The organism is Streptomyces sp. KL116D, from assembly GCF_030766975.1.
GTDB classification, from domain to species: domain Bacteria; phylum Actinomycetota; class Actinomycetes; order Streptomycetales; family Streptomycetaceae; genus Streptomyces; species Streptomyces longispororuber_A.
The window spans coordinates 1-55,714 of the sequence record NZ_JASERH010000063.1; the positions used below are offsets into that span (position 1 = coordinate 1).

Annotated in this window: 52 protein-coding genes and 2 pseudogenes (1 of these 54 cut by a window edge); 22 read left to right on the forward strand and 32 right to left on the reverse strand. The window is 72.7% G+C overall.

The features are described from left to right. The 6 genes and pseudogenes from RBJ77_RS25685 to RBJ77_RS25710 all read left to right on the forward strand — a co-directional run. Window positions 1-570: pseudogene (locus tag RBJ77_RS25685) on the forward strand (2-oxoacid:ferredoxin oxidoreductase subunit beta); the annotation flags it as partial. Continuing rightward, window positions 567-888: pseudogene (gene fdxA / locus RBJ77_RS25690) on the forward strand (ferredoxin). The pseudogenes RBJ77_RS25685 and fdxA, both read left to right, overlap by 4 nt. A 542-nt stretch (window positions 889-1,430) precedes the next feature. Next, on the forward strand, window positions 1,431-1,589 hold the full coding sequence (locus tag RBJ77_RS25695) for a hypothetical protein (protein ID WP_372347192.1): 159 nt from the start codon (window positions 1,431-1,433) through the stop codon (window positions 1,587-1,589). After that, window positions 1,589-1,726 carry a hypothetical protein gene (locus RBJ77_RS25700; RefSeq protein WP_372347193.1) on the forward strand — a complete coding sequence of 46 codons (138 nt, stop codon included), beginning with the start codon at window positions 1,589-1,591 and terminating at the stop codon, window positions 1,724-1,726. The genes RBJ77_RS25695 and RBJ77_RS25700 overlap by 1 nt, the downstream gene beginning before the upstream one ends. A gap of 490 nt (window positions 1,727-2,216) precedes the next feature. Continuing rightward, on the forward strand, window positions 2,217-2,513 hold the full coding sequence (locus RBJ77_RS25705; RefSeq protein WP_372347194.1) for a hypothetical protein: 297 nt from the start codon (window positions 2,217-2,219) through the stop codon (window positions 2,511-2,513). Next, on the forward strand, window positions 2,510-4,921 hold the full coding sequence (locus RBJ77_RS25710; protein ID WP_372347195.1) for a BTAD domain-containing putative transcriptional regulator: 2,412 nt from the start codon (window positions 2,510-2,512) through the stop codon (window positions 4,919-4,921). The genes RBJ77_RS25705 and RBJ77_RS25710 overlap by 4 nt, the downstream gene beginning before the upstream one ends. Window positions 4,922-5,211: 290 nt before the next feature. Here RBJ77_RS25710 and RBJ77_RS25715 read toward each other — a convergent pair whose 3' ends face one another. The 14 genes from RBJ77_RS25715 to RBJ77_RS25780 form a co-directional block, all read right to left on the reverse strand. Continuing rightward, window positions 5,212-6,225 (reverse strand): alpha/beta fold hydrolase, encoded by a 1,014-nt coding sequence (locus RBJ77_RS25715; RefSeq protein WP_255973328.1) that lies wholly within the window; start codon window positions 6,223-6,225, stop codon window positions 5,212-5,214. Then, window positions 6,222-6,404: a hypothetical protein gene (locus RBJ77_RS25720; RefSeq protein WP_372347196.1), complete on the reverse strand. Its 183-nt coding sequence runs from the start codon at window positions 6,402-6,404 to the stop codon at window positions 6,222-6,224. Before RBJ77_RS25720 ends, RBJ77_RS25715 begins: the two co-directional genes overlap by 4 nt. Window positions 6,405-6,493: 89 nt before the next feature. Next, window positions 6,494-7,555 carry an alpha/beta hydrolase gene (locus tag RBJ77_RS25725; protein WP_372347197.1) on the reverse strand — a complete coding sequence of 354 codons (1,062 nt, stop codon included), beginning with the start codon at window positions 7,553-7,555 and terminating at the stop codon, window positions 6,494-6,496. 78 nt (window positions 7,556-7,633) lie between these two features. Beyond that, window positions 7,634-8,464 (reverse strand): 4'-phosphopantetheinyl transferase superfamily protein, encoded by an 831-nt coding sequence (locus RBJ77_RS25730; protein WP_255973384.1) that lies wholly within the window; start codon window positions 8,462-8,464, stop codon window positions 7,634-7,636. Continuing rightward, window positions 8,418-9,284 (reverse strand): 2-oxo acid dehydrogenase subunit E2, encoded by an 867-nt coding sequence (locus RBJ77_RS25735; RefSeq protein WP_372347198.1) that lies wholly within the window; start codon window positions 9,282-9,284, stop codon window positions 8,418-8,420. Before RBJ77_RS25735 ends, RBJ77_RS25730 begins: the two co-directional genes overlap by 47 nt. Next, on the reverse strand, window positions 9,281-9,526 hold the full coding sequence (locus tag RBJ77_RS25740; protein ID WP_372347199.1) for an acyl carrier protein: 246 nt from the start codon (window positions 9,524-9,526) through the stop codon (window positions 9,281-9,283). The genes RBJ77_RS25735 and RBJ77_RS25740 overlap by 4 nt, the downstream gene beginning before the upstream one ends. Beyond that, on the reverse strand, window positions 9,523-10,557 hold the full coding sequence (locus tag RBJ77_RS25745; protein WP_372347200.1) for a 3-oxoacyl-ACP synthase III family protein: 1,035 nt from the start codon (window positions 10,555-10,557) through the stop codon (window positions 9,523-9,525). The genes RBJ77_RS25740 and RBJ77_RS25745 overlap by 4 nt, the downstream gene beginning before the upstream one ends. Next, a complete protein-coding gene (locus RBJ77_RS25750; protein ID WP_372347201.1) occupies window positions 10,554-13,571 on the reverse strand; it encodes a type I polyketide synthase in 3,018 nt (1,005 codons plus the stop codon). The genes RBJ77_RS25745 and RBJ77_RS25750 overlap by 4 nt, the downstream gene beginning before the upstream one ends. Further along, window positions 13,571-13,846: an acyl carrier protein gene (locus RBJ77_RS25755; RefSeq protein WP_372347202.1), complete on the reverse strand. Its 276-nt coding sequence runs from the start codon at window positions 13,844-13,846 to the stop codon at window positions 13,571-13,573. Before RBJ77_RS25755 ends, RBJ77_RS25750 begins: the two co-directional genes overlap by 1 nt. A 55-nt stretch (window positions 13,847-13,901) precedes the next feature. After that, entirely contained in the window at window positions 13,902-15,686 is a 1,785-nt protein-coding gene (locus tag RBJ77_RS25760) for an acyl-CoA dehydrogenase (RefSeq protein WP_372347203.1), read from the reverse strand. A 9-nt stretch (window positions 15,687-15,695) separates the two neighbouring features. Further along, window positions 15,696-17,471 (reverse strand): acyl-CoA dehydrogenase family protein, encoded by a 1,776-nt coding sequence (locus RBJ77_RS25765; RefSeq protein ID WP_372347204.1) that lies wholly within the window; start codon window positions 17,469-17,471, stop codon window positions 15,696-15,698. A gap of 1 nt (window position 17,472) precedes the next feature. Continuing rightward, window positions 17,473-19,257 carry a fatty acyl-AMP ligase gene (locus tag RBJ77_RS25770; protein ID WP_372347205.1) on the reverse strand — a complete coding sequence of 595 codons (1,785 nt, stop codon included), beginning with the start codon at window positions 19,255-19,257 and terminating at the stop codon, window positions 17,473-17,475. A gap of 309 nt (window positions 19,258-19,566) precedes the next feature. Beyond that, on the reverse strand, window positions 19,567-21,501 hold the full coding sequence (locus tag RBJ77_RS25775; RefSeq protein WP_372347206.1) for an HAD-IIIC family phosphatase: 1,935 nt from the start codon (window positions 21,499-21,501) through the stop codon (window positions 19,567-19,569). Between the two features lie 48 nt (window positions 21,502-21,549). Continuing rightward, window positions 21,550-22,239, reverse strand: coding sequence for a hemerythrin domain-containing protein (locus RBJ77_RS25780; protein WP_372347207.1), 690 nt, complete (start codon window positions 22,237-22,239; stop codon window positions 21,550-21,552). A gap of 282 nt (window positions 22,240-22,521) precedes the next feature. Between RBJ77_RS25780 and RBJ77_RS25785 the strand changes: the two genes are divergently transcribed. Together RBJ77_RS25785 and RBJ77_RS25790 are read left to right on the forward strand one after the other, a co-directional pair. Beyond that, window positions 22,522-23,781 (forward strand): FAD-dependent oxidoreductase, encoded by a 1,260-nt coding sequence (locus RBJ77_RS25785; protein ID WP_372347208.1) that lies wholly within the window; start codon window positions 22,522-22,524, stop codon window positions 23,779-23,781. 56 nt (window positions 23,782-23,837) lie between these two features. Then, complete coding sequence (locus tag RBJ77_RS25790; RefSeq protein WP_372347209.1) at window positions 23,838-25,070, forward strand: cytochrome P450; 1,233 nt, start codon at window positions 23,838-23,840, stop codon at window positions 25,068-25,070. Window positions 25,071-25,140: 70 nt separating this feature from the next. Here RBJ77_RS25790 and RBJ77_RS25795 read toward each other — a convergent pair whose 3' ends face one another. From RBJ77_RS25795 to RBJ77_RS25805, 3 genes are all read right to left on the reverse strand, one after another. After that, entirely contained in the window at window positions 25,141-25,761 is a 621-nt protein-coding gene (locus RBJ77_RS25795; RefSeq protein WP_372347210.1) for an SRPBCC family protein, read from the reverse strand. Between the two features lie 2 nt (window positions 25,762-25,763). After that, window positions 25,764-26,399 carry a TetR/AcrR family transcriptional regulator gene (locus RBJ77_RS25800; protein ID WP_372347211.1) on the reverse strand — a complete coding sequence of 212 codons (636 nt, stop codon included), beginning with the start codon at window positions 26,397-26,399 and terminating at the stop codon, window positions 25,764-25,766. 268 nt (window positions 26,400-26,667) lie between these two features. Beyond that, complete coding sequence (locus tag RBJ77_RS25805; protein ID WP_372347212.1) at window positions 26,668-28,887, reverse strand: MMPL family transporter; 2,220 nt, start codon at window positions 28,885-28,887, stop codon at window positions 26,668-26,670. A gap of 147 nt (window positions 28,888-29,034) precedes the next feature. On the opposite strand from RBJ77_RS25805, the gene RBJ77_RS25810 reads away from it, so the two are divergent. Continuing rightward, on the forward strand, window positions 29,035-30,132 hold the full coding sequence (locus tag RBJ77_RS25810) for an amidohydrolase family protein (RefSeq protein ID WP_372347213.1): 1,098 nt from the start codon (window positions 29,035-29,037) through the stop codon (window positions 30,130-30,132). Next, window positions 30,129-30,563, forward strand: coding sequence for a metal-sulfur cluster assembly factor (locus tag RBJ77_RS25815; RefSeq protein WP_372347214.1), 435 nt, complete (start codon window positions 30,129-30,131; stop codon window positions 30,561-30,563). The genes RBJ77_RS25810 and RBJ77_RS25815 overlap by 4 nt, the downstream gene beginning before the upstream one ends. Window positions 30,564-30,694: 131 nt before the next feature. Here the strand turns inward: RBJ77_RS25815 and sigJ (RBJ77_RS25820) are convergent, their stop codons facing one another. Continuing rightward, window positions 30,695-31,687: an RNA polymerase sigma factor SigJ gene (gene sigJ, locus RBJ77_RS25820; RefSeq protein ID WP_372347215.1), complete on the reverse strand. Its 993-nt coding sequence runs from the start codon at window positions 31,685-31,687 to the stop codon at window positions 30,695-30,697. A 149-nt stretch (window positions 31,688-31,836) separates the two neighbouring features. Between sigJ (RBJ77_RS25820) and RBJ77_RS25825 the strand changes: the two genes are divergently transcribed. Together RBJ77_RS25825 and RBJ77_RS25830 are read left to right on the forward strand one after the other, a co-directional pair. Beyond that, window positions 31,837-32,886: a nuclear transport factor 2 family protein gene (locus RBJ77_RS25825; protein ID WP_372347216.1), complete on the forward strand. Its 1,050-nt coding sequence runs from the start codon at window positions 31,837-31,839 to the stop codon at window positions 32,884-32,886. Between the two features lie 86 nt (window positions 32,887-32,972). Next, window positions 32,973-33,617 carry a DUF6461 domain-containing protein gene (locus RBJ77_RS25830; RefSeq protein ID WP_372347217.1) on the forward strand — a complete coding sequence of 215 codons (645 nt, stop codon included), beginning with the start codon at window positions 32,973-32,975 and terminating at the stop codon, window positions 33,615-33,617. A 72-nt stretch (window positions 33,618-33,689) separates the two neighbouring features. On the opposite strand, the gene RBJ77_RS25835 is transcribed toward RBJ77_RS25830, so the two are convergent. Together RBJ77_RS25835 and RBJ77_RS25840 are read right to left on the reverse strand one after the other, a co-directional pair. Further along, entirely contained in the window at window positions 33,690-34,166 is a 477-nt protein-coding gene (locus RBJ77_RS25835; RefSeq protein WP_372347218.1) for a GNAT family N-acetyltransferase, read from the reverse strand. An 84-nt stretch (window positions 34,167-34,250) separates the two neighbouring features. Beyond that, a complete protein-coding gene (locus RBJ77_RS25840; protein ID WP_372347219.1) occupies window positions 34,251-34,988 on the reverse strand; it encodes a helix-turn-helix domain-containing protein in 738 nt (245 codons plus the stop codon). Between the two features lie 279 nt (window positions 34,989-35,267). Here RBJ77_RS25840 and RBJ77_RS25845 point away from each other — a divergent pair, with 279 nt between their 5' ends. Beyond that, window positions 35,268-35,939 (forward strand): DUF4097 family beta strand repeat-containing protein, encoded by a 672-nt coding sequence (locus RBJ77_RS25845; protein ID WP_372347243.1) that lies wholly within the window; start codon window positions 35,268-35,270, stop codon window positions 35,937-35,939. A 305-nt stretch (window positions 35,940-36,244) separates the two neighbouring features. After that, window positions 36,245-36,475 carry a hypothetical protein gene (locus RBJ77_RS25850; RefSeq protein ID WP_372347220.1) on the forward strand — a complete coding sequence of 77 codons (231 nt, stop codon included), beginning with the start codon at window positions 36,245-36,247 and terminating at the stop codon, window positions 36,473-36,475. A 23-nt stretch (window positions 36,476-36,498) separates the two neighbouring features. Here RBJ77_RS25850 and RBJ77_RS25855 read toward each other — a convergent pair whose 3' ends face one another. Continuing rightward, window positions 36,499-36,906: a hypothetical protein gene (locus tag RBJ77_RS25855; RefSeq protein ID WP_372347221.1), complete on the reverse strand. Its 408-nt coding sequence runs from the start codon at window positions 36,904-36,906 to the stop codon at window positions 36,499-36,501. A gap of 209 nt (window positions 36,907-37,115) precedes the next feature. After that, window positions 37,116-37,853: a dienelactone hydrolase family protein gene (locus tag RBJ77_RS25860; protein ID WP_372347244.1), complete on the reverse strand. Its 738-nt coding sequence runs from the start codon at window positions 37,851-37,853 to the stop codon at window positions 37,116-37,118. A gap of 217 nt (window positions 37,854-38,070) precedes the next feature. Here RBJ77_RS25860 and RBJ77_RS25865 point away from each other — a divergent pair, with 217 nt between their 5' ends. Further along, the gene (locus tag RBJ77_RS25865) at window positions 38,071-38,562 is read left to right on the forward strand and encodes a MarR family winged helix-turn-helix transcriptional regulator (protein ID WP_372347245.1); all 492 of its coding nucleotides are present in this window, start codon (window positions 38,071-38,073) and stop codon (window positions 38,560-38,562) included. Here RBJ77_RS25865 and RBJ77_RS25870 read toward each other — a convergent pair. After that, entirely contained in the window at window positions 38,504-39,436 is a 933-nt protein-coding gene (locus RBJ77_RS25870) for a LysR family transcriptional regulator (RefSeq protein ID WP_372347222.1), read from the reverse strand. The genes RBJ77_RS25865 and RBJ77_RS25870 overlap by 59 nt on opposite strands. 175 nt (window positions 39,437-39,611) lie before the next feature. Between RBJ77_RS25870 and RBJ77_RS25875 the strand changes: the two genes are divergently transcribed. The 4 genes from RBJ77_RS25875 to cydC all read left to right on the forward strand — a co-directional run bounded on the left by RBJ77_RS25875 (window position 39,612) and on the right by cydC (window position 45,592). After that, window positions 39,612-40,901, forward strand: coding sequence for a cytochrome ubiquinol oxidase subunit I (locus RBJ77_RS25875; protein WP_372347223.1), 1,290 nt, complete (start codon window positions 39,612-39,614; stop codon window positions 40,899-40,901). Window positions 40,902-40,918: 17 nt separating this feature from the next. Then, window positions 40,919-41,968, forward strand: coding sequence for a cytochrome d ubiquinol oxidase subunit II (gene cydB, locus RBJ77_RS25880; protein WP_372347224.1), 1,050 nt, complete (start codon window positions 40,919-40,921; stop codon window positions 41,966-41,968). Between the two features lie 34 nt (window positions 41,969-42,002). After that, a complete protein-coding gene (gene cydD / locus RBJ77_RS25885; RefSeq protein ID WP_372347225.1) occupies window positions 42,003-43,703 on the forward strand; it encodes a thiol reductant ABC exporter subunit CydD in 1,701 nt (566 codons plus the stop codon). A 242-nt stretch (window positions 43,704-43,945) separates the two neighbouring features. Then, window positions 43,946-45,592 (forward strand): thiol reductant ABC exporter subunit CydC, encoded by a 1,647-nt coding sequence (gene cydC, locus RBJ77_RS25890; RefSeq protein ID WP_372347246.1) that lies wholly within the window; start codon window positions 43,946-43,948, stop codon window positions 45,590-45,592. A 7-nt stretch (window positions 45,593-45,599) separates the two neighbouring features. Here cydC and sigJ (RBJ77_RS25895) read toward each other — a convergent pair whose 3' ends face one another. From sigJ (RBJ77_RS25895) to RBJ77_RS25920, 6 genes are all read right to left on the reverse strand, one after another. Further along, window positions 45,600-46,604 (reverse strand): RNA polymerase sigma factor SigJ, encoded by a 1,005-nt coding sequence (gene sigJ, locus RBJ77_RS25895; RefSeq protein ID WP_372347226.1) that lies wholly within the window; start codon window positions 46,602-46,604, stop codon window positions 45,600-45,602. A 93-nt stretch (window positions 46,605-46,697) separates the two neighbouring features. Then, a complete protein-coding gene (locus tag RBJ77_RS25900; protein ID WP_372347227.1) occupies window positions 46,698-47,078 on the reverse strand; it encodes a fic family toxin-antitoxin system, toxin component in 381 nt (126 codons plus the stop codon). Further along, window positions 47,078-47,320: a hypothetical protein gene (locus tag RBJ77_RS25905; RefSeq protein WP_372347228.1), complete on the reverse strand. Its 243-nt coding sequence runs from the start codon at window positions 47,318-47,320 to the stop codon at window positions 47,078-47,080. The genes RBJ77_RS25900 and RBJ77_RS25905 overlap by 1 nt, the downstream gene beginning before the upstream one ends. Before the next feature lie 26 nt (window positions 47,321-47,346). Next, complete coding sequence (locus RBJ77_RS25910; RefSeq protein WP_372347229.1) at window positions 47,347-48,159, reverse strand: S1 RNA-binding domain-containing protein; 813 nt, start codon at window positions 48,157-48,159, stop codon at window positions 47,347-47,349. 66 nt (window positions 48,160-48,225) lie between these two features. Further along, the gene (locus RBJ77_RS25915) at window positions 48,226-48,801 is read right to left on the reverse strand and encodes a transcriptional regulator (RefSeq protein ID WP_372347230.1); all 576 of its coding nucleotides are present in this window, start codon (window positions 48,799-48,801) and stop codon (window positions 48,226-48,228) included. A gap of 127 nt (window positions 48,802-48,928) precedes the next feature. Further along, window positions 48,929-49,300, reverse strand: a complete 372-nt coding sequence (locus RBJ77_RS25920) for an ArsR/SmtB family transcription factor (RefSeq protein ID WP_372347231.1) — start codon at window positions 49,298-49,300, stop codon at window positions 48,929-48,931. Window positions 49,301-49,448: 148 nt separating this feature from the next. Between RBJ77_RS25920 and RBJ77_RS25925 the strand changes: the two genes are divergently transcribed. Beyond that, window positions 49,449-50,711 carry an MFS transporter gene (locus RBJ77_RS25925; protein ID WP_372347232.1) on the forward strand — a complete coding sequence of 421 codons (1,263 nt, stop codon included), beginning with the start codon at window positions 49,449-49,451 and terminating at the stop codon, window positions 50,709-50,711. Between the two features lie 125 nt (window positions 50,712-50,836). Here RBJ77_RS25925 and RBJ77_RS25930 read toward each other — a convergent pair whose 3' ends face one another. Next, entirely contained in the window at window positions 50,837-52,204 is a 1,368-nt protein-coding gene (locus RBJ77_RS25930; protein WP_372347233.1) for a PQQ-binding-like beta-propeller repeat protein, read from the reverse strand. Next, the gene (locus RBJ77_RS25935) at window positions 52,201-52,764 is read right to left on the reverse strand and encodes a SigE family RNA polymerase sigma factor (protein ID WP_372347234.1); all 564 of its coding nucleotides are present in this window, start codon (window positions 52,762-52,764) and stop codon (window positions 52,201-52,203) included. Before RBJ77_RS25935 ends, RBJ77_RS25930 begins: the two co-directional genes overlap by 4 nt. Before the next feature lie 170 nt (window positions 52,765-52,934). Between RBJ77_RS25935 and RBJ77_RS25940 the strand changes: the two genes are divergently transcribed. Then, on the forward strand, window positions 52,935-53,768 hold the full coding sequence (locus tag RBJ77_RS25940) for an SDR family oxidoreductase (protein WP_372347235.1): 834 nt from the start codon (window positions 52,935-52,937) through the stop codon (window positions 53,766-53,768). 71 nt (window positions 53,769-53,839) lie between these two features. Here RBJ77_RS25940 and RBJ77_RS25945 read toward each other — a convergent pair whose 3' ends face one another. Beyond that, window positions 53,840-54,898: a VWA domain-containing protein gene (locus tag RBJ77_RS25945; RefSeq protein ID WP_372347236.1), complete on the reverse strand. Its 1,059-nt coding sequence runs from the start codon at window positions 54,896-54,898 to the stop codon at window positions 53,840-53,842. 132 nt (window positions 54,899-55,030) lie between these two features. Here RBJ77_RS25945 and RBJ77_RS25950 point away from each other — a divergent pair, with 132 nt between their 5' ends. Then, window positions 55,031-55,714, forward strand: the 5' portion of a protein-coding gene (locus tag RBJ77_RS25950) for a thymidylate synthase (RefSeq protein ID WP_372347237.1). The gene runs 114 nt beyond the window's last position; only the first 684 of its 798 coding nucleotides appear in the window; it begins with the start codon at window positions 55,031-55,033; its stop codon lies off the right edge, out of view.

Consider the following 55,714-nt stretch of genomic DNA (forward strand, 5'->3'; position numbering starts at 1 on the left):
GTCTCGCTCGCCATCGGCGCCAACGCGTCCTTCGTCGCGCGGACCGTCGACTCCGACCGCAAGCACCTCACCGAGGTACTGCGCCAGGCAGCGGCCCACCCAGGCACCGCGCTCGTCGAGATCTACCAGAACTGCAACATCTTCAACGACGGCGCCTTCGAGGTCCTCAAGGACAAGCAGCAGGCCCAGGACGCCGTCATCCGCCTGGAACACGGGCAGCCGATCACCTTCGGCGCCGAGCAGGGCAAGGGCGTCGTCCGCGACGCACGGACCGGAGAGCTGGAGGTCGTCGCGGTGACCGAGGACAACCGCGCGCGGCTCGTCGTCCACGACGCGCACGCCGCGTCCCCGACCACGGCCTTCGCCCTCTCCCGCCTCGCCGACCCCACGGGACATGGAGAAGCGAGCCTCCACCACACCCCCATCGGCGTCTTCCGCGACGTTCAACGCCCCGTCTACGACACCCAGATGGCCGACCAGCTCGACGCCGCCGTCGAACAGCACGGCAAGGGCGACCTCGGTGCCCTCCTCGCCGGCAACGACACCTGGACCGTAAGGAGTTCGGCATGACCTATGTGATCGCGCAGCCCTGCGTCGACGTGCAGGACAAGGCCTGTGTCGACGAGTGCCCCGTCGACTGCATCTACGAGGGTCCGCGCAAGATGTACATCCAGCCGGACGAGTGCGTGGACTGCGGCGCCTGCGCGCCCGTGTGCCCGGTCGAGGCGATCTTCTTCGAGGACGCCGTCCCACGGAGTGGGACGGTACCGCACCGCCGACCGGGAGATCTTCGCCACGCGTGGCTCGCCGGCCGGGGCCGCCGGCGTCGAGCCGTTCGCCGCCGACCATCCTGGTGGTGAGCGGGAACCGGTGAGCGAGCCGCACTGAGGCCCTGCGCCGAGGACCCGTACGGGAGGCGGCCTTCACCGCCTCTCCCGTGGTTCTTCAGTGGGACCGGAGACCGTGAAGGGGAGAGCACCCGCATGCTCGCCGACGCCACCGCGCCCATCGACCGGACTCCGTCGCAGAGGACTCTCCATGAATCTCCCTCTCACCATCCACCGGCCCGTCCACCGGCTCGCTGCCCACCGGTCGGGCCGGTGCCGTCGTCACGGACGCCGCGCCGCTGCAGGTGCGCCGCCCGCGGCGGCGCGTTCTCGGCCCGCACCACCTCGTCCACCGCCCGACACCCCGGAGGGCTTCCTGCTCTCCGCCACCCCTCTCCGGCCGGCACCGGTTCGCTTCTCCGCCCGGCTGCCCGAGGCGCACCCGCTGCTCGCCGACTCCACCGCCCCTGTTCCACGACGTGCTGTACCGATGAGTCGCTGCGGCAGATGGCGGTCTCGCGGCGGGCCGCCACTTCCGGGTGCCGGCCAACCGGCGGATCCTGCTCGCCGACTGTGTGCGTTCGCCATCACCGCGCTGCCCTCGTGGCGCGTGATCGCGCCCGCCGCGCCCGGCTCACCCTCGACCTCGACCTGACCCCGGCCGACGTGGTGCAGGGAGTGCCGCGGTCGATGGACTGCGGCGCGTCGATCAGTATCGACGACGAGGAGTGCGGGACGGTCCGGGCCCGCTGGTGTTCCTGATGCCGGGCGTCTACCGCAACCACCGCGCGAACTCCCGCAGGGAGAGCGAGCGCACGGCGGGCGGCCACAGCGCGGCTGCCGGACGGCACCGGGTCGGCGCCGAGCTCGTCGGCCGGTGCAGCCCCGCAACGTACTGACCGGGCTGCCGCTGGAGGAGGACGACGAGTCGCTGACCTTCCCGGTCAAGCATCCCCGCCGCCCGCGAGGTGCCGCCCGACTCGGGTCGGAGGTGCCGGCGCGCGCTGTTCCTCGAGGCGTCCCGGCAGGCGGCGCTGTTCGGGGTGCGGTGAGCTGTACGCTCGCGCTCGGGCACGCCGCCGTCCTGACCCGGTGGGAGCCGCGTTCCGCGGGTTCGCCGAGCCGGGTCTGCCGCCGCTGTGCTCGGTGCAGCCGCAGCACCGCGGCACCCGGGCGAGGTGCGGCGGGACGCCGCCGGGCGCCCTTCGCGGAGCTCTCCCTCGTGTTCACCCAGGATACGGGTCGTGGCGGAGGTCAGCACCTCCGTCCTGCAGAGTCTGCTGACGGCCGCGCACCGGTCGGGGGCGGCACAGACAAGAGCAACCATGCGCTTTCAGGTACTGGGCCCGGTGCGGATGTCGCCACGCACCCGACGCGGCCAAGCCGCGCGTGGTGCTGGCGACCCTGCTGGTGAAGAACAACACCGTCGTGTCCGCGCACAGTCTGATCGACGAGCTGTGGGGGACGACGCCGCCGCGCACCGCCTCGACGACGCTCCAGGTGTGCGCGCCGCGCTCGCGCGCAAGGCGCTCGCGGGCCGACGCGCCGGACACCGGCGCGCGCAGCCAGCTGGTGACCCAGCCGCCGGGCTACGTCGCCACGCGGTGGCGCCCGACGAGGCTCGACCTGGTCCTCTTCGAGTTGCTGCGCGCGCAGGAGGCAGGACGCGGCGTGCGACGAGCGTGAACTACGTCGACGCGTCCCGGCTGCTCGGCGAGTCCCTGGCGCTGTGGACGGGCCCTGCGCTGTCCGGCATCCCGCACGGGTCCTCGCTCCAGTCCACCGCGATCCGGCTCGACGAGCTGCGCTCGGAGACGCTGGAGCAGCGGATCAGCGCGGACCTGAAGCTGGGCCGCCACCAGGAGCTGATCGGTGAACTGATGGCGCTGGCCCACGAGTTCCCGATGCGGGAGAGCCTGCACGGGCTGCTCATGGTGGCGCTGTACCGGGCCGGGCGGCAGTCGGACGCCATCCAGGCCTACCACCGGGTGCGGCGCACACTGGTGGACGAGCTCGGCGTGGAGCCCGACAGCTCCCTCAAGCGCATCCTGGCCCGGCTGCTCGCCTCCGACCCCGCGCTCGCCTGGCACCCCGCGCGCGGCCGGGCCGACGCCCCGGCCGCGGGCCGCCACCCCTCCGCCAAGGCCGCCAACGCCGCCGAAGCCGCCCCGGCGGCACCCGCCGACCTGCGTCCGCCGCTGTGGCTGCCGCCGCCGCTCGCCGACTTCACCGGCCGCGCCGACGAACTCGACCGGTGCGCCGTACTGCTCACCGGAACCGACCGCTCGGCGCCCCGCATCGTGGCCGTCTCGGGCCGGCCGGGCGTCGGCAAGACCGCCCTGGCCGTCCAACTGGCCCGCGGGGTCGAAGGGTTCGCGGCCGGCCGGGTGCTGGTGCCGCTGCGGGACTCCGCCGGACGGGCGCTCACGGCGCAGGCCGCGATGGCCTCGCTGCTGCGCCGCCTGCTGCCCCCGGGCCCGGAAGGACCCGCGGCCGTCCCCACCGAACTCGACGACCTGAGCGACCAGTTGCAGCACGCCACCCGTGGCCGGGAGCTGCTGCTCGTCCTCGACGACGCGGTGTCCGAGGCCCAGATCCGTCCGCTGCTCGCCGCGGTGCCGGACGCCGCGGTGCTGCTCACCGGCCGCCGCCCGCTGGCCGCCCTGGAACACGCCCGGCACCTGGTCCTCGACGTGCTCGGCCAGGAGGAGGCCGAATCGCTGCTGCTCACCACCGGCGGCCCGCGCATGGCGGAGGACCCGGCGGCGGTGACCCGGATCGCCCGGCTGTGCGGACGCCTGCCGCTGGCGCTGCGCGTCGCGGCCGGCGGGACGGCGGTGCAGCCGCACTGGACGGCGGGCGGACTCGCGCGCCGCCTGGAGGACGAGCGCACCCGGCTCGCCGCGCTGTCGCTGGGCGACCTCGACGTACGCAGCAGCCTGCTGACCGCGTACCACGAGGTGTCGGAGGCCGGCCGGCACGCGTTCCGCCGGCTGGGCCTCGCGCCGCTGCCCGACTTCCCCGTGTGGGCCGCGCAGTCCCTGCTGGGCGCCGCCCCGGAGGCGACGGAGGAACTCCTCGGCGCGCTGGTCCGCGCCCAACTCCTCGACGTACGCCAGGAGTCGGGGACGGACGCCGGGCCCGGCGGGGCCGTGCGGTACGGCTACCACACGCTGCTGCGCTCGCTGGCCCTGGAGATGCTGGCCGAGGTCGACGGCGAGGACGCCGTCACGGAGACGGTCGGCCGGCTCGGCCGGGCCTTCCTGCTGCGGGCCAGGGCCGCCGACGCGCGCCTGACCCCCGGCCGGGACCGGCTGGCGGGCGTGCTGGAGACGGCTGCCGGGGAACTGCCGCCGGGGGACGCCGCGGTGAGCACGCCGCTGCGCTGGTTCCGGGCGGAGTCGGCGGGGCTGCTCGAAATGGTGCGGCGTCTGCACGGAGCCGGGCTGTGGGGGCTGACCTGCGCGCTGGCGTCGGCGACGAGCGGCTACTACGAGGCCTGCGGCGTGTGGGACGACTGGCGGATCGGCCACGAGCTCGCGGTCGACGCGGCCCGCCGCAGCGGTGACGCGCTCGCGGAGGCCACGCTCCTGCGCTCGCTGGGCGATCTCGCCTGGCAGCGCCGGGACGCCGCGCGGGCCGTGGACCACCACCGGCACGCGGCCCGGCTGTTCGCGCTGACCGACGACGGGATCGGGGCCGCCCGCTGCGCCACCGGGGAGGCCGATGTGCTGCTCGGGCAGGGCGAGTTCGGCCGGGCGGACGCGCTGTACCGGCGGGCCCTGGAGCGGGCCGCGGCCGAGGGCGACACCCGGGGGTGCGCGGAGGCCGAGCGCGGTCTTGCGCTGATCGCGCTCCTGACGGGCCGGCCGGCCGACTGCCTCGCGTCGCTCGAAGGGTGCGCGAGCGCGGCCGGTGCGCTGGGCGACGTCCGCTGGCACGGGTACGCGCTGCGGCTCGCGGAGCAGGTCCGGGCCACGGGGCGGGACAACGTCGCGTGGCCGCACCTCGAAGTGCGGCCCGGGGTCTGGCTGATGAGCGACGTGCCGGTGGCCGAGGGACCGGTGGCCGAGGGATCGCTGCCCACGGGCTGAGCGGCCGGCCGGGCGCGCGCCCGGAACAACGGCGGCCCCGTCGCGTCCTGAAGGACGTGGCGGGGCCCAGGGTCTGTCCGGCGGAGCATGTCGCGGGCGCGGGGTCTGGCACGCCGACCTGCGGCGTTGTCGTCAATCACCATCGCTCCGCGATGCCTCAATCCTCCGCCTTGCATCTCGACGCGCCAGACCCCGCTCACCCGCACCGATTGATGACGGCCTCCCGGATGCGACCTGATCCGCCGGACAGACCCTGGTGCCGCAGGTCGGGCCAGTGATCAGGCCGGTGATCAGGCCGGGCGCAGTGCGCGCAGGGTGGCCGGGTCGAGGTCGGCGGCGCTGAGCCGGCGGGGTGCGGGGCGGCGGTTGCGGAGCATCTGGCGCCACTGCTCGGGGCTGAAGCTGGCCGGCTGGGTCGTGCCGATGAAGTCGCGCAGCACCGACAGGAAGCGGTCGGGGTCGCTGCGGAAGGGGAAGTGGCCCGCTTCCTCGAAGATCTCCAGCCGGCTGCCCGGCATCGAGACGTGTCCGAGTCCTGCGTGCAGCGCCGGGACGACCTGGTCGCGGCCGCCCCAGACGAGCATGGTGGGCATGCCCTGGGCCAGGTAGCAGCGGTCGAGCATGGTGCCGACCTGTCCACGCCAGTCGACGACGGCGCGCAGGGTGCGCACGAACGCGTTGCGCGAGGTGGCGTCGGGCAGGGCGTCGACGACGCGCAGCAGGTCGGGGGCGTCGACGGCGAGGTCGGTGCCGAGCCACTGGAGGACCTTGACGGCGGCTCCCACCTGCCAGCGCATGGTGGGCAACTGGAGCAGTTGCAGGACCAGTTCGGCGCCGGGCAGGGAGGCGGCCCGCAGCAGCGGGGTGACGTGCCGGCTGACGCCGCCGGTGCCGACCAGGACGAGGCGCTCGCACCGCTCGGGGAACTGGTAGGCGAACTGCATGGCCACGGCGCCGCCGAGGGAGTGCCCCACGATGGTGGCGCGTTCGACGCCGAGGACGCTGAGCAGGTCCCGCATCCCGTTGGCGTAGGCGGCCAGCGAGTAGTCGGCCCGCGGCTTGTCGGAGTGGCCGTGGCCGAGCAGGTCGGGTGCGATGACCCGATGGCTGCGGGCGAGGCCGGGCATGATGTCCCGCCAGGTGTCGGACGAGTCGCCGATGCCGTGGATCAGGAGGACGGCGTCGCCCTTCCCGGCCATCCGGAAGGCCCTGCGGTGGCCGTGCACGGTGCGGTGGCGCAGCCGGATGCCGGCGCCGCGGGGGCCGCGGGGTGCGTACTGTGCGGACAGGGACACGGATGTCATGCCTCCTCGCGCCGCCCGTGGCGGCGGCTGTGGCCGCGGCGGCCGTCGGTCGTGTACGGCGCCGGGGCGGGCCGGTACCGGGTGGTCGTCAGATCGCTCTCGATGACACCGAGCGAGGCGAGCGACTGCCAGGGACGCACTGTCCCGGTCGTGGCCTTCGATGTGGGTCCGTCAGTCATGGCTGCGTCTCCTCGACGTCCGTGCGGGCGAAAGGGTTCGGTGGTGTCCTCTTCGGGTGGGGGCGGCGACTCGGCCGGACGGGTACGGGTCAGTGGCGGCGGCCGGTGAGCCGGGACAGCAGCAGCTGGGAGAAGAGCCAGCGGCGCATCGCGCCGAGGTGGCCGGGCGAGCCGTGCACGTCGTCGAACGTCTTGACCCGCAGGTCGGGCAGTGCGGCGAGGAGCCCGCGCTCGGCGGCCGGGATGATCTCGTCGCGGCTGCTGGCGACGTACCGGACGGGCACCCGCACCTGCCGCAGCCGGTCGGCGCCGATGGCGTGTTCCGGCAGGGCGGACCACAGCGCGTCGTGGTCCGCGGCCCCGGTGAGCCGGCCCAGCGTGTCGACGGTGATGCGGGGGATCCGGGGCCGCCAGTCGGTGTCGGTGAAGAAGGCTCCGACGGGTGCGCCGACCGTCAGGATCCGGCGGATCCGGGCGTCCTCGGACGCGGCGTGCAGGGCGAGGCTGCCGCTGAAGCTGAGGGTGAGCAGGGAGGTGTCGGCGACGTTCGCCCGGTCGGCCAGCTGGTCCAGGAGGTGCGGCAGCAGCTCCCAGGAGTCCGGCCGGTAGGTCAGGGTGTTCTCGCCGACGCCGGGGAACTCGGTGACGACGGCGGCGAATCCGAGCCGTCCGAGCAGGGGCAGCAGCGGCGCCCACTGTTCCTTGACGCTGACGATGCCACCCATGACGATCAGCAGGGGCCGGCGTCTGGCGGGGTGGAGGCCGGTGGTCCAGCAGGCCACCCGGCCGTCCTGGAAGGGGATGTCGAGCCGCTCGATGTCGCGGTCGCGGCGCCAGGTGTCGAACGACTCGACGCCGAGCCGTCCCGCGGCGGCCCTGACCGGGTCTCCGTGGTAGGGGAAGCGGGCGAGCGCGAAGTGGGCGCAGGCCTCCAGGTGGCGGCCGCGGACGGCGGCGGCGCGGCCGGCCCGGGTCCAGGTGGCGGCCCACGACTCGGGGTCGCCGCGCCGGTCGTTGCTGATCCCGGACAGGATGCGGGCGGCTCTGCCGGGCGCCATGCCCTGTCCCCGGGCGTGCAGGAGGGCGAACTCCTTGAGCTCCGGGAGGTGATGCTCCGTCAGTTCTGGCTGGGTCAGGTGCTGTTGGTCCATGATGGCTCCCCGCTGTGTGCGGTCAGTGTCCGGGCCGCCGCTTGCGGGCCGGTTGTACAGCGGGCGCCGACGGCCCGCTCACCACCAGTCGTCGCGCTCGTGCCGCTCGTCCTCCTCGTGGCCGAGCACTTCGGACAGGGCGTCGACGATGCCGGCGTCGAGCATGGTGTGCGCCTGGGTGTCGGTGGTGACGCCGAACCCGGAATCGCCCACGGCCACGCTGACCGTGTACCGGTCGAGCAGCCCGTAGGTGCGGAAGGACCACTCGCTGCCGGAGCCGGGGGTGCCGTCCGGGCGGCGCACCTCGGTCGGGGTGCCGTCGGTCTCGAACCCGAAGTCCGTGAAGCGGAACTGCATGCCGAGCCCGATGGCCTTGCTGTACGCCTCCTTGAGCGTCCAAAGCCGCACCATCGCCGGGTCCCGCTCGTGGTCGGCCATCGCCTCGATCATCTCGGCCTCGTGCGGGGTGCACAGGTGCCGGCCGAGTCCCGCCCCGTACAGGGTGCGGTCGGCGCGTTCGGCGTCGACGCCGATGACGGCGCCGGTGGCGAGTCCCACGAGCAGCAGGTCCTCGGTGTGGCTGAGGCTGATCTGCACGCCGTCGTAGCCGTGCAGGTACGGGCGTCCCGAGGGCGTGTAGCCCAGTTCGACCGACTGCGGCGGCACGTGCAGCGCGGCGCCCGCGGCGAACTTCAGGAGCACCCGCGACGAGGCGAACCGGGTGCGCACCTCGGGGTGGGTCAGGTCCAGGTAGCGGGCCCAGTCCCGGCCGAGCAGCGCGCGCAGCCGCGGCCCCCCGGCCCGCTCGGGACGCCAGTCGTCCAGGCGTGCGTAGAGGATCGCGGTGGCGTGGGTGGCGAGGTCACGTCGGACTCCGTTCCAGTCCCCGCGCGGCCCGGTGATCACGATCGGCTCGCCGAACGTCCGGCCCGGGGAGGGTTTCCCTGGAGCCGTCATCGAAGTCCTCCATGGTCTGGCGGAGATCGCCGAGCAGGTCGGCGGCGGCCGCCCCGTCGATCACCCGGTGGTCGAAAGTGAGCCCGAGCCGCATGACGGGCGCCGCCACGACCTGTCCGTCCCGTACGACGGCCCGGTCCACGACGCGTCCCGCGCACAGGGTGACGGCGGTGCCGCCGGCGGAGTGGAACCCGTCGACGGCGCCGTGCCCGAGGGAGCTGACCGACACCGTGCCGAAGATCCCCGGGCGGCGGCGCGGGTCGCGCAGGGCCGCCGCGAAGGCCGCCCTGCCGAGCGGGACGGGCAGCCGCCCCAGCATCCGTACGCCCTTGAACTCGGGGAGGGCGGCGGTGTGTTCGCCCCGGTAGCGGTCCACCTGTTCCTGGACCTGGTCGAGCGAGAGCTGCTCGAGTCCGGGCACCAGGGCGGAGAGCACCGTGCGCTCCCCGTCGACGGTGCGGTCCAGGGCCAGCTTCGCGGTCACCTGGCCGAACCGTACGGTCCGGGGCCGGCGCAGCACGGACGGCCAGCCCGGCGCCATGACCGCGTTGGCCTCGGGGTGCCGGGCCATCGCCCGCCCGGTGGCGTGCAGCAGGTAGCTGACGACGGAGTAGCGGGTGCCGGCGGCGCGGGCCGCGGCCCGGTGGGCCTGGATCCGGGTCATGTCGATGTCGGTGTCCAGGTGCACGGGCCGCTGCCCGGCCGCCCACTCCAGGAAGTACAGGGTGTGGCGGCGGCGCCGTTCCTGGTGCCGCTGCGGTGCGTCGGTCATGCCGGGACCGCCAGTTCGTAGAACTGGCGCAGGCTGCGCGCCTCCAGGACCCGGCCGACCGGGACGGTGAGGCCGGTGGCCAGTTCCACCGCGGTGACGAGTTTGAGCAGGTGCAGCGAGTCCCATTCGGGGAGTTCGTCGAAGTCGGCGGCGACCTGCTCGTCGGTGACGGGCAGGCCCAGTTCGTCGCGGACGGTCGTGACGAAGTCGGCCAGGCTGTAGGCGGGGCGTGTGGTGGTCATATCCTCTCCAGGGCGAAGCCGGCCTTGATCCACTTGCTGGACTCGATGGCGACGGCGAGTGCCTTCTGACCGGCGGTCATCTTCTCCAGGAGCCGCTCGATCTGCAGGAACGGCAGTGCGTTGCCGTTGTTGCCGGTGTCGGCGACGCAGGAGATCTCGGTGGCCGACGGCACGTCGAGCTGTTCGGTGATCTTGCGGGTCATCCGGCCGGACAGCTGCGGCGGCAGGATGTAGTCCAACTCGTCCTGGCTCCAGTCGAGTTCGCCGAGCAGCTCCCAGAGGATCTCCACGGCCATCACCGGGACGTGCTCCTCGATGGCCTTGTAGTCCTCGGTGAGGGCCTGCCGGTCGTCGTAACGGTCGGCGAGGCCGAACCACTCGATGACCTGGCCCGGCTTGCGGCCCAGGCCGGTGAAGCGGTTCAGGACGTGCCGCAGGACGACCTGGGCGCCACGCGGTTCGTCGGTGAGGACGGCGGCCCCCGCGCCGTCGCCGAACAGCACGAAGTTGACCAGGTCGCTGGGGGCCGCCTTGGCGAGGTCGCGGTCGACGTCGAGGTGCTTGCTGCACACGTCGCCGCCGATGACCAGGCCGGTGCGGTACTCGCCGGACGCGATCAGGGTGCGGCCCAGGCTGAGCGCCTGCACCGCGCCCGCGCAGCCGGACTGCAGCTGGAACGTGGGCACCTGGTCGAGGCCGAGCAGGTCGACGACGTTGTTGACGGTGGCCGGCATCAGGGTGTCGGGGGTGGCGGTGCCCAGGACGACGAAGTCGATGTCGCCCGGGTCCACCTCGGCGGCGGCGATGGCGCGCTCGCCCGCCTGGGCGCACAGGTCGGCCAGCGACCAGCGCACGGCACCGGTCTTCAGGTCCCGGGCGAAGTGCCGGGTCCTGGTGCCGATGAACATCTCGATCCATTCCTCGTTCGCGCCCAGGACCCGGGCCAGTTCGGCGTTGTCGACCGCCTCGCCCGGCAGGGCCGTGCCGACGGAGGCGAGATGGACCTGGCGGTCCTGCGGGTGGTCGCTCATGCTGTCCTCTCCTGGGTGCTGTCGGTGGCGGGAGCGCAGTACTCCCGCAGGAAGTCCACGAGGTCACCGACCGACGCGAGCCGGGGCAGCAGGTCCTGCACCGTCAGTTCGACGAGGGCGGGCAGTCGTTCCTCCAGGCGCTTCTTCAGCTCCATGACCATCACGGAGTCGAAGCCCAGGTCCTCGTAGAGCCGCAGCAGCGGGCCGAGTTCGGCCACCTCGTAGCCGCCGACCTGTCCGATGGCGGCCAGCGCCGTCTCGGTCACGGGGTCGGCGGGCGCGGGGCGTTCCAGGACGAGCACCGAGGTGTTCGTGCTCCGGCCGGCCGGCCGCGCCGGTTCGTCCGGTGCGGCGGTCGGCGCGGGTGCGCCGGAGCGGCGGGCCGGGCCCGCGGTCCAGTACCGGTGTTCGTCGCTGAAGGCGTACGGGCTGAGCCGGTACGGTGCCTGGTCGCGGGTCTCGTAGACGTTCTCCCAGCGCGGGTCGAGGCCGCCGCGGTACAGCTCGGCGACCGTGTCGGCCAGGTCCTGGCCGCCGGAGTCCGCGCCGCGCACGGGGGCGGTGACGACCGGCCGGGTGCCGGAGTCGGAGGGCGGCAGTTTGCGGGTCAGGGAGGACAGGACGGGCGAGGGGCCGACCTCCACGGTGTGGCTGGGTCCGGCGTCGCGCAGCGCGGTGAACGCGTCCGCGAACAGCACCGGCCGGCGGATGTGCGCCACCCAGTAGTCGGCGTCCATCGCCTCGCCGTCCAGCAGCCTGCCGTACAGCGTGGAGTACAGCGGCAGTTGCGGCACTCCCCCGCCGACCTCGCGGGCGACCTCGGCGAAGTCGTCCAGCATGGGCTCCATGAGGTGCGAGTGGAAGGCGTGCGAGACGCGCAGCATCCGGGTGCGGATCCCGTCGCGCTCGAACTCCTTGTCCAGGCGCATGAGCGCCATGGAGTCGCCGGACAGCACGGTGGCGCGCGGGCCGTTGACGACGGCGATGCCGGCCTCCGGCTCGTCGGCCAGCCGCTCGGCGAGCTCGTCGGGACCGGCGAGGACCGCCAGCATGCCGCCGCCGTCGGGCAGTTGCTGCATCAGCGCGCCGCGGGCCGTGATCAGCCGGGCCGCCGCGTCCAGGTCGAACACGCCGGCCAGGCAGGCCGCCGCGTACTCGCCGACGCTGTGGCCCAGCAGCAGCGAGGGCTCCGCGCCGAGCTCCTGCAGCGTGCGGCCGAGGGCGTGGCCGACGGCGAACAGGGCGGGCTGGGCCCACTGAGTGAGGTGCACGGACTCGTCGCCGGTCAGGACGAGGTCCCGTACGGAACGGCCGGTGTGCGGGCGCAGCGCCGCGTCGGCCTCGTCGAGGAAGTGCCGGTACAGCGGCGACTCCTCGTACAGGCCCGCCGTCATCCTGGGGTACTGCGAGCCCTGTCCGGTGAACAGGAGCGCGGTGCGCGGTGCGCCGGCCGCCTCGCCGGTGAGGCCGGCGAACAGGGCGGGGTCGGCCACCGCCGCGTGCAGACGCTGGACGAGGGTGGCGGTGTCCGGGGCGCTGACCGCGAAGCGGTGCCGATGGCCGGACTTGACCCGGTGGGAGTTCCAGCCGACGGCGCCGACGGGGGCCCGCCGGGCGCTCAGCGCGTCGGCCTGCGCGGCGAGGTTGCGGTGCAGGGCCTGCGGGCTGGGCGCGGTCAGCGTGAACAGCGCGCTGCCGATGCCCCGGGGCCGCTCGTCGGGGCGGGCGGGCGGGCGGGCGGCCGCCGGCGGCGCGGATTCCAGGACGGCATGGGCGTTGGTGCCGCCCATGCCGAAGCTGCTCAGTCCGGCGACGCTGGCGCCGCGGGGCAGCCGCAGTGGTGCCTTCAGCAGTCGCAGCCCCTTGCCGCGCAGGTCGAGCCGCTCGTTCTCCTTGGCCGCGAACCTGCTGGCGGGCACCGTTCCGTGGTGCAGCGACAGGGCCACCTTGATGAGTCCCGCGATGCCGGCGGCGCCCTCGGTGTGCCCGAAGTTGCCCTTGACCGAGCCGAGGGCCATCGGCCGCCCGGTGCGTCCGGCGTGGTGGTGGCCGAGGGCCGACACCTCCATCATGTCGCCGAGCACGGTGCCGGTGCCGTGTCCCTCGGTGAAGGCCACCTGGTCCGGTTCGATGCCGGCCCGGCGGTAGGCGGCGCCGATGACCTCCTGCTGCGACCAGCGGTTGGGGGCCGTGATGCCGTTGCTGCGGCCGTCCTGGTTGACGGCGGTGCCGCGGATCACCGCGTACACCTGCTGTCCGTCGGCGAGCGCGTCCTCCAGGCGGCGCAGCACGACGGCGCCGACGCCCTCGCCGCGGCCGATGCCGTTGGCCTGGGAGCTGAACGGCTTGCAGCGTCCGTCGGGCGCGGAGAGTCCGGCCTGGTTGTAGAAGATGGACAGGGCGGGGGTGAGCGCCACGTTGACGCCCGCCGCGATGGCGTAGTCGCACTCGCCGGACAGCAGGGCGTTGCCCGCCAGGTGCACGGCGACGAGCGACGAGGAGCAGGCCGTGTCCACGGCGAGGCTCGGGCCCTTGAGGTCCAGGTGGTAGGAGACCCGGTTGGCCGTCATGCAGTAGCCGTTGCCGGAGCCGACCTGGGCGCTGACCCGGTCGTAGTCGGTGAGGTGCAGCTGGGCCCACTCGTTGCCCATGATGCCGACGTAGACGCCGGTGGCCGTGCCGGCGAGCTGTTTCGGGGCGATCCCCGCGTCCTCGACGGCGCGCCAGGCGCACTGCAGCAGCAGCCGCTGCTGCGGGTCCATGGCGGCCGCCTCGCGGGGGGAGACGGTGAAGAACTCGTTGTCGAAGGCGTCCGGGTCGTCGATGAAGCCGCCTTCGGTGGTGTTGGCGCGGCCCTCCGCCGGGGTCGGCGAGTGGAAGTCCGCGGCGTCCCACCGCTGTCGGGGGACCGAGGAGATCCCGTCCCCCGAGCGCATCAGCAGCTCCCAGTAGGCGCCCGCGTCGGGCGCCCCCGGGAACCTGCAGTCGAGACCGACGATGGCGATCCGGTCCATCAGCCCGCCGCCGGCTCGGCCAGGCTCTGTGCCAGGTGGGTGGCGAGGGCCTGGACCGTCGGGTAGTCCCAGGCGACCGTCGGTTCGAGGATCAGGTCGAAGTCCTCCTCGATGTCGCCGCACAGGCTGAGGGCGGCGACGGAGTCGAGGCCGTACTCGGCCAGGGGCACGCTCGGGTCGATCTCCTGAGGCCTGCGCTTGAGGTAGAGGGCGATGCGGTCGGACAGCCACGTGGTCAGTTCGTCGGTGGTGCGTCCGGTGGTGGGAACGGACATTCTGCGCTCCTCGGAAGAGTTCCTCGGTCGGTCAACTCGACTGGCTGGGAAGGCTTCAGCCCGCCAGCGGTGTGTTGTAGAGGTCGTAGCTGCGGGCGTCGTGGAAGCGGCGGAGCACCTCGTCGTGCAGCCGCGTCTCACAGGTGGCGGGCAGGTCGGGCAGCTGGTGGCCGAGGCGCCGGCCGAGCCGGTGCAGGGCCGCGGCCAGCCAGGCCGGGTCGGCGAGGAAGTCGTCGGGGCCGCCCTGGGCCTCCTGCCACACGCCGATCACCGCGGCGGCGGCGAGCAGCACCGCGTACCGGTCGGCGAGGGCGAAGGTGGCCGGGCTGGCCAGGGCGGTGCGGTCCTGCGGGGCGAGGCCGAGGCTCTGCTCCTGGATCTGGCGCAGTTCGTCCATAAGGCGCAGGGCGGCGCCGTGGGCCGCCCGCTCCTCGGGGCTCGAACTGGGCAGCCGGTCGACGGCGGCGACCAGGGAGGCGCTGAGCCCGTCCCGGCCGCTGGCGAGGGTGAGCCGGTCGAAGGAGATGCCGGGCAGGTCCTCGCGCGGCCGGAACAGGCTCGCGGGCGCCGGGTCGTCCTTGAACCAGGCGCGGCGGGCGAGCCGGGACAGCTGCGGGATGATCGTGGCCTGGCAGGCCGCGGAGCCGGCGTGGCCGAGGCTGAGGACCGGCAGGTCGCGCACGTGCTTCTGGAAGATCCCGAACTCGCCCTCGCGGGTGTAGAACCGGGCGCCGAGCACGATGGACAGGTCGTACATCGCGTCGGTGAGCATCTTGGGGACGAGGTACTTGACCACGGCCGCGTAGACGCTGGTCTCCTCGGGCAGCACGTGCACGGCGCGGGTCGCGGCGAGCGAGAGGCTGTCGGCGATCAGCAGGTCGAGGAAGGTCGTGGACAGGGTCGCCTTGGCGTGCGGGATGTCCATGACGGACTTGCGGTACAGCTGGCGTCCGAGGGCGAAGCCGGTGACGGTGCGCAGGGCGGTGTCGGTGGCGCCGAGGGCCATGCCGGGGACCGCGCTGCGGGTCATCTGGAAGGCGCGCAGGGCGAGTTCGACGCCCTTGCCCTCCTCTCCGACGAGCGCGGAGTCGGGCACCGGGCAGTCCGTGAAGTCCAGTCCCGACAGGTGGCAGCCGCGGACGCCGACCGCGTCGTAGCGCGGCAGGACCTGGAAGCGGTCCTGGTCCAGGTCGTCCCGCTCGGCCAGCACGACCGAGTGGCTGCGGCTGCCGGGGGCGGGGCTGGTGCGGCTGAACAGCACCCAGGCCGCGGCCCGGTCGGCGTTGTTGATGACCTGCTTGGCGCCGTTGAGGAGGTAGCCGCCGTCCACCGGGCGGGCCTGGAACTCGTTGCGGACGAAGTCGTTGCCGTGGGCGAGTTCGTGGTAGGCGACCGACACCTTCTTGCCGTCGAGCAGCAGCTCGGCGAGGCGTCGTTGCTGCTGTTCGGTACCGGAGCTCCACACGTTGACGGCGGCCATGAACGAGGTGACGCCGTAGCCGAGTCCGAGGGCGATGTCGCGGCGGAAGACCTGGCGCATCACCCGGACGAGGGTGTCGATGCGCTCCAGGCGTCCGCCGTGGTGCACCGGCACGAACTCGGCGTTGAGGGCCAGTTCGTCGAGGGCCCGCTCGCCGGGCTCGGACAGTTCGCCGCGCTCGTCGTCCGCGAGCAGTGCGGCGTACGAGAGCTCGCCGCGCTCGTCGGTGGGGTCACCGAGGCGTTCCTCCAGCTCGGCGATGCGGGCGACGACCCGGCCTTCCTGGCCGCCGGGCGGGTGGGTTCCCTGTGCTCCGGCGGACGCTCCGTGCGGCCCGTTGGCCGCGGTACCGATCAGCATGGCGTCCTCTCAGTTACGTGCGGTGGTGGCGTCGGCCACCGGCTCGGCCTGCGCGTTCGGCAGTCGGTGGGGGCGCAGCGAGAACAGTTCGCCGGCCCGCCTGGTGGTGATCAGGTGGTCGAGCAGCGCGTCGTGGGCCTCGTCGTCCCCGGCGCCGGGTTCGCCCAGGCGGTCCAGGATCCGGTCGAGGGCCGCCCGCAGCCACAGCCCGTCCCGCCACAGGGGTTCCGTGGCGGTGCCGGTGAACTGGGGCGCGCTGTGCGTCCACAGGCCGATGCAGACGGCCGCGGCGTGGCAGAGGGCGTAGCGGCGGGCCACCTCGAAGGCGGCGGGCGGGACGTCGCCGACGAGGCCCTTCCACTGCTCCATCTCCTCGTGGACCCGGTCGGTGACGGCGGCGACGCGGCGGGCCGCGGCGGCGGCCGGGGCCAACGCGGGCTGTTCGACAGCCAGTTCCGCGAGCCGGGCCACCGAGGGTTCGAGGCCGGCCAGGACGCCGCTGCCGCGGCGGGCGACCAGGGACAGCCGTGTGGGGTCGAGCCGGGGCAGCGGCGCGGACAGGTCGTAGGCGTCGCGGGCGCCGGTCACGTCGCCGGTGCCGCGCTGCCTGCCGCGTACCAGTGAACGGAACTGGTTGACCAGGGAGTTGAGGTTCACCAGGGTGTTGCCGTCGAACATGCCGACGATGCGGTGGTCGCGTTCCACCTTCTGGAACGTGCCGTTCGCGTGCACGCCCTTGAGGAAGGCGCGGGCGCCGAGCACCCGGGTGAGCCGGGACAGCACGTCCTCGGTGCCGCTGGGCAGCAGGTACTTGGTGACGGCCGCGGTGACGCTCATCTCGTCCGTCTGGGTGTGCACCAGGCGGGAGGCGGCGGTGCCCAGTGCCTCGTGCAGCAGTACGTCGGCGGCGGCGGTGCCCAGGACCCGGCGGGCCTGCGGGAGTTCGACGAGCCGGCGGCCGTAGAGCTCGCGCTCGACGGCGAAGTCGACGGCGATGCGCAGGCCGTGGTCGGCGGCCCCCAGGGAGAGCGCCGCACACATGGTGCGGGTCAGCTGCAGCGCCTTGAGGACGATCTCCAGGCCCGCGCCCTCCGCGCCGACGAGCGCGGAGCGGTCGACCGCCGCGCCCTCGAAGGAGATGCCGGAGATGTCCGCGCCGCGGATGCCGTGTGTGTGCACCTTGGGCAGGTGGTGGTACGTCGCCGGGTCCAGCGTGCGCTTGTCCACGAGCAGGACGCTGAATCCACGGGGTCCTCCGGCCGGGTCGGTGCGGGTGAGCAGGGACAGCAGGCTGCCCCGCGTCGCGTTGTTGATCAGCCACTTCTCGCCGTCGACGAGCCAGCCCGTCGCGCCGGGGGTGCCGCGCACCTCGCCGGCGAGCAGGTCGCTGCCGTGGGCGCGCTCGGTCAGGCCGAGCGAGACGGGCACGCCGGCCCGGATGTCCGCGCCGAGCCCCGCGGCCTGCGCGGGCGTGCCCGCGACCCAGACGCAGATGCCGCCGAGGTAGGTCTTGCCGTGCCCGATGGCCACGGTGAGATCGCGGCGGGCGACGGCGCGCATGACCTGGAGCAGCGTCGCGTAGTCGGTCAGCCGGCCGCCGTGCTCGACGGGCACGTAGTGGCCGGGCAGGCCCCAGTCGTCGAGCTTGCGGCAGATGTCGGCGGGGAACTCCTCCTTGTCGTCGAGCTGCACGCAGCGCTCGTACGAGAACCAGCCACCGGGGTCGTCGGGGTCGCCGAGGAACGCGTCGAGTTCCTCGGCGGCCGAGCGGGTCCGTTCCGTCATGTCAGACCGTCGCCGCCAGGGCGGGTCCGGCGGCGTCGGCGACGATCCCGCGGACCGCCGGTTCGAGCACCTCGTACAGAGGGGTGAGCTCGCCCTGCAGGAACAGCTTGCGCATCAGGGTGCGCTGGATCTTTCCGCTGGTGGTCTTGCGGATGGTGCCGGGTCGCACCAGGACCACGTTGCCCGCGGGGACGTTGAGCTGCTGCCCGATGCGGCTCTGGACGGCCGTGGCCAGGCTGCGCAGGTCGCCGTCGACGGCGCTGACCCTGACCTCCTGCACCACGACGAGGCGCTCGCGGTCGGTCTCGACGGTGAACACCGCGCCGGCGCCGGCGCCCAGGGCCTTGTCGGTGGCCTGCACCGCCCGCTCGACGTCCTGCGGGTAGAGGTTGCGGCCGGAGAAGATGATCAGCTCCTTGAGGCGGCCGGTGACGTAGAGCTCGCCGTCCTCCAGGGCGCCGAGGTCGCCGGTGCGCAGCCAGCCGCCGGCGTCCTCGCCGCCGTCGCCGTCGGTGATGTGGGCGTCGAAGATCTCCACGTTGGTCAGCGGGCGCTTCCAGTAGCCGGAGGCCACGCTGTCGCCCTTGACCCAGATCTCGCCGACGGAGCCCTCCGGGCGTTCCCTGCGGGTGTCGGGGTCGACGATCTTCACCGTGAAGTCGTGGATGACGCCGCTGCTGACGAGTTCCCGGCTCGGGCCCTCGGCCACCGGGTCGGTGAGCGTGCCCTGTTCGAGGGCGGTCGCGTCGACGGTGCGCACGGCGGGACGGCGGTCCTTGGGGGTGCCGGAGACGAGCAGGGTGGTCTCCGCCATGCCGTAGCAGGGGAAGAACGACTCGGGCTTGAAGCCGGCGGGCGCGAAGCGCCGGGTGAACGCGTCGATGGTCTCGCGGCGAATCGGTTCGGCACCGTTGGCGGCGCTGACCCAGGTCGACAGGTCGAGTTCGGCGAGCTGCTCGTCGGTGACCCGGCGCACGCACAGGTCGTAGGCGAAGTTGGGGCCGCCGCCGATGGTGACGCCGTAGTCGCCGATGGACTTCAGCCAGCGGTGCGGGCGGCGCAGGAAGGACGTCGGGGAGAGCAGTACGGCGGAGCCGCCGATGTACAGCGGGTGCAGGATGTGCCCGATGAGACCCATGTCGTGGTAGAAGGGCAGCCAGCCACCGAACCGGGTCTGCCCGTCGGTTCCGGCGGCGTTCTGGATCGCGGCCTCGTTGGCCAGCAGATTGCGGTGCGAGACCATGACGCCCTTGGGGTCGCTGGTCGAGCCGGAGGTGTACTGCAGGAACGCGAGGTGCTCGGGGGTGAGGTCCGGCACCCGGTAGGCGCTCGCGTCACCGTGGTCCGCGGTGTCGGTCGCCAGGCACTTGACGTCGGTGAAGCCCTCGGAGACGAGCCAGGCGGATATCTCGGGCGCGCTCGCCGAGTCGGTCAGCACCGCGCGGACCTGGGCGTCGCGCAGGATGCCGGACACCCGGGTGAAGTGCTGGCCCTGCTCGGTGGGCAGCGGGGCGGGCACGGCGACGGAACCGGCGTACAGGCAGCCGGTGAACGCCTTGATGAAGTCGGTGCCCGAGGGGTAGAGCAGGAGCACCTGGCCGCCTTCGGCACCGTTCGCCTGCAGCCACGAGGCGATCCGGCGGGCCTCCTGGTCGAGGATGGCGTACGACAGGTGCTCGGGGACCGAGCCGTTGGCGTCGTCCGGCAGGAAGATGAAGGCGTCCTCGGTACCGAGCTCGGCCGCACGGTCCAGAACCAGTTCCGTGAAGGTTCGGAAGCTTGTCAACGTCTGTGCCTGACCTCTCCGAGATCCGCAGGCTTGGCGCCGGCGCGATGGCTGTCTGGGACGCTTCCGAGACTCACCCGCGGCGCTAAGGCGCCGCTTGTGCTGCGCGGCCGGATCCAGACGTCCGGAGGCGGGCATGCAACTGCCGCCCGCCACAGGGGGGAGTGACGGGCGGCAGTCGGTGAGGGTCCGCACGCGTGTGCCGCGTGCGGCTCCCGGTTCCGGCGGGACCGGTCCGGCCCTGGCGCGGCGGGGGATGTCGCGCCGGGTCGGTGCCGGTCCCGGCCGGAACCGGGAGGTCTGGGGGACTTACGTCGTGGCGGGCAGCCCGAAGGACGCGTCCAGGGTGACGTGGCCGGGGTGCGGCGGCAGTTCGGTCAGGTCGTGGCGGAAGTCGAGGGAGCCGTCGTCGCCGGTGCGGACCGTGTCGAAGCCGAGCGAGGGGTACAGGTCGCGGACCTTGCCGTTCTTGGCGGTGGGCCGGTACGACGCGACGACGGCCGGCGCGCCGGTGTCCCGGGCGTGCGCCAGCAGCGCGGTCAGGGCGGCCTGTTCGATACCGCGGGCGAAGACCCGGCAGCTGAGCAGGACGTTGTCGATGCGCAGGGCGTCGGCATCGCGCTCGGCGAACACCGCGCCGACCAGGCCGTTGTCACCGAAGCGGTCCTGGGCCCGGATGGCGAGGACCAGCCGGCTCGGTGCGGCGATCCCGGCTCGCACGTCGTCCGTGCCGAGCCGCCGGGTGGTGAGGTTGAACTGGTTGGTGCGCAGGGTGATCTGGGAGATCCGGGGCACGTCGGCGTCCGTGGCCGGGGCGACGGTGACGCGCACGTCCAGGGCCTGGAGGTACTCCTCCATGGAGGCGGCGCCGTCCAGGAGTTCCAGCCGGCCGGCGTCGGCCCGGTACTGGCCGGCCCGGCCACGGTCGGCCTCGGTCAGCTCGCGCACGTCGAACCAGCCGTCGGCGAGCAGCCGGTCGATGTGCAGGGCCGGTTCCTCGTCGAGCCGGACCACCGCGACTTCCGGAAGGGACGAGGCGACCAGACCGCACTCGAAGGGCGAGTCGTCCACGAACACGAAGCTGTCCGTGCCGAGGTTGAGCCGGGCGGCCATCTCCCGCAGATTGCCGTCCTTGGGCTGCCAGTTGGCAGTGATCCGGACGAAGTCGTCGGGGCGCAGCACCATGTCGGGGTGGCCGGCCAGCACCTGCTCCACCGGTTCCTGGTCGTTCTTGCTGCACACGCCGAGCAGGACGCCCTGGGAGCCGAGCTGGCGCACGGTCTTCTGGAAGGCGCCGAAGGCCTCGCCCCGGTAGGTCCCGGACACGGCGATGCCGTCGGGTCCGTCGTCGCCGAGGATGCCGTCCCACAGCGTGTGGTCCAGATCGACGACGAGGACCTTCTTGGTGCGGCCGCGCAGGGCCCGGGCCAGGTGTCCGATCTCGCGGGCGTAGCGGCCCAGCAGTTCCGCGCCGAGGTACTCCTTGGTGTAGACGGCGAGCCGGCTGTCGCGGACCGGCCCCGACTCGGCGATCAGCGGTTCGAGGTCGACCACGTGCACCCGCGGGTGGGCCAGCGCGATGCGCAGCAGTCCCGCGTTGAACTCCCGCCACAGCAGGGAGAGTTCGGTGCGCGAGCGGTGGTCGACGAGCTGACGCAGCTGCCCGGTGAGCAGCGGCAGGGTGTTGAGCACGAGGGTGCCGGATCCGTCGCGGACGTAGCTCTCGGCGAGCCGCTGGAGCAGACCGAGCCGGGCGGTGACCGCCTCGGCCGCGTCCGACACCCGCCAGGGCTGCGGGAGCTCGTCGAAGACGGACTGGGCGTCGAGCAGCACGAGCGAGAGGTCGGTGTCGTCGGCGTACAGGGGTCCCGCGGTGTCCTGGAGATCGCGGCGCCAGGAGTCGTGGTCGCCGTGGGTGGCCCGCAACGGGATCCCGTGGCGGGCGAGTTCGGCGGTGAGCGGGCCGGTGAGCGCGTCCAGCGTGCCGTGCCCCGACACCGTGACGTGCAGCGGCCGGGCGTCGGGGTGCAGGGCGTGGATGGTGCCGGGGTCGACCCGGGCGAGGAGCCGGCCGGCCCTGGCCAGGTCGGCCGCGGCGGCGGGGCCCTGGGCGAGGACGGCCAGCAGGCCGCTCACGCCGGGGAACTCCTCCGCAAGGCGCCCCTCGGTGTGCAGGTCGCGGATGCGGTCCAGCGCCTCGGCCCGGTCGGCGGGAGCGGGCCTGGTCGTCACGGGTGCGCTCACGGACTCTTCCTCACTTCACTGCCTCGCTTGTCTGACGGCTGGGACTGCTCAGGCCGCGGCCACGCGCTGCTCGGTGCGGCCCCCGCTCAGGTGGGACCAGGTGCGGCGGCGCAGCCGGGGGCCGGCCACCCGGTACAGCAGGCGGACGGGTGCGGGCAGCCGGCCCAGGAACTCGTCCCTGCGGTCGGTGCCGGCGGCCTCGCCGAGGGCGGCCAGCATGTACAGGCGGTGCGACTTGGGCACGGCGGCCCGGCCGCGCTCGCTGAGCCGCGCCCATTCCTGCGCGGTGAACCGGTCGGGCACCAGCGGCAGGATGTGCCGCTCCTCGTCGCCGAGGTGCTCGTCCAGGGCGGGCAGCAGGGCCGCGCAGGCGTCCGCCACCGCGTCCCTCGGGCCAGGGTCGGCTGCGGTGCCCCAGTCGGGCAGGGCGCGCTCCAGGCGGCCGAGGGCGTCGGCGATCCGCTCGTGCTGCTCCTCCATGCGGGCCACCAGGCCCTTGTCGACGGCCGGGTCGGCGACCAGTCGCGGCCAGACCAGTTCGTCCTCGGCGAGGTGATGCTCCGTCAGCATCTGGTTGAGCGCGGCCAGATGGGCGGCGACGACGGCGCTGCGCGCGGTGTCACCGGGGGCGACGGCGCGGATCACCGCCACCGACGCCTCGTACTCCTGCCGGAAGAGGCGGTGCACGACCACCATCTCGCCGGTGTCCGGCACTTCCCGTCCGTTCCTGGCCGACATCCTTCTCACCCTGGCCTTCGTGATCGATGCGTTGCGGCCGGATCCTGTCCGGTCGGCCTTAAGCGGTTCTTGCGCCCACATTTTCGCTACGTACGTTTCGTTATTCAGAGTACGAGCGTCTCCCATAATTACGCAACACGCGTTTCGTAAGTGGCCGGATCGAGCGGCCCGAGTCGCCCCGCCGGACCCCGGCGACCGCCGTGCGCGCACGACCGCAAGCGGGGCTTTAGCCGGGCCCCGCAGGCTCCCGGTGACCATCACGTCCGTGGAGAGGCAGTGGCGATGACAGGGGCGGTGCAAGCACAGGTCTGTGTGGTGGGAGGGGGGCCCGCGGGGCTCACCCTCGCGCTGGAACTGGCGCGGAGGTCCGTGTCCGTCGTCGTCGTGGAGCAGAGCGCGCGTTTCGACCGGTCGTTCCGCGGCGAGTCCATCTCCCCCGACTCCGTCTGGCTCCTGGAACGGATGGGGATCCTGCAGGGGTTGCGCGAGCAGACCCTGGAGACCCGCCGGATGGAGATCACCGACCAGGGCCGCACGGTGCTGCGCGCGGACTTCGCCGACTTCGACCGGCCGTGCCCGTTCCCCATGGAGCTGCCGCAGCCGCCGCTGCTCGAGGCGCTGGCCGCCCAGGGCGCGCAGCTGCCCGGCTTCCGGCTGCTGCGCCGCACCACCGCCACCGCGCTGCTGCGCGACGGCTCGACGGTCACCGGGGTGCGCTGCAAGGGCACCGACGGCGAGTTCGAGATCTCGGCGGCGCTGACGGTGGCGGCGGACGGCCGGTTCAGCAAGGTCCGCGAGATGTCGGGCCTGCGGTACGAGAAGCAGCCCCTGGAGCGGGACTTCGTCTGGTTCAAGGTGCCCCGGCCCGACGTCTGGGACGGCCACACCTACCGCGTGCGCATCCGCGGCGCCCGGCACGGGCTGTTCATCCCCACGGTCCCCGACCTCGTACGGGTCGGCTTCAACATCCCCAAGGGCGGCCTGAAGGAGCTGCGCGCACAGGGCGTGGGCGCACTGCACGCGCGGATGGACGAGCTCGCGCCGGAGATCTCCGCACAGGTGCGGACGGCGGTCACCACGTGGTCGGACACGTCCATGCTGGACATCTTCACCACCGTGGTCCCCCGCTGGTCACGGCCGGGCCTGGTGCTCATCGGCGACGCCGCGCACACGCTGACGCCGGTGCTCGGCCAGGGCGTCAACCACGCCATCACGGACGCGGCGGTACTGGCCCGCATGGTGGCCCCGGCGCTGCGCGCCGAGGACCGGGCGGCCGCGCTGGGCCGGGCGACCTCCCGCTTCCAGGAGGAGCGCGAGGCACCGGTGGCCCGGGCCCGGGCCCTGCAGCTGCGCCAGGAACGGGCGTTCGCCCTGTCCGGCCCGCTGCCGGTGCTGCTGCGCCGGGCCGCGTACCGCCTGGTGAACGCGAGCGCCCCGCTGAAGCGGCGGATCCTCTCCGGCATCTACTACCCGCTCCAGGAGGCGGACCGCGTCCGCCCCTTCGACGTCGCCCCGGTGCCGACGGCACCGGCCGGCGTCTGAACCGCCCCGCGCGCCCCGCCCACAGACCTCGACGAACGCGAAGGACAGGACTCCAGATGCCTCTCAGCCCCGAAGTGCCCGACTCCGCGGAGGCGGCCGGCCCCACCCCTCTCGCGTACCCCTTCGAGCAGCCGCCCGGGCTCGCCCAGTGCCCGATGTACGCGCACCTGCGCGAGGAGGACCCGGTCGCGCAGGTGCGGATGCCCAGCGGCGACCGGGCGTTCCTGCTCACCCGCTACGAGGACGTGCGCACCGCCCTGTCGGACCCCCGGTTCAGCCGGGCGGCCACGCTGGAGCCCGGGGCGCCCCGGCTCGCCGCGGCACCGCAGAACTTCAAGAGCCTGCTCAACATGGACCCGCCGGAGCACACCCGGGTGCGCAAGCTGGTCTCCCGCGAGTTCACCGCGCGCCGGGTGGCCGCGCTGCGCCCCCGCATCCAGGAGCACACCGACGCCCTGCTGGACGCCATGGCCGAGCTGGAGCAGCCGGTCGACCTGGTGCCCGCGCTGGCCTTCCAGCTCCCGGTCACCGTCATCTGCGAACTGCTCGGCGTGCCCTTCGAGGACCGCGACGACTTCGCGGCGTGGTCCCGGGTGTTCCTCGCCACCACCTCCGTGTCCAAGGAGGAGATGCTCGCCTCGCAGATCGCCCTGCGCACGTATCTGGCGGAGCTGGTGGCGGCCAAGCGCGAGAACCCCGGTGACGACCTGCTGTCCGCGCTGGTCTCGATCCACGACGAGGACGGCGACCGGCTGCAGGAGGAGGAGCTGATCTTCCTCGGCATCAGCCTGCTGGTGGCCGGCCACGAGACCACGGTCAACCAGATCGCCAACAGTGTGGTCGCGCTGCTCACCCACCCCGAGCAACTGGAGCGGCTGCGCAAGGATCCGGATCTGATCAACTCCGCGGTGGAGGAGCTGCTGCGACTCCACCCGCCGGGCAACGAGGCGCTGCTGCGGATCACCCTGGAGGATGTCGAGCTGGACGGCGTGACGATTCCCAAGGGCAGCGCCGTCCTGCCGAGTCTCAGTTCCGCCAACCGGGACGTCCGTCAGTACGAGAACCCCGACAGCATCGACTTCGACCGCCCGGCCAACCCGCACTTCGCCTTCAGCCACGGCACCCACTACTGCATCGGCTCGGGCCTGGCCCGCGCGGAGCTGCAGATCGCCATCGGATCGCTGATCCAACGCTTCCCGACCTTGCGCCTGGCCGTCGCGGAGGACGAACTGCGGCGCCCCGAGGGCATGCTGGTGCACGGCATCGCCTCCCTGCCGGTGACCTGGTGACCCGGCCGAGCGCGTGAACCGGGGGCCCGCGGCGGATGCCGTGGGCCCCGGTCCGCAGCGATCCCCGGGATCAGCGTGCGGCGAGCCGCTCGACCCGCTGCTTCAACGCGCTGTTCATCGCCCGGAACTGAGGCAAGGTGTCGTTCCTGAGGCTGTCGGCCACGAAGGGCACCGCGACACCGGAGAAGTTCTCGCTCTGCGTGAGACGGACCGTGCCGCGTCCGGTGCGCTCGATGACGAAGCCGTGCTCGCCGTCGCCGATCCAGCCCGGCCCGACCTTGCCCAGCCAGCGCAGTTCACGGCCGGCGCTCACCTCGAGGACGGTCGGGGTGAAGGTGCTGGACTCGCCCTTCTGTTCCAGGCGGTTGCGCATCGTCGCGCCCGTCCGCAGGCCGTCGTCGGAGGTGACGACGGCCTCGGTGATGAAGGGGTTCCACTGCGGGTAGGCGTCGAGGTCGGTGAGCACGGCCCAGACCTGCTCGGGGGCGGCCTCGATCTCGATGGACGCGGTCAGCCGGACCGGATGGGTGTTGGTCCACACCGTGTAGCCCCCGAGCACGGCCGCCAAGCCGGCCAGCGCTAACAGGATGCGGCGGCGGCGCCGGTGCGGAGTGGCTTGCCGCGTGTCGTGCGGTCCGGAGGCGGCGGGTGCGGCGGGTGCGGGGGCAGAGACGGAAGAGTCGGCGGACATGGTCAGGTCCTCTCTGGGTGGGGGGTGGTGGCGGCCCCGGCCAGTACCTGGCCGACGAGCTCGTCGACGTAGTCGGCGCCGATCGGCGCCCCGGTGATCAGGAGCCGGTAGTAGAGGGCTCCGGCCAGCTGGTCGAAGAGCACTTCGGACGAGACGCCGGGAGGCAGCGCGCCACGTTCGCGGGCGTGGTCGAGCAGGCGGAGAGGCAGGGCGTTGCGCCGGGCGAACAGCCCGCGCACGGCGTCGCCCACGTCCGGGTGCCGGGCGGCGGCCGCCACCAGTTCGGCGACGACCCCGGCCGACCGGTCGGCCTCCCCCGCGGCGCCCCGCCCGACGCGGCGCATCCGGTCGAGGCCGGTCGCGACGGCCGTGAGGTAGACGGTCAGGTCGTGCCGGATGTCACCGGTGTCGGCGACCTCCACCTCGTCCTGGATCCGGGCGACGAGCGCGACGAGCAGGTGGTCCTTCGTGGGCCATCTGCGGTAGAGCGTCGTCTTGGCCACGGTGGCACGGGCGGCCACCTCGTCGATGGCGAACTTGTCGTACCCCCGCTCGGTCAGCAGGTCCTGGGCGGCCCGCAGGATCCGTCCGTCGGCGTCCCCACTGCGGGGACGGCCTCTGCGCGCGGGGGTGGTCACGGGGCTGCTCCTTGCGGTCGGGGTTGCCGGTGTCTGTTCGGCCGGGGCCCGCGGGCGTGGCCGGGCGCCGGCCGATGGGTCAGGGGCGTGCTGCCGTACCACGCATTTCGATACGACCGTTTCGTCATTCAGAGTAGGCAGGGGTCTCCTATTTACGCAACAGGAGTAGCGTAAATGGCGCGTTCGGCACCCTCGCGTGCCCACGGCGCACGTCGGCCCGGGCCCGCAGAGAGTGCGGGACCCGGGCCGTCGAGCGGGCGGGGACCGGTCAGGTCACCCGCGCAGCGGGCTGCCGGTCGAGCGGCTCCGCCGGATGCTCACCCGGGACCGGGACCGGGGCCACCGCGGCAGCGGGCTCCGCCTCCTCCAGCCGGTCGAGCCCGAGGCGCGTGTGCAGGCGGCGCAGCGGGCCGGGGGCCCACCAGTTGGCGCCGCCGAGCAGCGCCATGAGGGAGGGCACCAGCAGGGCCCTGACCACCGTCGCGTCGATCAGCACGGCGAACGCGGTGCCGAGCCCCAACTCCTGCAGCAGCACCAGGCGGGAGAGCGCGAGCGCGCCCAGCGCCAGGCAGAACAGGGCAGCCGCCGAGGTGACCACGGGACCGGTGCGCGCCAGTCCCTCGGCCACCGCCGAGCGCTCGTCGAGACCGGCCTGCCTGGCCTCCTTGATCCGGCCGAGCAGGAAGACGTTGTAGTCGGTGGACAGCCCGAAGGCGAGCGCGAGGACGAGCACCGGGGAGGTCGCCTCGATGCCGTTCTGGGCGGCGAAGCCCAGGTTGCCGTCCTGGAACACCCAGACGAGGAAGCCGAGCGCGGCCCCCGTGGAGAGGGTGTTCATCACCAGCGCCTTCAGCGGCAGCAGCACGGACCCGGTGAAGGCGAACAGCAGGAGCAGCGTGATCACGGCGAGGGTCCCCGCGGCGAGCGGTACGTGGGCGCCGATGCTGGCCTTCTGCGCGAGGAAGTCGGCGGTCGTCCCGGTGTAGCGCGCGGGGACCGGCGCGTCGAGGTCCTGCACCCGCTGTGCGGCGTCCTTGGCCTCGGTGCCGAGCGGGGCGCCGCCGAACACCGCGTCGATCTGCCAGTGCCGGTCGTCCAGCCGGACCGGGTCGGCCACCGCCTCCACGCCTTCCACGGCCGCGACCTGGCGGGCGTAGGCCGTGATCCGGCCGTCCGCCGACGGGGTGTCGAGCACGATCTGCATCGGCGCGGCGGGCGGCTTGGAGAAGTCGCTCTCCAACTCCCGCGACACGTGTCCGGCGCTGGTGGAGGCGGGCAGCATGGACGGGTCGGCGCCGGTGAACTTGAGGCCCGTCACCGGGGCGGCGACCAGCAGCAGGATGCCGGTCGCGCCGAGCGCGACCAGCACGGGCCGGCGCATCACCCCGTGAGCGATCCGGTGCCAGCGGCGGCCCGCCTGCGCCTGGGTCGCGTCGTTGCGCTGCCAGCGCCGCGGTGCCAGGGCGTTGACGCGCGTGCCGAGGACGGCGAGCAGCGCCGGCAGCCCGAGCAGCGCGAACAGGGCTGCCGCGATCACCGTGATCACACCGGCCAGACCCATCGACCGCAGGTAGGGCTGCGGGAACACGGTGATCGCGGCCAGCGCGGCGGCCACGGTCAGCGCGCTGAAGAAGACGGTACGGCCCGCGCTCGCCATCGTGCGGCGCACGGCTTCGACACCGGGCCCGTGCGCGGCGAGTTCCTCGCGGTAGCGGGAGACCATCAGCAGCCCGAAGTCGACGGCGAGGCCCAGTCCGAGGGCGAAGGCGAGGTTGAGCGAGCCCGACGACACGTCCATGAACAGGGTGGCGACGCGCAGCCCCGCGAACGTGATCAGCAGGGTGACCAGGGCGCCGGCCAGCGGCACGAGCGCCGCGACCACACCGCGGAAGACCAGGAACAGCAGGATCAGGATGAACGGCAGGGCGAAGCCCTCCGCCCTGGCGAGGTCGTCGGTGGAGACCTGGTCGACCTGCACGTGGCCGGGGGTCGCGCCGCCGAGCCAGGCGTTGTCGCGCAGGACCGGATCGTCCTCGATCGCCTCCTGGAGCTCCTTCTCGGCGGCGACCGTCGCCTTCTCGGCCATGGGTCCCACGTTGCCGAGAACAACGGTGCTGCGGCCGTCGTCGGAGACGAGGGCGGGGTTCGACGCCGACGCGTAGTCGACGACGCTCTTGATCTCGGACCGGCCCTTGAGCAGGTCGACCGCGGCCGCGACGGACGCGGGCAGCGGGCCGTCGGGGTCGATCGGCGCGTCCGTGCGGACGAGGACGGCATAGCCCTGCTGGGCGTCGATGCCGGTGGCCTGCTGGATGATGCGGCGGGCGGCGACGTTGGCGCCGCCGGGATCGTCGTAGTCGGACAGCCCGTTGGTGAGCTTGCTGTCCACCGTGCCGCCGAACAGGGCGGCCAGGACGGCGGCGAGCCCGGCCAGTAACAGGCCGACGCGCCGCCGTGCGTGCAGTGCGGAGCCCAGGGCAGAAAACATCGAAGGTCACCTTCCGTCGGTGACCGGAGTGTCCCGGCGGGCGCTTTAGTCTCGCTGAAGGCCGCGGCCGCACACTCCCGTCACGCCCTCGTCGACCGGCCGGACCGGTCGCAACCGCCGCTACGGGAGATCCAGTTGATCGACAACATGTTCGTGATTGACGCCACCGTGCACCCGTACAACGTGGCGGACGACAACCTGCGCAAGGACGGGGAGTTCCCGAACCTGCACGCGTTCGCCCTGCGCGAGATGCTCTGGGGCATGCACGAGCGCTTCGCCACGAAGGGCTCCGCCATCCCCCGCGAGGCCTTCTGCACCGACTGGCCGCCGGAGCTGCTCGTACGGACGCTCTTCACCGAGTCCGACGTCGACATGGCGGTCAACCACCGGCTGCGCATCGACGCCGTGTTCGAGGACGGTCTGTGCAACGGCGAGAAGAACCGGGAGCTGGCCGAGAAGTGGCCGCACCGGATCGTGCCGTACGCCGGGATCAACCCCGCCGTCGGCATCGAGGAGTGTCTGCGCGACCTGCGCGAGCAGGTGGCTCGGGTGCCCGGCACGATCGGCATCAAGATGTACCCCAACGCCGGTTCCCCCGACCTGAGTTGGCGGCTCGACGACCCGGAGTTCGAGCCGCTCTTCGAGCTCGCCAAGGAGCTCGGCATCAAGATCATCGCGCTGCACAAGATCGTCCCGAACGGTCTGGTGCCGCTCGGCCCCTTCGGCATCGACGACCTGGAGACGGTCGCCATCCGCCACATCGACCTCTCCTTCGAGATCGTCCACGCCGGCCTGCCGCCGTTCGTGGAGGAGGTCGCTATGGCGCTGATGCGGCTGCCCAACGTCTACGCCAACCTGGAGATCACCTCCGCGATCCTGGCGCACGGCATGGGGTACGTGGAGGAGGCGCTGGCCCAGATGATCTCCCTCGGCGGCGCCGAGAAGATCATCTACGCCTCCGGGGCCCTGCACTTCCACCCGCAGCCCGTGCTGGAGAAGATGGCGCGCCTGACGTTCTCCGACCGCACGCTGGAGCGCTACGGCCTGGAGCAGATCACCCACGACCAGCGGGCCGCGTTCCTGGCCGGCAACTACGCGCGGATCGCGGGGATCGACCTGCCGAAGGCGGCCGAGCAGATCAAGGACGACGAGTTCGCGAGGGCCCGCGCCGAGCACGGCGGGAACCGTCCCCTGTGGGCCAACTGGCGCGAGATGCGCCCCGAGCAGTGGGCGGCCGCCTCGTGACCGCGCCGACCGCACCCGCACCCGCACCCGCTGCCGCTCCCGCCACGGCGACGGCGACGGCCACGACCGAACAGGTCCACACCGCGCTCCAGGACGTCTACGACCCGTGCAGCCAGTCCTGGCAGCGCCCGATGAGCCTCGTCGACCTCGGCCTGATCCGCGCGGTGTCCCTCGCGCCTGACGGGCGCGCGACGGTGCGCATCAGTCTGACGGCACCGTTCTGCATGGCCGTGCCGACCATCATGCAGTCGATCGAGCAGAAGGTGGGCGCCGTCGACGGCGTCAGCGACGTCACGGTCGAACTCGACGGCGGCACCCTGTGGCGCCCGGAGCTCATGACGGACAAGGGCCGCGAACTCCTCGCCGACGCCCGCGCCGACGACCGCCGGATGCTGCCGCTGACCCCGGTACCGGGCCCCGGCCCTTCCTGACCCCGCACGTCACTGCGGCCCCCTCGACCGCGCCACCCGCCCCGGCGGCGCACCCGAGGGGGCCGCAGTGCTGCGTTCGCTCGCCCGTCCGCCCGCCCGGCGGCCCGCCCGTCCGTCAGTCCGTCAGTCCGTCAGTCCGTCAGTCCGTCAGTCGTCCGCCAGGGCCGGAGCTTCTCGGGGTTCCGGACCGCCCAGATGTTCCTGATGCGGTCCTCGACGACCTCGAACGCGAACACCGTGACGAGGGCGCCGCCCTGGAACGCCACCAGGCCGGGCAGGCCGTTGACCGTGCACTCCAGGAAGGTGGTGCGGTCGCCGGCCACCCGGGCGATCTCGGCGTAGGCGTGCGCAATCCGTTCGCCGCCCACGATCGGGCACGGGTGGGTGACCGCCAGTCCGCCGCCGTCGGCCGTCGCAGTGGCGTCGGGGTCGAGGAGGCCGATGAGGGCCTCGATGTCCTTGGCCTCCCACGCCGTCCTGAACTGCCGGACGATGCCCGCCTGTCCGGTGGCAGGGGCCGCCGTCGTGGGGTGGGCGGTGCGGATGCGGCGGCGGGCGGATGAGGCCAGCTGTCGGCAGGCCGCCGGGGTGCGGCCGACGATCGCGGCGACCTCGCCGAACGGGTACCGGAAGACGTCGTGCAGGACGAACGACACGCGTTCGGCCGGCGTCATCGCGTCGAGGACGACCAGGAAGGCCATCGTCACCGACTCGTCGAGGGTGACCCGGTCGGCCGGGTCCGCGCCGCCGGAAGGACCGCCGTTCCACTCCGTGGGTTCGGGCAGCGGCTCGGGGATCCAGTCGCCCACGTAGGTCTCGCGCCTGACCCGCGCCGAGCCGAGCTGGTTCAGGCAGATGCGGCTGGCGACCGTCATCAGCCAGGCGCCGGGCGACTCGATGGCCCGCTGCTCCCGCGGGGACATGGCGTACCAGCGGGCGTACGTCTCCTGGACCACGTCCTCGGCGTCGGCGAGGGAGCCGAGGAGGCGGTAGCCGAGGTTGATCAGGTGACGCCGCTCGCTCATGATCGCGCCGAGGCCGGGATCACCCCGCTCGTCGCCCTGCTCGTCGCCGTGCCCGGTTCCTGCCCCGGCGCCGGCCCCAGTTCCGGTCCCGATGGTCATGGTGTGCGCCTCTCCCTCGCTCGCTTCCGCTCCCCCACCCACTACGACAACGCAGCCCGCCGGAATGTCAGGGCGCCCCGTCTCCTCACATTCCGGCGGGCTGCCTTGTCGTAGCGGCGAGAAGGCACGTCCTACCGAGAGGGACTTCGATGAACGACTTCCAGGCCACCGCCGACCGCGTCGAGATCGAGGCGCTGCGCGGCGAGTTCAGCGATGCGGCCATGATGCGCGACCGGCCCCGCATGGCGGCACTGTTCACCGTGGACGGTGCGCTGCGCATGCCCAACATCCCCGTCGAGCTGGTCGGCCGCGAGGAGATCAGGGCCGGGGGCGAACGGCTGCAGAGCCAGTGGGACTTCTTCGTGCAGACCACGCACCCCGGCACGATCGTCCTCGACGGCGACACCGCGACCGGCCGCACGTACATCCAGGAGCTCGCGCGCACCCTCGACGGCCGCGAGGGCCTCAACTACGCGATCTACCACGACCGTTACCGGCGCACCGAGGAGGGCTGGCGGTTCACCGAGCGGGTCTACGAGGTCAGGTACCTCGACACGTCCCCGCTGGCGGGCGCGGCGCCCGGACCGACCACGTCCTTCACCGAACCGGCGCCGGCCGAGCGGCTTGAGCGGGTGGCCGCCGCGCTGCGCGCCAACGGCTTCGCCGCCGAGATCCTCGACGACGCGGCGGCGGCGCGGGCCCGCGTCAAGGACCTCGTGCCCGAGGGGGCCAGTGTGCTCACCGGGGCCAGCGAGACGCTGCGGCTGTCCGGCATCGACGACGACCTCAACGCCAGCGGCCGGTACGACGCCGTCCGGCCCCGGATCCTGGCCATCGACCGGGCCACGGGCGCCGACGAGATCCGGCGGCTGACCGCCTGCCCCGACCACGTGGTGAACAGCGTCGCCGCGGTCACCGAGACCGGCTCCCTCGTCCTCGCCTCGGGCAGCGGCAGCCAGCTCCCCGCCAACGCGGGCGGCGCCGGGCACGCGGTGTGGGTCGTCGGCGCCCAGAAGGTGGTGCCCGACCTGAACACGGCCCTGCGCCGCATCGAGGAGCACGCCCTCCCCCTGGAGACCGTCCGCAGCCAGGAGGTGTACGGCGTGCCGAGCGCGGTCAACCGCCTCCTCGTCCTCAACGCGGACCCGCGCCCGGGCCGAGGCACGGTCCTGCTCCTGCGGGAGGCGATCGGCTACTGATGCCGCACGCCAACTCCCCGGCCATGAAAGCCTGCTGACGACTGACCACAGACCACCCGACCGTTGGAAGAGCGGAGCTGCCCGAGGTGCCGAACGACCTTGCCTGGATCGCGGACGCCTGGTCCGGCGCGAACCACCAGAACGCCTCGGACCTGTACGTCACCTGCGCCCGCGGCCTGAGCCCCCTTCAGCTCGCCGGGCGCATGGCGGACCACGCTCCCGTGGAGGTCGGCCCCGCCCTCACCCTCCAGGAGGCGTCCCGGATGGTCGACCTCGCGCAGGTCTACTGCGTCGGCCGCCTCGGGGAGAGCGGCGACTGGTCGTACGTCGTGGAGTGCGGCGGCAGCGAGGGGTGGGCCCTGGACCCGGCCGTCTCGCACGGCGCCGAGGTGCTGATCCTCGACCCGCGACCGGACGACCCGCCTTCCTTCCTCAGCTACTTCGCCGACGGCGAGGTGCAACTGCACCTGGAACTGAGCTCCGGCCACGACCCGGCGGGAGCCCGGCCGGACCTGCTGCGCCCGGCCCTGGAAGCGGCCGGGGTCGTCCCGCCGGAGGGCAGCATGGACGACCTGCTGGGCCCGGACGAAGAGGTCCCGCTCCTCGAACAGCGGCGCCGCCTCCTGACGGTAGCCGGTGAACACTTCGGCCTGTCCTTGCCCCGGCAGACGATCGAGCACGGCCGCCTCCCCGCCACCGTCACCCGCACCAGGCCACCGGCCTCCTGGTGACCACGGGCGCACGGGCCGTGGCGGAGGTCAGCCGGGCGGAGGTCGGGCAGGCGGAGGTCAGGCGGCCGGCGGTCAGGCGGGCAACGTGAAGAGCACCTCGTCCACCTCCTCGCCCCGGCCGTTTGCGAAGCCGCGATCGGTGCCGGTGGGGAGGAAGCCGCACTTCGTCAGGACCCGGACGGACGCGGCGTTGTCGGCGGCCGCCCGGGCGTGGAGCGGGCGTTCGGGGGCGAGGTCGAGCAGGGCGCGCAGCGCGGCGGTGGCGGCGCCCCGGCCCCAGTGCCGGCGGTCGATCCAGTACGTGACCTCGCGTTCGCCGGGCGAGCCGTACACGGACGCGTGGCCGATGACCTCACCGTCGGCGGCGACGACCGTGCGCACGAGGCACGTCGGGTCCTGCAGGATCCTGGCCCAGTGGGCCTGGAAGCGGGCGAGGTCCGAGGGGTCCTTGGCGGTGAACGCCGCCATCCGGATCCCCTCGGGGTCGTTCGTCTGGGCGAAGAACGCGGGGAGATCGGCATCCCTGACGTCGCGCAGCGTGATCTCCATGGGCGGGCCTCCGGGCGGCTGAGCGTGCTGGGCGTCGGCGCCCGGTGTCCGTGGGGCGCCTCGCCGATCATCGCACCTGTGTTCTCAACTCGCGCTGCCTTGGGCCGGGTTGGCGGGCTTGGTGTGCAGGACCTCCCGGGCCTGTTCCGCGGCGCGCAGGGTGCTCTCGGAGATGAAGTCGACGAAGCGGGCGATGTTCTCCAGGCGGGTGGCGGCGGGCGTGCCGGGGCCGAGGACCGTCACGCCCTGGCGGGCGACGTCGGCGACGCGGGCCGTGGCGCGGGCGCTGGCGATCGTGGACTGGTACATGACCTCGTCGTCCACGGAGTAGCGCTCGCGGCGGCGTTCGTCGCGCTCGCGGCGTACGAGTCCCTGGCTCTCCAGGAAGGCGATGGCCTTGGAGACGGTGGCGGGGCTGATCTCGAGGCGCTCGACGAGCTCGGCCGCGGTGACGCTGCCGCTGTCGGTGGTGTAGAGGCAGACCATGACCCTGGCCGTCATCCGCGGCAGGCCCGACGCCATGAAGACGGTCGTGAACTCCTCCTCGTAGTCCTGCACGGCTTCGAGGTCGCGGCCGTGGGGCAGCGCGGCGGTGCCGGCGTCGCGCGGTGCGGCCTTCTTGCGGCGGCGGGCGCGGTGTTCGGTGGAGCGGTGGGCGATCTCGGCGCGGTAGGCGGTGGGGCCGCCGTTGCGCATGACCTCGCGGGTGATGGTCGAGGTCGGGCGTTCCAGGCGCCTGGCGATCTCCGCGTAGGCAAGGCCGTCGGCCAGCCCCAGGGCGATCTGCTGGCGTTCGGACTGGCTGAGCCTGCCTCCCGGCATCACGGTCTCCTTCGTGGTGCGTCCGCACGGTGCGTGCGGGTGCCTGTGCGTGCGTGGTGGCGCCAGCATAGCGTTCACTTTCATTTCATTGCTACGGCCTTGACCGAGCACTGTTGCGTTAGCTTCTGAACCGTTGCAACGAAATCTCGCATCTGACCTGTGGATACTGCATTTTTACGCAACAAGCATGTTGCCAGAACCATGAACGCAACGTAGCGTTTACGACATCAGAAACCACGGGCCGCAAGGGTCCACGGCATACGGATGAAGGAACTCACCATGCAGAAGTTCGCCACCGCCGCCCCGATCTCCACCGTCCTGAACGTTCCCGCCGCCCGCGTCCGGTTCATCGCCGCCGACCGCGCCGACACCACGGTCGAGGTCCGGCCCGCCGATGCCGCCAAGTCCCGTGACGCCAAGGCCGCCGAGCTGGTCGAGGTCGTCTTCGCCGACGGCGTCCTGCGGATCGAGACCCCGGAGGCGCAGCACAAGGCGCTGGGCAACTCCGGTTCCGTCGAGATCACGGTCCAGCTGCCCGCCGGTTCCGGCGTGGACGCCAAGCTGGCCGCCGGTGAGCTGCGGAGCACCGGCCGCCTCGGCGACGTCACCGTGGATGCCGCGCAGGGCCCCGTCGCACTCGATGAGGCCGCCGGCGCCCACCTCACCCTCCAGGACGGCGACATCACCGTGGGCCGCCTGACCGGTTCCGCCGAACTCCGCACCCAGCGGGGCGACTTGACGGTGTCCGAGGCCGCGCACGGCACCCTCACCCTGAACACCGAGAAGGGTGACATCACGGTCGGCGCCGCCCACGGCGCCTCCGCCACCCTCGACGCCAGCACCGGTTACGGCCGGGTCCAGAACACCCTCAAGAACGCCGACGGCGCCGACGCCGGCCTGAACATCAACGCCACCACGACCTACGGCGACATCGCCGCCCGCAGCCTCTGACCCCGGGCGGGCCGTCGGCCCCACGCAGCGGAAGGCACCCACTCGATCACATCGATCGAGGCGGGTGCCTTTCTGCTGTTCACCAGAGACGGCACGCGACACGGAAGGCCTCGCCGACCCCGCGCACGCCGCGTTCGTCCACAGCATGGACCTGGTGCTGGCCGGCTGCCGCGCCCTGGCGCTGCTCGCGGCGGTCGCGGCCGCCCTGTTCCTGCCCAGGGGCACGGCCACCGGGACCATGGAAGGGCCAAGGAGGGGACCACGGAGGTGGCCCGAACCCTGCCCGAGCCCGCGGAATCGCTGACATGACGACGCGTACGACACCGCAGGAGCGCAGCGAGGCCGTGCTGGCCGAGGTCATCGCCGAGCGCAGCGGGCGCGACGCGCACGACCTGGAGGTCAAGTGCGTGGCCGCCGCGATCATCGCGGTGTTCACGACGCTGATGCGGCACTGGGTCGAGGGGGACGGCAAGGAGGATCTGCTCGCGCTCTACGACCGCCATCTCCAGCTGCTGAGCCGGGGGTTCGACTTCTGACCCGGCGGTCGCCGGGAGTGACCTCAGAGCCGGGACGACCTGATCTCCTTCAGGTGGGCGATCAGGTCGTCGACCGCTCCGAGGCCCTGCGACCCGTCGGTGACGACGGTGCGGCCGTCGAACTGGAGGCGGTACTCGAACAGGTCCCTGGACCGGTCGTCGACCGCGCGGGAGGGTGGGTCGACGGCGTCCACGGCGTCGAGGAGGCCGTCCAGCTTCTCCTCCTCCGTCCGCGTCAGTTCGTCCGCCCGCGTGCGGTCGCCCGCGCCGTCGACGAGGAAGACGTCGCCGCCGGACGTGACCTCGACACCGTGCCGGACCCCGGCGAAGCCGCCGCTGACGGAGAGGCTCACCGCGCCCTGCCCCGAGCCGGTGAGACCGCAGCCGCCGAGGAGAAGCACCCCGGACACGGCGCCCAGCGCCAGGCTCATCACTCTCGTCGTCCTTGCGTCTTGCCTGTACCGGAGGTCGGACGCGATCCGGGCGCGGCTGGAGTCCATGGGCAGATGGTGCCAGGAGTCGTCGCGGAGCGGGGCTCCTTTAGGAGCAAGAGGGGGCCCCTTTAGGAGCAAGGCCGGAGAGGAGCAAGACCGGTGAGGAGTACGACCGTTGAGGAGCACGGCCTTCGTCAGGCGCGACGTCAGCCGGTTCGCAGGGCGCGGTCCAGGAGGGCCAGCAGCCGGTCCCAGTGACGCCGTGAACCGGCCGGGCTGAACGCGTCCGTGTCGGACATCGTGAAGCCGTGGACGGTGTCGGGGTAGATCTCGGTGGTGTGGACGACGCCCGCGGCGTCCAGTGCGCGCGTGAGCTCGGCGAGCGCCTCGGGTGACATGTCGTTCCCGGAGAGGCCGAGGTGGACCTCGGCGGTGAGTGCCGGGATGCCGTGGTGCGGGCTGTCGGGCTCGTCGGTGACCAGGAAGCCCGGGTGGAACCCGGCGACGGCGGCGACCTCGCCGGGGTGGGCCGTCGCGGCGCGCAGGGCCAGGGCGCCGCCGATGCAGTAGCCCATGGTGGCGACCGGACCGGCGGCGACCTCGGGCCGCGCGGTGAGGAAGTCCAGGTAGGCGTCGGCGTCGCGGAGGATGCGCTCGGTGGGGAGCGCCGCCTCCAGGTAGGGCATCAGGCCCTCGATGACCGCGGGGCGGATGTCCGCGCCGATGTGGGCGGGGAGTTCGACGACCGGGGCCTGGCCGTGCCGGTAGTAGAGGTTGGGGACGAGCACGCAGTAGCCGTGTGCGGCCAACTGGCGCGCTCGTTCCTCCAGTTCGGGGCGGACGCCGAACGCGTCCGGATACAGCAGCACGCCCGGGTGGCGGCCGCCGTCGTCGGGCAAAGCGGCGAAGGCGTCGGCCTGACCGTCGGGGGTGGGTATCCGCAGGGCCTGGGTCTTGGTATGGGTCTTGGTATGGGTCTTGCCATGGGTCCTGGTGTCGCGGTGCGCATGGGTGTTGGCGGGAATGGTGGGTGGTCCTTCCTGGTCGCCGGTTCACCGTTAGTGCCACTAACGGTGTCGGGGTGACCGAACGTATAGCGTTAGTCTCACTAACACAAGGGACCGCAAGGTCGTCACGGAGCACGTGAATCGGGACATCGGGATGGGCGCCATGAGCAGAGCCGAGGCCACGCACTGGGTGCCCGACCGGCTGCGGGGACGGGCGAGTCGGCTGTTGTCGCAGCTGACGACCCGGTCGGACCGGCTGATCAACGACGGGCTCGCCCGGGCCGACGCCCGCAAGTGGCACTACGCGGTGCTCGCGTCGTTGCAGGACCACGGTCCGGGCAGCCAGGCGGCGCTGAGCCGGCGCACCGGCATCTACCGCAGCGACATGGTCGGCGTGCTCGACGAACTGACCGGGCGTCAACTCGTCGAGCGGGCACCGGACCCGGCCGACCGGCGCCGCAACCTCATCACGATCTCCGCCCGCGGCCGCCGCCGGCTGCGCCGGCTCGACGACGTCTTGGACGAGCTGCACGACGAGCTGCTCGCGCCGCTGGACCAGGCCGAACGCGACCAGTTCGTCACACTGCTCACGCGCCTCCTGGACCACCACTCGCCCGCGCCTGACCGGGCAGACGGTGCGTCATGAACGGGCGGGACATCAGGAACTCCCGGAATCTCAGGGCGGCTTCGGACAGGTGGGCGTCGCGGCGCCGGACGAGCGTGAGCACGCGCTGACAGGCGGGGGCGTCCACCCGGACCCAGGCCACCGGGACCTGTGAACCGGTACCGAGCTCCCGGGAGATCGCCGGGATCAGGCCGATGCCGAGCCCCGCGCTGATCAGGACCTGGCTCGCGCCCGGCTCGTCGCCCTCGCACGACAGCACGGGGGTGAGCCCCTCCGCCGCGAAGAGCCGGTCCAGGAGGGTCCGCTGCCAGTGGCCCCTGCGCGTGGTGACGAAGGGCTCGCCGGCGATCTCGCGGATCGTCACGCTCTCCCGCCCGTCGAGCCGGTGCCCGCGCGGCACGGCGAGCAGCACCTCTTCCCGTACGAGCTCCTCCGTCCGCAACCGGGAGCCGGACAGCGGCTGCGACCCGACGCAGAAGTCGACCTCTCCGACGCGTAGTTGGCGCTCCATCTCCTCCGCGTTCGACTGGTAGAGCCGGACGTCGGCGTGCGGCTGCACGGCGCGGAAGCTGCCGAGGACCGTGGTGATGGTCAGCAGGGTCTCGCTCGCGATACTGACCCGGCCGAGCCCCAGTTCACCGGCCTCGCGCACGGCCCGTACGCCGTCGTCGAGTTCGCTCAGCGTGCGGTCCACGTGGCGCAGGAACATCGCCCCGTACGCGTTGAGCCGGATCCCGCGGCCCTGCCGGTCGAACAGCGGAGAGCCCAGCTCGCCCTCCAGACGGGCGATGGTGCGGCTGATCGAGGGCTGGGCGATGCCCAGTTCGTCGGCGGCGCGGCTGATGTGCTCGTAGCGGGCGACGAGCTGGAAGTAGCGCAACTGCAACAGGTCCACGACCCTCACCCCTCCCCCGGTCCGCCTCCATTCATGCCTGCCGAGGCATCACCCCATGGCAGAACTGGTCTTGGAAATACATGAGTGCTTGTCCCTACGGTCGTCACCGGGGCACCCACGGGGCACCTGCCCCGCCCCTCCCCGATCCCCGCCCCTCGACCAAGGACGGTGCACCATGAGCGCTGCGGAGCTGGCCCGGCTCCAGTTCGCGGCCACCACCGGCATCCACTGGCTGTTCGTGATCCTCACCATGGGACTCGTCCCGCTCGTGGCGGTCCTGCACACCCGGGCCGCGTACACCCGCGACCCCGCGACGAAGGCCGTGCGCGAGCGCGGCACCCGTTTCTGGGGCCAGCTGTACGTCATCAACTACGCGGTCGGCATCGTCACCGGACTGGTCATGGAGTTCCAGTTCGGGCTCAGCTGGAGCGGGTTGAGCAGGTTCGCGGGCAACGTCTTCGGCGCCCCGCTCGCCCTGGAGACCCTGATCGCCTTCTTCGCCGAGTCCACCTTCCTCGGCATGTGGATCTTCGGCTGGGGCCGGCTGCGCCGGGGCGTGCACGTCACGCTCATCTGGCTGGTCGCCCTGACCGCGTACGCCTCCGGATACTGGATCCTCGTCGCCAACGGCTTCATGCAGCACCCCGTGGGCTTCGAAGTCCGCGACGGCGCCGCCTACTTGACCGACTTCGGGGCGCTGCTCACCAACTCCGCCTCCCTGACCGCCCTCGGTCACATCACGCTCGCCGCACTCACCACCGGCGGCCTGTTCCTGGCCGGTGTCAGCGCCTGGCACCTGGTCCGCGACACCGAGGAGAAGGAGCTGTTCCGCGCTTCGCTGCGGCTCGGCACCTGGGTCGCCATGGTGGCCTCGTTCTTCGTGGTCGTCGTCGGCGAGATGCAGCGGCCGATCATCGAGCGGACCCAGCCCATGAAGCACGCCGTGCTGGAGAACTCCGGTGTCGCCGAGGTGCGGCGGCGGCTCGTCGAGCAGTACGGGCCCGGCTCCTACGTGCCGCCCGAGGGGTGGGTCCGGCTGTCGATGGACACGATGACGATCATCGGCAACACCCTCTCCACCCTCACCTTCGTCGCGGTGTTCCTGCTGTGGAAGGACCGCCTCGTGCGGTGGCGCCCGGCCGCCCATCTGATGACCGCGCTCGTCCCGTTCGCCTTCATCGCCTCCGTCGGCGGCTGGGTGGTGCGTGAAGTGGGACGCCAACCCTGGCTGATATACGGCCAGTTGACGGTCGACGACGCCCTCTCCCACGTCGGCAGGGGATCGCTGCTCGCGTCCTGCGTCGTGTTCGTCACGATCTTCGTCGCCCTCGCGGTGACCGACTGGACCCTGATCACCCGCTTCGCCCTGCGCGGCCCCGCCGCCACCCAGCTCGGTGCCACCGAGCCGCTCCCGGACGAACCCACGGGAGACACCGTCGACGACCAGCCGGTCCCGGCCCTCTGAGGAGTTGAACGCACGACATGAGTCTGGAGACCGCCTGGCTGGCCCTGCTCGGCCTGCTGCTCGCCGGGTACTTCGTCCTCGGCGGATACGACTACGGCGTACAGATGCTGCGTCCCCTGCTCGGCGACAGCGACAGCGACAGCGACAGCGACCGGGACGAGACGCAGGACGCGCACGGCACGCACGACGCGCTCGACGCCATCGCTCCCTTCTTCCTCGGCAACGAGGTCTGGCTGGTCGCCTTCGCGGGCGTCCTGTTCGGCGCCTTCCCGCACCTGGAGGGCAGCCTGCTGCCCGGCCTGTACCCGCTGGTCGTCGCGATCCTGGCCGGTCTGGTCATCGGCAACGCGGCCGTCCAGCTGCGCCGCAGGGCGCGCAGCACCCGGGGCCGCCGGATCTGGGACGCACTGATCGTGGCCGGGGGCGCGGTGCCCGCCGCGTGCTGGGGGCTCGTCGTCGGTCTGCTGCTGCACGGGGTGCCGCGCCGGGCGGACGGCAGTTTCCGGGTGGGCGCGGCCGAGGTGTTCACCCCGTTCGTGCTGGCCTGCGGTGCCACCACGCTGCTGCTGTTCGCGGCGCACGGTGCGGCCTTCGCCGCACTGCGCGCCCCCTCCCGCCAACTCGCCGTCCGTGCATACAAGTTGGGCGTGCGGCTGATCGGCGCAAGCGGCGCGGCGGCCTTGCTCGCGCTGCTGCTGACCGTCGTCGGCTCGGGCGCCGACCTGACCAACCGCACGGCCTCGGTGGTCGTCGCCGTGGTGCTCGCCGGGGCGTTCGGTGCCGCCTGGTGGTCCTTCTCCGCCGGGCACCCGGTCAGGGCGTTCGCGTCCACCTGTCTGGCGACGGCGCTGCCCGTACTGCTCGTGGGGGCGGGGCACTACCCGTACCTGCTGATCAGCTCGGCGGGCCGCGGCCTTGACGTCGGTCACGCCGTCACGGACGACGCCACGCTCAGAATCCTCAGCGCCTTCGGCGTCTTCGTCGTCCCGACGGTCCTCGCCTACCAGGCATGGAGCTGGTGGGCCTTCCGGGGACGCGCCGGCCACCGCCACCCCCGCTACTTCTGAGCCCGCACCCGCCCGGCCCGGAGAGGGACCACCCATGAAACCGGTCGAACGCCGTCTGATGCGCGAACTGCCCGTGCTGCGCCGCCACGTGAGGCGGTGCGCCATCCTGGCACTCCTTGGCGCGGGGCTCGTCGTCGGTCAGGCGACCCTGCTGGCGACGGTGCTCGCGGACGGGTTCGCCGGGCGCCCGGTGACCGTCGCCGCGGCCGTCGCGCCCGGCGCCGTGGTGGCGGGGCGGGCGGTGCTCGCGTGGGCGCGCGGCGTCCTCACGCACCGCGCCGCGGCCGACGCCAAGCACGCGCTGCGCACCCGGATCACCGACCGGCTCAGCGGCACGACGGCGCTGCGTCCGTCGGCCCGCGGCCACGGCGAGACGGCCACCCTGCTGGTACGCGGCCTCGACGCGCTCGACCCGTACGTCGTCGGCCACCTGCCCACCACGACGGCCGCCGCCGTGGTGCCCCTCGCGGTCGTCGCGTGGCTGTCCGTGACGGACTGGTCGTCCGCGCTCGTCGTGGTCGTGACGCTGCCGCTGATCCCGGTGTTCGGGGCGCTGGTCGGCAGGCACACGGCCCGGCGCACGGCCCGGCAGTGGCAGCTGCTCGCCCGGCTCGGCGGCCACTTCCTGGACGTGGTGACCGGGCTGCCGACGCTGCGCGCGTTCGGCCGGGAGGGGCATCAGGTGCGGCGGGTCGGCGAGATGGCGCGGGCCCACCGGCGCGCCACGATGCGCACGCTGCGGGTGGCGTTCCTGTCCTCGCTGGTCCTGGAGACCGTCGCCACGCTGTCCGTCGCGCTCGTCGCCGTACCGGTCGGGCTGCGCCTGCTGCAGGGCACGGTCGATCTGCGGACGGCCCTGATCGTGCTGTTCCTCGCCCCGGAGGCGTATCTGCCGCTGCGGGCGCTGGGCTCGGCGTTCCACGACAGCGCCGAGGGCCTCACGGTGGCCGGGCAGGTCTTCGCGCTGCTCGACGAACAGGAACCGCCCGCGGGAACGACTGGCCCGGCGCCGAGTCCGGCACCCGCCGCCTCCTCCCTCGCCCCCGCCCTGCGCCTCGACGACGTCACCGTCCACCACACCGGCCGCACCACCCCCGCCCTCGACCGCGTCTCGCTGGACGTCGCACCCGGCGAACACGTCGCCCTGGTCGGCCCCAGCGGTGCCGGCAAGTCGACGCTGCTGGCCCTGCTCATCGGGTTCGTGCGGCCCACCGCGGGGCGCGTCACCGTCAGCGGCACCGATCTGGCCCGCCTCGATCCGGACGACTGGCGGACCCGGATCGCGTGGGTGCCGCAACGGCCCCATCTGTTCGCCGCGTCCGTCGCTGAGAACATCCGGCTCGGGCGGCCCGACGCGAGCGACGCCGAGGTACGGGAGGCGGCCCGCAGCGCGTACGCCGACGGCTTCGTCGAGGCGCTGCCGCTGGGCTACGACACCCCGCTCGGCGAGCACGGCGCGGGCCTGTCCGCCGGTCAGCGCCAACGCATCGCGCTCGCCCGCGCGTTCCTCAAAGACGCTCCCGTGCTGCTGCTCGACGAGCCGACCGCACACCTCGACCCCGCCGCGGAGGCCGCCGTCACCCGCGCCACGGCCCGGCTGATGCGGGGCCGCACCGCGATCGTGGTGGCCCACCGCACCAGCCTGCTGCCGTACGCCGACCGCGTCGTCACGCTCCGGTCAGGCCGCACGGCGAGCCCCCGACCGGCCTTCGTGGAGCGGACGCCGACCCCATGACGCCCCGCCGCGCCGCCCGGCGGTCCACTCCCCCACCCGTCCGAGGAAGGACAGCCGCAGCCCCCATGATCACGCCCTCGCCGTCCCCCTCATCCTCACCCTCACCATCGCGAGGGCCATCACGGCCATCACGGCCACCACGGCCACCACGGCCATCACCGTCGGCCGCGCACCTCCCCACCGACCCCCGCCCGGCATCCGTCACTCCCGTCCGCCCGCGCCGCACCGGATCACGGCCCACCCTGCGTCTCGTACGCCAACTCCTTCCGTACTGGCGCCGGTTGCTGCCCGCCGCCCTCGCCGCGGCGGGCAGCGAACTGGCCGCCGCCGCGCTCATGGCGACCGCGGCCTGGCTGATCACGCGGGCCGCGCAGCAGCCGCCGATCGCGTCGGTGGGCCTGGCGATCGTCGCCGTCCGGGCCCTGGCGCTCGGCCGTGGGGCGCTGCGCTACGGCGACCGGCTGCTCGGGCACGACGGCGTCCTGCGGGCCGTCGCCGGGTTCCGGACCCGGGTGTACGAGGCGCTGGTGCCGCTCGCGCCCGCGGGCACGCCCGCGTTCCGCGGCGGCGACCTGCTGACGCGGCTCGTCGACGACGTCGACGCCGCTCAGGACCTGCTGCTGCGCGTGCTGCTGCCGACGGTGGCGGCCGCCGGCGTGTGTGCCGCCACCACGGCGACGGCCGTGGTGCTGCTGCCGGAGGCGGGGCTCCTGCTCGGGCTGCTGCTCGCCGTGGCGGCGCTGGTCGTGCCCGCGGTGGTGCTCGCCGTGGCCCGGCACACGGGCCGGGCCACGGCCACGGCGCGAGCCGAACTCGCCGCGCAGGTCGTGGACTTGACGGAAGGAGCGGCGGATCTCGTCGCGTACGGCGCCCAGGGCCGCGCCGCCGGCCGCGCCCGCCGGGCCGCCGACCGCATCGCCCGCCTGGAACGGCGCCGCGCCCTGACCACGTCGTCGGCCTCGGCCGTCCTGCTGGTGGTGCAGGGCACGGCCCTGGTCGCCGTTGTGTGGAGCGCGCTGCACGCCCACGCCGCCGGCCGGCTGCCCGCCGTCCACCTCACCGTGCTGGCGGTGCTCGCCCTGGTCTCCTTCGAGGCCCTCGAACCGCTGCCGGGCGCCGCGTTCCGGTTCGTCGAGGTACGGGCCCGCGCCCGCCGCCTCGCCGACCTCTTCGACACCCCGCCCCCGGTCCCCGAGCCCACCACCCCAGCCCCGCCACTCCCCACCGAAGGCCCCATCGGCGTACGCATAGACAACTTGACTGTGCGTCACCATGCCGACGGTCCAACGGTGTTGAGGGGACTGAGCCTGGACCTCCCGGCCGGACGGCGCACGGTGCTGCTCGGCGCCAGCGGTTCGGGCAAGTCGACCCTGATCGCGGCGCTGATGCGGTTCGTCCCGTACGAGACCGGGAGCATCCGGGTCGCCGGACGCGAACTGCGCGACTGCGCCGGGGCGGACGTACGGCGGACCGTCACCGGCATGACCCAGGACGCGCACCTCTTCCACGAGACGATCCGCGCGAACCTGCTGATCGCCCGGCCCGGCGCCACCGAGTCCGCACTGCGCGACGCGGCCGGCCGGGCCCGGATCCTGGAGTGGATCGACTCACTGCCCGACGGCTTCGACACCTATGTCGGCCAGGGCGGCACCCAGGTGTCGGGCGGCCAGCGCAGCCGGCTCCTGCTGGCCCGCGCGCTGCTCGCGGACCCGCCCGTCCTCGTCCTGGACGAACCCACCGAGGGCCTCGACCCCGACACGGCCGCCGCCGTGCTCGCCGACGTCCTCGACGCCACGCGCGGCCGCACCACCCTGCTGGTCACCCACGACAGGGCGGGCCTCACGGCCGCCGACCGCATCGTGACGCTCGACGCAGGCCGCACCGCCTGACCGCTCCTCAGACCGCCGTCTCCGTCGACCCTGCCGTCCCGACCCTCCACATCCCCAGCTTCTCGGGATTGCGCATGGCCCACAGATCGGTGACCCGGTCGCCGGACACCTCAAGCGCCATCACCGTCACGGTGACGCCGGCCTGCTGGATCACCAGCCCCGGCAGGCCGTTGACGGCCCGTTCCTCCACGGTCAGGTCGGGCACCCGGTGGAACAGCTCGATCAGCCCCCGCGCGATCGCCTCGGCACCGGCGAGGGACCGCGCCCCGGCCTGGACGAGGCCGCCGGTGTCGGTGACCGCCCTGGCGTCGGGGTCGAGGAGTGCGACCAGGGCCTTGATGTCCTGCGCCTGCCAGGCCTGCCTGAAGTCGCTGACCACGGCGGCGCGTTGGGCGGTCGCCGGTGCCACCGGGGTCTGCGCGGCGCGGATGTGGCGGCGGGCGGAGGTGGCGAGCTGGCGGCAGGCGGCGGGGGCGCGGCCGACGACGTCGGCGATGTCGGCGAACGGGTAGCGGAAGACGTCGTGGAGGACGAAGGCGACGCGTTCGGCCGGGGTGAGAGAGTCGAGGACGACGAGGAACGCCATGGTCACCGACTCGTCGAGGGTGACCCGGTCCGCCGGGTCGGCCGTGCTGTGCGCGTCCCGGCCCAGGCTCCACCCGGTGCCGCCGGGCACCGGCTCGGGCAGCCACTCCCCCACGTACCGCTCCCGTCTGGCCCGCGCGGAACGCAGCTGGTCCAGGCAGATCCGCCCGGCGACCTTGGTCAGCCAGCCGCCGGGCGAGGCGATCTCCGCCTGCCGCTCGGGCGTCATCGCGTACCAGCGGGCGTACGTCTCCTGCACCACGTCCTCGGCATCGGCCAGCGAGCCGAGCAGCCGGTACGCGAGATTGGTCAGCGCCCGCCGCTCGCTCATGACCGCGTCGAGGTCCGGGGCAGAGTTCTGAGCCGGGGCCTGCCGGTGCTCGCCACGCTGCGGTCGGTCGTCGTCCTGCGGGGGCCGGGTGCTCATCGGGTCAGCGTCTCCTCGGGTCGCGGCTGCCGTCATGAGGTACGACGAGACGGCGTGTCCGTTCGTGAGGTGCCGTGCCGGGGCGGGGCGGGCTCAGGTCGTCGTCGGCCACGCCCGCAGCAGCGCCGCGATCCGGCCCGCGCCGCATCCCGCCGGATCGAGGAGGAGGTCGCGCAGTGCGGTGGCGTCCTCGCGCGTGGGCTTGACCGTGATGCCGGACGCCTCCAGGTACATGACGCCGGTGGCGGCGGCGACGGCCAGGTTCGAGTGCTCCAGCCAACGGCACCGGCCCAGAATGTGGACGAGTGCGGCGGCGCGTGCGTAGGGCCCGTCGTACACCGGCTGTCCGAGCAGTTCGCCCCGGTGGGCGGCGACGGCGGCGACCGGGACGCCGTAGTCGTCCGGGGCCGGGTCGCCCGCTCCGGCGAGCTCGGCGACCTGGAGGATCCAGGGGACGTCGATGTGCAGTTCCATCAGGCGGCGTGCGCCCCCGGACCACCGCGCCGGGCGGCGTCCTCCGCGTCGTCGAAGACGCCCTGGTGCTCGTCGAGGAACCCGCGGGCGGCCGCCAGACCACGGGCCCGCAGACCACTGACGTCGTCGAGCACGAGACGGGCCAGATAGTCCCCGATGGGCAGCCCCATCTCCTTCGCACGCGCCTTGGCCAGCTCAACGATCTCGTCGTCGACCCGGGCGCCCAGCTGTGTCTTGGCCATACAGCCACGGTAACAGGTGTTACCACCTACTGGGCGGCGGTTCGCCGAGTCCCGTCCGGTCCGCCGACGACGCCCAGCCGCACCCGGTGGCGCTGGAGGTCGACCTCGGTGACCTCCACCGTCATCAGCTCGCCCTCCTCGACAAGGTGATCCGGGGTCTCGACCGGCTCGTCGGTCAGCTCGGAGAGGTGAAGGAACCCCATAACCTCGGGAGCAAGCCGCACGAACACACCGAAGGGAACGATCTTGATGACGGGCCCGGTGAGAACCCGGCCGACCTGATCCGCGAACCGAATGAGTGGATCTTCTCGCAGAGCCTTCATGGAGAGCGTGACCTGTCCGGTGCGCGTCTCGGCAATGATCACCTCGGCGCTGATCCGCCGGCCGGCTTCGACCGCCTCGGCGGGGTGGTTGATCCAGCCCCACGTCAGGTCCGGCACCCGGATGAAGCCGGTGCACAGACCGTCCGGTTCGCCGTCGACGTGCACGAAGACCCCGAAGTTGTGAACCGCGGCAACCGTCCCCTCCACGACCTGTCCTCGTTCGCACGCGAGGAGGAAGGACCGCAAGGCCGGGATCTCGCACGCCCTGGCGGAGAGGTGGAGCTGACCCTCACGCCAACGCCCGATCTCTTCGGCATCGATCTCCTGGCCGACCTCGAACAGCTCGGCCGGATGCTCCACCCGACGCATCGACGCTTCCTGCCGGGGAATCCGACCGATCTCGGTCGCCCCTCGTTCGGCATCCGAGAGCTGCACGATGACGTCCACTCCGTCGAACCCGAGGACCTTCACCTTCCTCACGGGTCCCGGCTGAAGACGGTTGATCAAGGACTGCATGCGAGGGTCAGGGGCCGGCTCGGACATGGAAGCGAGCCTATGCGGGAGACGCCCCAACTGGTCCGCTCAGGCGGCGAACCCGATCGCGGTCACGTACTCGTACTCGCCCCACTGCGAGCCCAGGTCGACCACGACGTCGTTCACCCAGGCGTCGTCGAGCGCCGCGTCGTCGCCCGCGGACCAGGCCTGGACGATGCGGTCCCAGCGGCGGACGTTCATGGTCCGGTAGTCGATGACGCGCTGGAGCGGGCGGGGCACCTGCGACTGGTTGAGCGGGTGGAACTCGACGCGGGTGCCGCGGCCCTGGCGGTTGAGGCGGGCCAGCAGGTGCCGGGCGACGTTCGCGCGGCGCACCGTGCGGTACGCCGCCTCGATCCGGTCCAGGTTCTGCGCGGTCGGCTGCCGCTTGCCGTCGAGCCACGCCTTCAGCGTCCGGTCGGTCACGGTCAGCCCCGCGTCGCGAGCCGCGGCGCGGGCGTGGTCGGTGCGGGTGAGGTAGCGCAGGCGCGCCATCAGACCGCGGTGCGCGGTGACGGGTGTGGCGACGAATCCGGCGAGCCGGTCGAGCTGCGCCGCGACGGCCTCGTGCCCCTTCACTCCCTGGGCACCGAACTTGCCGAACTCTAGGTTCCTGTCCGGCATGGGCTGGCCTTTCGTGTGGACGGGCTGGGGCGGTTCGCCCACATCGTACGGGCGGTGGGAGCCGGTTCGGGGCACGTGGGCGGGGAGTGGCGGCGCCCACCGCGACCGGGGTGCCGCGTGACCCGTCTCAGTCCTGCGGCGTCCAGGCCGCCACCAGGTCCAGCAGTCCGGGGAAACGGGCGTTCAGATCGTCGACGCGCACGTGGCTGCGCCGCTCCAGTCCGTACTGGCGCTGGCGCGTGACGCCCGCCTCGCGCAGCGCCTTGAAGTGGTGCGTGAGCGAGGACTTGGGCCGGTCGAGACCGAACCAGCCGCACGTGTGGTCGAAGCTCTCGGACTCCAGGAGGAGTTTGCGCACGATCGTCAGCCGCAGCGGGTCGCTGAGCGCACCGAGCACGGTCTCCAGACGCAGTTCGTCGACCGCCGGCTCCGGCAGGGGGTCGGGCAGCCCCGACGGCACGACCGGCACGGCCGCCGACACGGGTGACACACGCGGCACGAGCGACTCCTCTTCACGCATTCACGGATTCACGCGGTGGCGCATTCACATAATTCCTCTGTACGAGTTCAATCGTACTGCATGCTAAGTTCGACTCAACTCGTACTGCTGGAGGGCCGGCCAGTCGGCCCGATCGGGAGGATCCGTCATGTCCGAGACCAGAACCGCAGCCACGACAGCCGCCGGGGCGCGGCGCCGAACTGCCGCCGCGCGGACGGGAGTCGGGCCCGACGCCCCGCTGTGGTGGGTGTGGCTCGCCGCCTGGCCGGTGACGGCCGTCTTCGTGCTCTCGAACGCGGCGACCCCGCTGTACGTGCTGTGGCAGCGCGACATCGGGTTCTCGAAGGGAACCCTGACCGTGGTGTTCGCCTTCTACATCGTCGGCCTCGTCGGGTCGTTGCTCGTCTCCGGCGTCGTCTCCGACCGCGTCGGGCGCAGGCCCGTCCTGCTGCCCGCGCTGGCCCTCGCCCTGATCGCCTGCCTCGTCTTCACGACCGCCACGAGCGTGGCCGCGCTCATCGTGGCCCGGCTGTTCACCGGCGTCGCGGTCGGCGCCGTCGTGTCGGCGGGGATGGCCGCGGTGACCGACGTGGCCGGGCCCGGGCGCCGGCGGCTCGCCGCGCTGCTGGCGTCCTGCGCGATGGTGTTCGGCGCCGGACTCGGCCCGCTGCTCGCCGGGGTGCTCTCCGAGACGGCGCCCGCGCCGACCGTCACCGTCTTCGTCGTCGAGGCCGTGCTGCTGGCCACCGCGGTGCTCGCCGTCCTACGGATGCCGGTGAGGCGCCCGGCGGCGCGGACCGCGGGCTCCTGGATCCGGGTGCCCGCCGTGCCGCGCGGCAACGGCCGCCAACTCGCCCTCGGCATCGCCGTGTTCGCCCCCGGCATCACCGCCACGTCCTTCGTGCTCTCGCTCGGCCCGTCGCTGCTGTCCGGACTGCTCGGCACCACAAGCCGGATCGTCGCCGGGGCGATGGCGTTCGTGATGTTCCTCGCCGCGACCGGCGTGCAGTTCGCCGTGCAGAGCCTGAGCCGGCGCACCGTGCTCACCGCGGGCGCGGCCGCCACCACGCTGAGCATGGTGACGCTGATCGTCGCCGTGCGCACCTCGTCGGCGCCGGTCCTGATCGCCGCCGCGCTGCTGGCCGGGGCAGGGCAGGGCATGGGGCAGCTCGGCGGTCTGTCGCTGCTCAACTCCGGCGTCCCGGCCCAGCGCCTCGCCGAGGCCAACGCCGCGCTCAACGTGGGCGGTTACCTCCTGGCCGGCGTCCTGCCCGTCTCGGCCGGCTACCTCAGCGACGCGGTCGGCCTGACGAACGGCGCCACCGTCTTCGCCGTCGTCCTGATGGCCCTCGCCGTGAGCGGCGGCCTGGTGGTCCGCGCGACCCGGCGCCAGGTGACGGACCCGGCGTGACGGCGTGACGGCGTGACGAAGTGACGGGCGGACGCGGACCGGGCGATCACCCACCCCGCCCGGCCACGCCCGCCCTCGTCACGGCGCCCCCCGTCACGCCGTCACGCCATCACGCCATCCGGACCTCACCCCAACTTCGGCTCGATCCGGAAGAGTTGACCGCCGACCTGCCCGACGAGCCCGTGGTCGTAGCTCATCAGCTCGGGCGCGATCCCGGCCTCCATGGGCCGCTTCGGCAGCTCCACCCGCCCCCGCCAGCGCACGGCCCCGCTGTCGAGGTCGAGGCCCACCAGGTGCCCGGTCGGGTCGAGGTAGTAGGCGACACGGGTGGCGAGGTCGACGGCGGCGGCCGAGCGCAGCTCCCCCACCCTCGGTTCCTGCGGGTCCTTGCGCAGCTTCAGACCCGGGTCGGTGACCCACATCCGCCTGCCGTCGTCGGCCGAGTACGCGACGATCCGGTCCTTGGTGCCGGACGCCAGGACGATCCCGTCCGCGACCTCGCCCAGCGGCAGCCCGTCGACCCGGTACTGCCGCACCTTGCCGGAGCGGGTGTCGACCCGGCTCAGGGTGGCGGGCCCGTCGGCCGAGGAGAACTTCTTGCCGACGGGCGCGGTCAGCAGCACGGCGTCGCCGTCCGTGCCGACGAGGACGGTCGGGCCCTCGACCGTCGCGACCGTCCGCGCCTCACCCGTCGCCGGGTCGAGGCGGACGACGGTGCTCCGCTGCGGCGCCTTCTCGCTGTCCGGCGAGCACGTCAGGTACGGCACACCACCGATCACGGCCCGGTCGCAGTCCGCCTTCTTCCACCGGTACGTCCACAGCGTCCGGCCCGTCTTTCCGTCCAGCGCGGCCACGCTCTTGAACGAAGGCGTGTTGGCGAGGACCCCGCCGTCGAACAGCACGGCCGAGACCCGGCCGCGGCTGTCGTCCGCCAACTCGTGCCGCCACAGCTCGCGATCGCCGTCGGCGTCGAGGGCCACGAGGTCGGTGCCGGCCCGGGGCGCGCCCGGGGCGTGGTCGGCGTACGTGTAGAGCATCCCGTCCCGCGCCCCGGGGACCGTGCCCGCCGGGGTGCTGCTCCCGTCGCCCTTCCCGACCTCGCGCTTCCACACGACCTTCCCGGTACGGGCGTCCACGCGCACGGCGTCGTACTTCATGCCCCGGCAGAACACGGCCGCCTCGCCGGTGGTGCAGGCGTCCCACGACTTCGCGGGCAGCGTCGTCCGCCACCACAGCTTGCTCTCGTTGCTCACCCGAGTCGCCGGGGGCTGCGCCGTGTCGTCGCCGGTGCCGGTGACGAGGACGGCGCCGAGGGTGATGCCGACCAGGCCGAGGGCGGCGCCGGTCACCCGTGCGACGTTGCGCCGGCGGCGACGGCGCACGATGCGGTCGGCCATGTCGGCGGGCGTCCCGGCCTCGCCGGGAGTCCAGTGGTGCAGGACGTCCCTGATCGTGCGGTCCAGTTCGTCCGTGCTCCGGTGCGGGGTGTTCATGTGCGGGCTCCCTTCATGGCCTTGCCGGTCGGTGTGGTGCGGGCGGGCTCCTCCGCCACGGGCGTGGCGGGTCCCAGCTCGGGGGCGAGCCGGCGCAGCCGGGCCAGCGAGCGGTGGGTGGTGCTGCGCACGGTGCCGACCGAGCAGCCCAGCGCGCTCGCGACCTCCGTCTCGGACAGGTCCTCGAAGTAGCGCAGCACCAGTACGGTGCGCTGCCGCGGCGTCAGCCGCGCCAGCGCCTGCCCCACCGTGATCCGCAGATCGGCGGCGGACGTGCCGTCGGCGGCGCCGAAGTTCTCCGGCGGCACGGCGAACGTCGCCTCCCGGTGCGGCCTGCGCAGCCGCCACCGGCTGACCTGGTGCCGGTACATCACCTTGCGCACATAGCCTTCCGGGTCCTCTATGTGTCGCCAGCGACCCAGCGCCTTCATCAGCGCGATCTGCACCAGGTCCTCCGCCTCGTGCCGGTCGCCGCCGGTGAGCAGATTCGCCAGCCGCAGCAGCGCGCTCCACCGGACGTCGACGAAGTCCCTGAATCTCTCGGTGTCCTGCGGGTCCATGGGCCCTCCCGTTCCCTAACGCCCCCAAGGACGCGCGACCGGTCCGCAATCTATGCCTGCCGCCGGAGACCTTCTTGAAGTTCTCGATCGCCTTGACCTGAAGCGCGATTGAGGTCCTAGCGTTCCGGCGTGCCTTCCCGTAGATCGGCCGACGACAGGAGAACCCGCTCGTGATCCTTGTGACCGGAGCCACCGGAAACATCGGCAGTGCGCTGCTGCGAGAACTGCACGCGCACGGCGCGGGCCCGCTGCGGGGGCTCACCCGTGATGCCGCGCGGGCCGCCCTCCCCTCCTGTGTCGAGACCGTCGAGGGCGATCTCGCGGACCCGCGCGTCCTGAAGTCGGCGATGGACGGGGTCCGTGCGCTGTTCCTCGTGTCCCGGCTGGCGCCCGACGCCGACGTCCTGGCCGCGGCCGGGGCGGCGGGCGTGGAACACGTCGTGCTGGTGTCGTCGATCACCGTGCGGACCCACCCGCATCTGGGGCCCGCGGCCGAGAACCTGGCGGTCGAGCGGCTGGTCGAGGACAGCGGCATGGCCTGGACGGTGCTGCGGCCCACGCAGTTCGCGTCGAACGCCATGATGTGGGCGGCGCCGATCCGCGCGGGCGAGCCGGTCCACGCCCCGTACGCGGACATCGGGCTGCCCACGATCCACCCCGCCGACATCGCGGCGGTGGCCCGGGTCGCGCTGACCGAACCGGGCCACCGGGGCCGCACCTACGCCCTGACCGGTCCCGAGCCGGTCTCCGCCCGGCAGCAGGTCGAGGCGATCGGGGCGGCGCTCGGGCGGGAGCTCCCCTTCGCCGAGATCAGCCGGCAGGAGGCCCGGGCCCGGATGGCCGCGGTGTTCGGCGACGACGCGGCGGACGCGGTCCTCGACGTCACGGGCGGCGACGTCAACGCCGAGCTGCTGGCCGTACGCGACACGGTGCCGCGACTCACCGGCTCCCCGGCACGCCGGTTCGCCCAGTGGGCCGGGGAGAACGTCGACACCTTCCGCTGAGCCGGGCACCGAAGGGCACCGAAGGGCACCGAAGGGCACCGAACCCGGCTCGGCTTTTTACCCTCGCCCCTTCACATCATGATGAGCAGACGCGTATTCGGCTTGAGCTTCCTGTTCACCGAACGGCTCTGCACATACACCTCCAGCTTGGGATTGTTTCCCGCCTTCACGGAGACGGTCCCCTGAATTCCCGTACCGAACAGAAGACTGCGCGCCGCGTCTCCCGTATAAGCCCGGTCGGTGTCCTTCTCGACCACGATGACTTCCTTGTTCAGCTGAACCTGCGCCCGCGCGCCCAGCTGGTAGTAACACGCACCCCGCTCATAGGTCACTCCGGGATGCGAATTCACGAAGGGACGGATCTCGATCTCCTTGTCCACCTTCAGGAGCCGGTACCTGTCGGCCGGTATCGGTTCGAGATTCGCCCGCACCTCGTCGACGGATATGTCCTGCCCGACGGCGAACAGGTTCTTCGTACCGCGCACGCCCTGCTCCCGGCCGCGCAGGAAGCTGGTGGCGGCGGCGCGCACGGTGCCGATGGCCTCCTCGACGCCCTTCTGGGAGTCCGCGTCCCAGATCGCGATGTTCCCCGCCGGGAAGCCGTAGTTCTGCGCGGTCCGCTTCGCCAGCGAGTTCGGCACGAGGATCGCGGACGTCCAGTGACCTGGCATGGAGCCCATCTTCGCGGTGATCCGGTCCAGCCAAGGGCCGAGGATCGTCATGTCGCCGTCGTGCCGCCTGTCGCCCCCCGACGCGTTCTCCTCGCCGTCCGTCACCACGATCTGGAGGAAACTGTGCTCGCCGTATTCCTCCCATATGTGTCCGAGGTCGTCCAGGGACTTCAACGAGGCCTCGATGAGCGCCGTCGCCCCATTGTTCACCCGGTACAGACCCCGCATGGACGGAAGGTGCTTCACGTCCATGTCCCACACCAGGTTCTCCACCCGGTGGTCGAAGGAATAGAGGCTGATCCGGGTCTCGTGACCGAGGCTGTCCGATTCCGCCTTCAGGCCCGCCACGAACTCGTCCACGACGCGAATGAGCTGATTCTCGTGCGGACGCATGGAACCCGAGCAGTCCACCACCAGCGCGACGTGATTCACCTTGTGCTGAATCCTGCTTGCAGACATGATTCCGCTCCCCCTCCGAGCTTCCCCGAGTGATGTATTCACTCTATGGGGAGGCACTGACAACGCCGTTTCGCCGGCCGCCACGCCCCCGGCGTCCGGATCCGCGGTCCACTGCGGCTAAACTTCAGCGCCGTGGTGGATACCCAGTACGAAGACCTGTTGAAGCTGGTGCTCACGTCAGGGACGGCCAAGGCCGACCGGACGGGCACCGGGACCCGAAGTGTCTTCGGACACCAACTGCGCTACGACCTCTCCCAGGGGTTCCCGCTGGTCACCACGAAGAGGGTGCACCTCAAGTCGATCGTGTACGAGCTGCTGTGGTTCCTGCGCGGCGACTCGAACGTCCACTGGCTGCAGGAGAACGGCGTCCGCATCTGGGACGAGTGGGCCGACGCCGACGGCGAGCTCGGCCCGGTCTACGGCGTGCAATGGCGCTCCTGGCCCGCCCCCGACGGCCGGCACATCGACCAGCTCAGCCAGGTCCTGGACACGCTGCGCAGCGACCCCGACTCCCGCCGGATGATCGTCTCCGCGTGGAACGTCGCGGAGCTCGACCGGATGGCGCTCGCCCCCTGCCACGCGTTCTTCCAGTTCTACGTCGCCGACGGCAAGCTCTCCTGCCAGCTGTACCAGCGCAGCGCGGACCTGTTCCTCGGCGTCCCGTTCAACATCGCCAGCTACGCCCTGCTCACGCACATGGTGGCGCAGCAGACCGGTCTCGAGCCCGGCGACTTCATCTGGACCGGCGGCGACTGCCACATCTACGACAACCACGTCGAGCAGGTGACGGAGCAGCTCTCCCGCGCCCCGTACGCG

Coding starts and splice junctions, on each gene's coding strand:
- sigJ (WP_372347215.1), bottom strand. CDS start 31,687: ATGACCATCGGGACCGGAACTGGGGCCGGCGCCGGGGCAGGAACCGGG.
- RBJ77_RS25750 (WP_372347201.1), bottom strand. CDS start 13,571: ATGGACCGGATCGCCATCGTCGGTCTCGACTGCAGGTTCCCGGGGGCG.
- RBJ77_RS25905 (WP_372347228.1), bottom strand. CDS start 47,320: ATGGCCAAGACACAGCTGGGCGCCCGGGTCGACGACGAGATCGTTGAG.
- RBJ77_RS25740 (WP_372347199.1), bottom strand. CDS start 9,526: ATGACCACCACACGCCCCGCCTACAGCCTGGCCGACTTCGTCACGACC.
- RBJ77_RS25755 (WP_372347202.1), bottom strand. CDS start 13,846: ATGTCCGTTCCCACCACCGGACGCACCACCGACGAACTGACCACGTGG.
- RBJ77_RS25725 (WP_372347197.1), bottom strand. CDS start 7,555: ATGGACCAACAGCACCTGACCCAGCCAGAACTGACGGAGCATCACCTC.
- RBJ77_RS25825 (WP_372347216.1), top strand. CDS start 31,837: ATGAACGACTTCCAGGCCACCGCCGACCGCGTCGAGATCGAGGCGCTG.
- RBJ77_RS25865 (WP_372347245.1), top strand. CDS start 38,071: ATGGGCGCCATGAGCAGAGCCGAGGCCACGCACTGGGTGCCCGACCGG.
- RBJ77_RS25935 (WP_372347234.1), bottom strand. CDS start 52,764: ATGGACCCGCAGGACACCGAGAGATTCAGGGACTTCGTCGACGTCCGG.
- RBJ77_RS25925 (WP_372347232.1), top strand. CDS start 49,449: ATGTCCGAGACCAGAACCGCAGCCACGACAGCCGCCGGGGCGCGGCGC.
- RBJ77_RS25915 (WP_372347230.1), bottom strand. CDS start 48,801: ATGCCGGACAGGAACCTAGAGTTCGGCAAGTTCGGTGCCCAGGGAGTG.
- RBJ77_RS25765 (WP_372347204.1), bottom strand. CDS start 17,471: ATGACGGAACGGACCCGCTCGGCCGCCGAGGAACTCGACGCGTTCCTC.
- RBJ77_RS25900 (WP_372347227.1), bottom strand. CDS start 47,078: ATGGAACTGCACATCGACGTCCCCTGGATCCTCCAGGTCGCCGAGCTC.
- RBJ77_RS25945 (WP_372347236.1), bottom strand. CDS start 54,898: ATGTCTGCAAGCAGGATTCAGCACAAGGTGAATCACGTCGCGCTGGTG.
- RBJ77_RS25910 (WP_372347229.1), bottom strand. CDS start 48,159: ATGCAGTCCTTGATCAACCGTCTTCAGCCGGGACCCGTGAGGAAGGTG.
- RBJ77_RS25715 (WP_255973328.1), bottom strand. CDS start 6,225: ATGACATCCGTGTCCCTGTCCGCACAGTACGCACCCCGCGGCCCCCGC.
- RBJ77_RS25760 (WP_372347203.1), bottom strand. CDS start 15,686: ATGCTGATCGGTACCGCGGCCAACGGGCCGCACGGAGCGTCCGCCGGA.
- RBJ77_RS25790 (WP_372347209.1), top strand. CDS start 23,838: ATGCCTCTCAGCCCCGAAGTGCCCGACTCCGCGGAGGCGGCCGGCCCC.
- cydB (WP_372347224.1), top strand. CDS start 40,919: ATGAGTCTGGAGACCGCCTGGCTGGCCCTGCTCGGCCTGCTGCTCGCC.
- RBJ77_RS25850 (WP_372347220.1), top strand. CDS start 36,245: ATGACGACGCGTACGACACCGCAGGAGCGCAGCGAGGCCGTGCTGGCC.
- RBJ77_RS25875 (WP_372347223.1), top strand. CDS start 39,612: ATGAGCGCTGCGGAGCTGGCCCGGCTCCAGTTCGCGGCCACCACCGGC.
- RBJ77_RS25700 (WP_372347193.1), top strand. CDS start 1,589: ATGCCGGGCGTCTACCGCAACCACCGCGCGAACTCCCGCAGGGAGAGC.
- RBJ77_RS25855 (WP_372347221.1), bottom strand. CDS start 36,906: ATGAGCCTGGCGCTGGGCGCCGTGTCCGGGGTGCTTCTCCTCGGCGGC.
- RBJ77_RS25745 (WP_372347200.1), bottom strand. CDS start 10,557: ATGAGCGACCACCCGCAGGACCGCCAGGTCCATCTCGCCTCCGTCGGC.
- RBJ77_RS25810 (WP_372347213.1), top strand. CDS start 29,035: ATGTTCGTGATTGACGCCACCGTGCACCCGTACAACGTGGCGGACGAC.
- RBJ77_RS25785 (WP_372347208.1), top strand. CDS start 22,522: ATGACAGGGGCGGTGCAAGCACAGGTCTGTGTGGTGGGAGGGGGGCCC.
- RBJ77_RS25805 (WP_372347212.1), bottom strand. CDS start 28,887: ATGTTTTCTGCCCTGGGCTCCGCACTGCACGCACGGCGGCGCGTCGGC.
- RBJ77_RS25930 (WP_372347233.1), bottom strand. CDS start 52,204: ATGAACACCCCGCACCGGAGCACGGACGAACTGGACCGCACGATCAGG.
- RBJ77_RS25735 (WP_372347198.1), bottom strand. CDS start 9,284: ATGACCGACGCACCGCAGCGGCACCAGGAACGGCGCCGCCGCCACACC.
- cydD (WP_372347225.1), top strand. CDS start 42,003: ATGAAACCGGTCGAACGCCGTCTGATGCGCGAACTGCCCGTGCTGCGC.
- RBJ77_RS25845 (WP_372347243.1), top strand. CDS start 35,268: ATGCAGAAGTTCGCCACCGCCGCCCCGATCTCCACCGTCCTGAACGTT.
- RBJ77_RS25835 (WP_372347218.1), bottom strand. CDS start 34,166: ATGGAGATCACGCTGCGCGACGTCAGGGATGCCGATCTCCCCGCGTTC.
- sigJ (WP_372347226.1), bottom strand. CDS start 46,604: ATGAGCACCCGGCCCCCGCAGGACGACGACCGACCGCAGCGTGGCGAG.
- RBJ77_RS25780 (WP_372347207.1), bottom strand. CDS start 22,239: ATGTCGGCCAGGAACGGACGGGAAGTGCCGGACACCGGCGAGATGGTG.
- RBJ77_RS25840 (WP_372347219.1), bottom strand. CDS start 34,988: ATGCCGGGAGGCAGGCTCAGCCAGTCCGAACGCCAGCAGATCGCCCTG.
- RBJ77_RS25720 (WP_372347196.1), bottom strand. CDS start 6,404: ATGACTGACGGACCCACATCGAAGGCCACGACCGGGACAGTGCGTCCC.
- RBJ77_RS25795 (WP_372347210.1), bottom strand. CDS start 25,761: ATGTCCGCCGACTCTTCCGTCTCTGCCCCCGCACCCGCCGCACCCGCC.